Here is a 56207-nt window from a genome sequence, read left to right as displayed (position 1 = left end):
CCAATGCGCTGCTGGTGAAGGTGAACCAGATCGGCACCCTCACCGAGACGTTGGACGCGGTCGAGCTGGCGCACCGCAACGGGTACAAGACGATGATGTCGCACCGGTCCGGCGAGACCGAGGACACCACCATCGCCGACCTGGCCGTGGCGGTCGGCAGCGGCCAGATCAAGACCGGCGCCCCCGCGCGCAGCGAGCGCGTCGCCAAGTACAACCAGCTGCTGCGCATCGAGGACGCGCTCGGTGATTCGGCGCGCTACGCCGGCGACGTCGCCTTCCCGCGTTTCGCGTTCGAAGGCTGAATATCCAAGGTATGAGATGACGGAGCGACGTGCGCGTGGGACCAGTCCGGCCGGACGAGGGGACCGCCGCACGTCGCGTGCCGCCGGATCACGCCCGGCCGATGCCGCGGCCAAACGCGGCCGCCGACGCTCGGATGCCGCGGAGAAGAAGCCGGGACCGCGCAAGCGCGAACCGAGTTCGCGCGGCGACCAGCACGACCACACCATTCTCGGGCTGTCCACCGGAAAAGCGGTGATCCTCGCGATGGTGGTGTGCGCGCTCGCGCTCACCCTCGCCGTGCCGATGCGCACGTATTTCACCCAGCGCGCCGAGGCGGCGCAGCTGGCGCGCCAGCGCGAGGAGCTGGAGGCGGATCTGGCCCGGTTACGTGATCGCCGTGCGCAGCAACAAGATCCGGCTTACATCCGGACCGAGGCGCGGGATCGGCTGCGCCTGGTGATGCCGGGGGAGACGCCCTATATCGTGCAGATCCCCGGCATCGAGGCGCCCGCGCCGCCTCCGGCGCCCACCAAAGCCAGGGAACCGGACCCGTGGTACACCGAATTGTGGCGCAGCATCTCCGAGCCGCAGCCGACGCAGGCGGCTGCGCCACCGCAAGCACCGGAAGGACCTAGGTGACCGCACCCACCGACCAGGATCTCGCGATCATCGCCGAGCAGCTGGGCCGCGCGCCGCGCGGTGTGCTCGCCATCGCCTACCGCACCCCGGACGGGATCCCGGCCGTTGTGAAGACCGCGCCGCGGCTGCCGGACGGCACCCCCTTCCCGACCCTCTACTACCTGACCGATCCGCGGCTGACGGCCGAGGCGAGCAGGCAGGAATCCGCGGGCGTGATGCGCGAGATGACCGAGCGGCTCGGCGCCGACCCGGAATTGGCCGCCGCCTACCACGCGGCCCATGAGAGCTATTTGGCCGAGCGCGACGAGATCGAGTCGCTCGGCACCGATTTCACCGGTGGCGGAATGCCGGAGCGGGTCAAGTGCCTGCATGTGCTGATCGCGCACGCGCTGGCCAAGGGGCCCGGAGTGAACCCATTCGGCGACGAGGCGGTGGCGCTGGCCGCCGACCACGGCCTGCGCGGCACCGCGATTCCGGCCGACTGGCCGAGGTATCAGCCGACTGGCCATGCAGAGACTGGAGGCAGCAATGAGTGACCGGGTAGCCGCCGTGGACTGCGGCACGAACTCCATCCGACTGCTGATCGCCGACGTGCTCGGCGACGGACACCTGGCCGACGTGCACCGGGAGATGCGCATCGTCCGGCTCGGCCAGGGCGTCGACGCGACCGGTTCGCTCGCCCCGGAGGCAATCGAACGCACCCGCGCCGCGTTGGCCGACTATGTGGCGCTGATGCGCGAGGCCGGGGTCAGCCGTGTGCGCATGGTAGCCACGTCCGCCACCAGGGACGCTGCCAACCGGGAAGACTTCTTCGCCATGGCGCGCGCGGAGCTCGGCACCGTGGTGGCGGGCGCCGAAGCCGAGGTGATCACCGGCGACGAGGAGGCGCGTCTGTCATTCGCCGGCGCGATCGGCGAATTGTCCAGTGCGGCAGGACCTTTCGTTGTCGTTGACCTCGGTGGCGGATCGACCGAGCTGGTATTCGGAGACAGCGCGGGCGTGCGGGCCGCGTTCTCCGCGGATATCGGTTGCGTGCGGATCACCGAGCGCTGCCTGGCGGGCAATCCGCCGACCGCGGAACAGATCGCGGCCGCCCGCGCCTTCGCCACCGAACGGCTCGGGGAGGCGTTCACCCACGTCCCCGTGGAAGGGGCGCACACCTGGGTCGGCGTGGCCGGAACAATGACCACCATTGCCGCGGTAGCGCTCGACCTCCCGGAATACGACTCGGAGAAGGTTCACCTCACCCGGCTCAGCCTCGAGCAGGTACACGATGTCTGCGGCAGGCTGACCGCCATGGACCATGACCAGCGCGCCGCGCTCGGCCCGATGCACCCGGGCCGGGTGGACGTGATCGGCGGCGGCGCGGTGATCACCGAGGTGCTGGCGGAAGAATTGTCCCGCCGCGCGGGCATCTCGGAGCTGGTCGTCAGCGAGCACGACATCCTCGACGGCATCGCCCTGTCCATCGCCTGACCCACCGCGCGGACGCCGTCAGGTAATCGAACCCACTTCGGCGCGAGCGGCCGCGCGGCGTGCCTTGCCGACCGCGATATCGGCCAGCCTGGACAGCGATTCCTTGTTGCGCGGCACCAGCAGCAATTCCTGGACGACGGTGGGTATCAGCGCGCCGAGTCCGTGTTTCGAGTGCTCGTACATGCGGACCTCGGTTTCACCTGTCGGCGTCGCGACGAGTTCCAGGCGAATCCACGCCGAGCCGAGCGGACTGAGCTTGGCCTCCAGTTCGAGCATGCGCGGCGGGGCCGCCGCGACCACTTCGGTGGTGTCGTCCACCGTGAGCGGCCACACGCCCGCGCTGTAGTGCAGCCGGGAGCCGACCGCGGGCCAGTCGTCGTCGACATCGCGAATGTGTGTCGCGCCGACCACCCAGGCCGAGAACAGCCACCCGTCGGCCAAGACGGTGAAGATCTCCTCCGGTGTCGCCGGGACGGTGGTTTCCACGTGAACCATCAGCACAACGCTTTCTCGGGTTCGGGTCGGGTGGTCGCGCTGGTCGGCCTCTCTTTTGTCGAGTGCCCGGTGGTATTCGAAGCAAACACCGGGACAAGTTGTGAACAGAACAAACGAATATCTTCCCAGCGCCCACCGCCGTGTGATCGTCGGAAGATGGTTGAAGCGGCAACATCGCATGAATCAGCAGCCACACGGACACTGTTCGGCCACCCGATCGGGCTGGCCAACCTGTTCGGCGTCGAGCTCTGGGAGCGTTTCTCGTTCTACGGGATGGTTACCATCCTTGGGTACTACCTGTACTACTCGGCCGCCGACGGCGGACTGGGACTGGCCAAGGGCACCGCCGTCGGGATCGTCGGCGCGTACGGCGGCCTGGTCTATCTGTCCACCGTGCTCGGCGGGTGGATCGCCGACCGGCTGCTCGGCATGGAGCGCACGCTGTTCTACGGCGGCGTCGTGGTCATGGCCGGGCACATTGCGCTGGCCGTGCTGCCGGGACTGTCCGGCGTGGGGGCAGGCCTGATGTTGGTCGCGCTGGGCAGCGGTGGGCTGAAGGCCAACGCCTCCTCGCTACTGGGCACCCTCTATCCGAAGGGTGACGCGCGCGCCGCGGGCGGCTTCACGCTGTTCTATCTGGGCATCAATCTCGGCGCCTTCAGCGGCCCGCTGCTCACCGGCCTGCTGCAGACCCATGCCGGCTTCCACTACGGCTTCGGTGCGGCGGCGATCGGCATGGCATTCGGACTCGCCCAGTACATGGTGTTCCGCCGCAATCTCGGCACGCACGGCCGCGAGGTGCCGAATCCGCTCCCGCGTACGGCCATCCGACCCCTGGCCGCGGCGCTGGCCGGGGGCGTGCTGCTTGTCGTGCTGGTATGGATGACCGGTCTGATCACACTGGACAGGCTGCCCGCGGTGACGACCGGCGTCATCGTCGCCGCGTCGGTCGCGTACTTCGCCGTGCTGCTCACCAGCGCGAAAGTGACCCCATTCGAGCGCAGCCGGGTGCGCGCGTTCCTTCCGTTGTTCATCGCCAACGCCGTGTTCTTCTCGCTGTTCAAGCAGATCTTCACGGTGCTGGCGGTCTACTCCGACGAACGGATGAACTGGCGCATCTTCGGCTGGACCGCGCCGTCCAGCTGGATCGGCTCCGTTCAGCCGGTCTGGGTCATCCTGCTCTCGCCGGTGTTCGCGCTCCTGTGGACCAAACTGGGACAGCGGGCACCGAGCACGCCGCGGAAATTCGCGCTCGGCGTGATCGGCATGGGCGCGGCGTTCTGGTTGTTCGTGCCCATGTCCGGCACCACCGGGCGCGCCGTGCCCGCACTGCTCGTGCTGGCGATCATGGCCGTGTTCGCGATCTCCGAACTGCTGCTGTCGCCGGTGGGACTTGCGGTCACCACCCAGCTGGCACCGGAAGCTTTCCGGGCGCAGATGATGGCGCTGTATTTTTTCTCTATTGGCATCGGAACCTCGATGTCGGGTACTTTGGCTCGGTTCTATGACCCAGGCCACGAATTCGCCTACTTCGGTATCACCGGAACGGTCGTGGTGTGCGCGGGACTGATCGTCGCCTCTGTCGCACCGCGGATCAGCAAGTTCATGGTGGGCGTGCATTGACGCGCCGCCGGGGTACAGAACAGATGCACATCAGCGCTGATGAAGGAGAACCAGTGACGAACCCAAGGCCACAAGCCGAGACGGGTGATGTCTCGTCTCGATGGGGCGGCATGTTCCGCACCAAGTCCATCGAGCAGTCGATCCGTGACACCGACGAGCCCGACTCGAAACTCCGTAAGGACCTCACCGCCTGGGACCTCACCATCTTCGGCGTGGCCGTGGTGGTCGGCGCGGGCATCTTCACGCTCACCGCCCGCACCGCGGGCAATGTGGCGGGTCCCTCCGTCTCGCTCGCCTTCGTCTTCGCCGCCATCGCCTGCGGGTTGACCGCGCTGTGCTACGCCGAGTTCGCCTCGACCGTTCCCGTGGCGGGCAGTGCGTACACCTACTCCTACGCCACCTTCGGCGAGCTCGTCGCGTGGATCATCGGCTGGGACCTGATCCTGGAGTTCTCGCTCGCCGTCGCGGTGGTGGCCAAAGGCTGGTCGCAGTATCTCGGCGAGGTACTCGGCACCACCTCACCGGTCGCGCACTTCGGCTCGGTGAGCTTCGACTGGGGCGCGGTGCTGCTGATCACGGTACTGGGCGTGCTGCTCGCGACGGGCACGAAATTGTCCTCCCGGGTGTCGGCGCTGGCGGTGGCGATCAAGCTGGGCGTGATCGCGCTTGTGCTGGTCGTCGGCGTCACCTACTTCAAGTCCTCGAACCTCTCGCCGTACATCCCACCGTCGCAACCCGGCGAACGAGGCGAGGGACTGCGGCAATCGCTGTTCTCCTATCTGACCGGGGCCGGGCACAGCAACTTCGGCTGGTACGGCCTGCTCGCGGCGGCCAGCCTGGTGTTCTTCGCGTTCATCGGCTTCGACGTCGTCGCCACGACGGCCGAAGAGACCAGGAATCCCCAGCGCGCGGTGCCGCGCGGCATTCTCGGGTCGCTGCTCATCGTCACCGTCCTGTACGTGGCGGTGGCGCTGGTGCTCACCGGCATGGTGTCCTACACCGAGCTGGCCGGTACCGACGCCACCTTGGCGACGGCGTTCGCGATCCATGGCGCGGACTGGGCGAAGAACATCATCTCGATCGGCGCGCTCGCCGGGCTCACCACGGTGGTCATGGTCATGTACCTGGGGCAGACCCGGGTGCTGTTCGCGATGGCGCGCGACGGCCTGGTGCCGCGCAAGCTCGCGCACACCGGCAAGCACGGCACGCCGGTCCGCGTCACCGTGCTCGTCGGTGTGTCGTGCGCGCTGCTGGCCGGGTTCGTGGACTTCGGCACGCTGGAGGAGATGGTCAACATCGGGACGCTGTTCGCGTTCGTGCTGGTCTCGGTGGGCGTGCTCATCCTGCGCCGCACCCGCCCCGATCTGCCGCGCGGCTTCCGCGTTCCGCTCGTTCCGGTGATTCCCATCCTCGCGGTGTTGTCCTGCCTGTGGCTGATGCTCAACCTGTCGGTGGAGACCTGGTTGCGGTTCGTGGTGTGGATGGCGATCGGCTTCGTCATCTACTTCAGCTACTCCCGGCGTAACTCCCTGCTCGGGAAAACCCCGGTCGCGTAAGGACCCCGCAGGACGACTCCGTCCGCAGCTTCGCGCTGGGCGGCGTAGCGGCTGCCGCTGGGTGATGCTCATCCGGGCCGAAGGGAAGGCGAGGCAGCCGCTTGGCCGTATGCCGTGTTCGGCTATCCGGTAACTGCGGATAGCCTGGCGCGGTGTCGCAGCGCGAGTTGGTTGTGCTCGGGACCGCTAGCCAGGTGCCGACGAAACAGCGAAACCACAACGGGTATCTCCTGCGGTGGGATGACGAGGCGATTCTCTTCGACCCGGGCGAGGGAACACAGCGGCAGATGACGTATGCCGGTGTCTCGGTCACGGGGTTGACGAGGATCGCCATCACCCATTTCCACGGCGACCACAGTCTCGGGCTGGCCGGGGTGGTGCAGCGGATCAATCTCGATCGGGTGCCGCATCCGGTCGACGTGTGGTTTCCGGCGTCGGGGGCCGCGTACTACGACCGGCTGGTCAACGCGACGTCCTACTATCACCGCGCCGAGCTGCGGCCGCGCCCCATCGCCGGACCGGGCACCGTGGATCTGCCCGAGGCGCCGTTCACGGTGACCGCGGTCCGGCTCTCGCATCCGGTCGACACCTTCGGCTACCGGCTCAGTGAGCCGCCCGGTCGACGCATTCTGCCCGACCGGCTGCACGCTCTCGGGCTGCGCGGCCCGGTCATCTCCGAACTCCAACGCAGCGGCAGCGTCGAGTTGGCCGGCCGGACAATCACTCTCGACGAGATCAGCGAGTCGCGGCCCGGCCAGAGCTTCGCTTTCGTGATGGACACCCGTTTGTGCTCCGGCGTCCAGGAACTCGCCGCCGACGTCGACATGCTCGTCATCGAGGCCACCTTCCTGGACGCCGACGAGCACCTGGCCACCGAATACGGCCACCTGACCGCGGGCCAGGCCGCCCGAGCCGCCGCCGACGCCGGTGCGCGCACCCTGGTCCTCACCCACTTCTCCCAGCGCTACCGCGACCTGGACGAACACCTGGCCGAAGCATCGAAGTACTTCACCGGCGAGATCCACATCGCCACCGACCTCACCCGCATCCCGCTGCCGCCCCGTCGCTGACACGCCGACGGCCGACACGCCGACGGTCGAAATTCTCCGCGCCAGTCCGGTCGCGAACGCTAACACCAGCCCGCCGCTGCCGATCTAGTTCTCTGGGACGCCTGCCACCACCGGGCCCAAACACCGGCCACCACCCCTGGTCGCACCACCGCGCCACCCCCCGTCCGGCCACGGCAGACGCCCCGCCACCCGGCGAATTGCCGGAATTCCGGTACAGCCGTACGACTCGGTACGCTGTCCCGGACGCCCCTATAGCCCAATTGGCAGAGGCAGCGGACTTAAAATCCGCCCAGTGTCGGTTCGAGTCCGACTGGGGGCACTACGAGACCTCCCGCGAGTGGCACACCACGGAGAGGTCTTCTCGCGTTTCGCCGCAGCCGTGTGCCACTCACGGCTTGATCCCGGGGGTTGCTGGGTGGGGGCCGAGGCAGCCGAGGATGAAACAGCCTGGGGGCCAGTTGGCGAATGGGGCGGACATGGGGGTGCCGAGGCAGGACAGTGGGTTGCAGCCTGGGTAGGCCATCGGGCCGATGCCGAGGGCGGCGAGGGTGGCGTTCGGGTTCGAGATCATCGGGTCGGATAGCTGGATATCGGATTGCTGTTCGTAGGGGCGCGAGTCGGGTAGGCGGGGTTCGCGGAAGGCGGCGCCGACTGCGCGTAGCACGTCGTGCGGGAAGCTCAGTGCGCTGCCGGGGACGGTGACGCCGGTCCAACTGACCATCAATCCGAGGCTCGGCACGATGAAATTGTCCTGGCGCATCATGCCCGACATCTGCATCGCGTCCGGTGGGAGGCCGGGAAAGTAGTTGGTACATTCCGGTCCATTGACCACGAACAGGAACCCGTAGCACGGGTTGGTCTGGCCTGGCCGACCGGCCTCCGCCAAATACTCCGCCGAAATGATCTGATTGCCGCCCCAATTGCCGCGGTTGGTGAGCAGCAGGCCGAGCTTGGCGAAGTCGTCGGGTGGTAGCAGTAGGTGTGCGTAGCCGTAAGTGTTTCCGCTGCGGTCGCGGCCCCAGAAGTAGTCGGTGCGCGGAATGCCCAGCGGGTCGAACAGTTTTCGTTGCGCGTATGCCTGAAAGTCCGCGCCGACCGCTCGCTGGATGATGTAGACGAGCAGATCGACGGCGCGCTGACTGTAGCGCCACTCGATGCCCTGTTGCTGGTCGATCGGCATCGCCAACGCCTGCGCCACCACATTCGGGTCGAGTTGCGCCAATCCGGTTATGCCCTCGGATGCCACCGCCACCTGCATACCGGAGGATTCGAGCAGCAGATTCCGCACCGTGATCGCGCGATGTCCGGCATCACCGAGCTCGGGTGGCAGATACGCGCCGATCGGGTCGTCGAGCCGCAGCCGCTGCTCGTCCACCGCGATCCCGGCGACCATCGCCACCACACTCTTGGTGCTACTCCACAGATTCCACGGCACACCGGCGGCCCGCGCGTTGTCCGGGCCCGCCGCGATCAGACAGTTGTTCCGAAACACCTGCAGCGTCGTGCGGGTCGGATCCGCCGCGAACGCCACCGCACGCCGCAGCGCCGCCGAATCGATTCCGACCTCCTCCGGCGTCGCAGTCTCGGGTACCCGTCCGCTGCTGACCGCGCAGTGCTTCAGCTCGCCCGGCGCGGCCTGCGCGGCCACCGGCGCACCGATCCCGAGCATGAGTGCGCTCGCCGTAATGGCAGTCACCAGAACACTTCTCAAACCACGGCCCACGCCGGCCTCCACTGTCGACGAACTCAACCGGCTCATCGCCCCCAACCCACCCCCGGTTACCGCCCTGAGCGCCCCCACTTATTGGGGCGGACCTGCGCAAACCCCTATTCACCCCAGACCGATTCGGCGCGTCCGTCCACGTTTGGTACGAGTGCCCGACGCCGCGTGAACCCGGGTGAATCGCTGCCTATGGCCCGTCCGCACGGCAGTGCTGGCTGGCTTCGTGAGGCATCGACTTACTTGTGAAACTCGCGTACTCTCGTGAGACTTTGGTGGTACCGTACGAAAGGTTGCCGAGATGGCCAGCACGCCAAGGGTTCTCAAGCTGTCCTTCGAATTCCATGTCGCTGCAGACAGCATCAGTAACATTCAGGGTCGTCACTTGGAACGGGCCGTGGACCGTATCGAGACGGCTGTTCGCACGATGGGAGCCGATGCTTTTCCGTGGGCCGATCGGCTTGTCGTCAATCGAGAGTGGAATTACGCATGGTGGGCGAACACCGATCTTGCGCATGATGAGTACGAACTGCCCGCGAATGAGTACAACGCCCCATAAGGCCGGCGCAGTTTCTACTGCCTACCCACCCCGGGGCTGGTGGGCGACACCGTCACGTGACCGGCCGAGCACGGTCGCCGTGACGATGCGTATGCGCGGTGCTACTCGGGCAATCCGAGTCCTCCGGCCAGCATCGGCCAGGACCGATAGAACGCGTCCTGCCAGTAGCCCCAGGAGTGGGTGCCTGCGGGCTGGAAATCGAATGTGGCGGGAATGTTCAGCTCGTTCAGGCGGGTCTGCAGATTGCGCGTGCACCAATTGGTGGCGGCCTCGATGACGCCGCCGATGACGAGCTGGTTACCCAGGCCGTACGGCGTTTTGTTCAGGGTGAACCGGCTGGTCATCGTGTCGTGCGGGCCCGGAAGGCCGCTGCCGGTCGACATGAAGATCTTCGTCCCGCGCAAACCTTCCGCGTTGAGCACCGGATCGTTGGCTGCCCATGCGGGATCGTCGTCCTCGCCGTACATGTTCCGGACGTCCCCGCCGCCCCACGTTTCGACGACCAGCTTGACGAACTGCTTGCCGATCGGATCGGAGATCTGTGCGCAACCGCTGTAACCTGCTGCGGCTGCGTAGAGTCCCGGCTTGGCTTCCGCCATCTGCAGGATCGCGGTGGCGGTCATCGAGTTCGCCGAGATGGCATTGACGCCGTTCGTGCCGAGCGCCTTGTCGATCAACGGTGGCAGTTCCTCGGTGAAGAACGTGCGCCATTTGTTGTTGCCGAGTACCGGATCCGACTGCTTCCAATCGGCGTAGTACGCAAAGGGGCCACCGACCGGCATCACTATGTTGACATCTTTGGTGGCAAGGAAATCGCCCACGTTGGTGTTGCCCCACCAGGTCGCCAGATCGACGCCGCCACCGGCGCCGTTGACGAGGTAGAGCGCCGGGCGGGGCTGCGAAGCGTCCTTGGGGCGCTGCACCTTGACCGCGATGTTCGTGTCCATCGCCGCGGAGTAGACCTCCAGCGAGATATTGCGGCCGTTGATCGCTCCGGAGACGATCTTCGAGCCGTCGGCGGCAACCGGGGACGCCAGTAGCGCCTTGGCGGCGATGATGGGGTCGGTTTCTTCGGCGACCGCGCTGCCGCTACCCAATGCCGTGCTCAACACGGCTGCGACCACTCCCGCAAGCGCAAATGTCTTAACGCGTCGAATCGACTTGCGTGTCAATTCCCGAACTCCTTCGTCACCCAGCGTGCCGTCGACACCTCGTCGCAGTGCATCGGCGGAGCGCACGGAGACGTTACCGGAGTATGGATGCCGCCCCGGCATTCCCCCTCGATCCGGGACTCGACAGGGATGGCCGAAAGCTATTGCTACACATCGGAACTGCTGGGCAGCATAGTCACATGGTCGCCGGTTGCGTATGGTCGGGAAATGCGCGTGCGGCGGGTGATCGCCCGCCTCAGCGGGAAAGCCCGTGGGCTCGGGCGATGATGCGTTCCATTGCCGTACGGGGGAGTAGGCGGCGGATGGTGAACAGCGCGGGTGCGTTGCTGCCCACGGCGTAGAGGGGGCGAGGCCGGTCGGCTTCGATTGCTTTGACGATGGTGGTGGCGACCTTTTCGGGGGTAATGCCTTTGGCCTGTTTCTCGTCGAGTTTGGCCATAAAAGCGGTGAAGTCGGCGGTGTGGGCGGAACCCTCGGTGAGGTATTTCGTGCGCCGCTCACGAAGGCCGGTGTCGATCTGGCCGGGCTCGATGGCGGTGATCCAGACGCCGAAGGGGGATTCCTCGAAGCGGGCGGAGACCGCGAAGCCGCGCAGCGCCGCCTTGGTGGCGACGTAGGAGGAGCGGTAGGGCATCGGGAAGCTCGCGAGCATCGACCCGACCATCACCACGCGGCCGTACTTGCGCTCCCGCATGCCGGGCAGGAGTGCCTTTGTCAGGGCGACCGGACCGAGCACGTTCAGCTGGAACAGCCGCTCGACCGCGTCGCCGGGGAGCTCGGCGAGAGGACCGGCCTGGCTTTCGCCCGCGTTGTTGACCAGGATGTCGACCTGATCGAGCCCTGCGACGAACGCTTCGATCGATGCCTTGTCGGTCAGATCGAGTGCCCGATACTCGACACCTGCCACCGCGGCGTCGCCGCCCATCGTGTCGGGATTGCGGCTGGTTCCGATCACCTGGTAGCCCCGCGCCGCAAGCGCGGCAGCCGTAGCCTTGCCGATTCCGGACGAAGCACCGGTAACCACGGCGACTCTGGACATGAGGGGCAGCTCCTTTCGACACCAACACGCTGACGATATCGTCAACTTTCCGATCCGGCTAGGGTGTCCGAAGGTGCTCACTCGTCTGCCTTCGAGTCGGCCGGATGGGTTACATTCCTCCGCCCAGTGGAGAACGAGTGGGTTACATCTCTCCGCACAATAGTGGAAGCGGTACGGAAACCTCTTCCAGAGCACAGTATTCGCGCGATTGCCGAGCGGGATCCGCGGTACCGCTATGCCGCTCGGAGCTGCGGAATCGCCGGTAGCCTTGCGACCATGATTACGCTCAAAAAAGAAGACGGCGCCGCGGATCTGGCCGGTATCACCAAGCTGAGTGTGGGGGTGAGCTGGGATCCGTCCAGCGGCACCAGCGGCGGGGCGCTGGGCTGGGCGCGTCGCAAGCGCGGCGTGGACCTGGATCTCATTGCGATTCTCATGCAGGGCAGCGAGCCCGTGCGTTTCGCCGGGCTGGACTCGCTGGACCCGTTGGGCAACGGCTCGGTCGTGCACACCGGCGACGAGCAGACCGGTGCCGCTTCCGGTGACGACGAGACGGTGCATGTCACGTTCGCGGATGTGCCCGGCGCGATCGACGCGATCATCTTCGTCGCCGCGGCCTTCAAGAAGGGCAGTTCATTCGAGAAGGCGAACAACATCTCGTTCAAGGTCTACGACTCGACCGGTGGCAGCAGCCAGCAGGTCGCCGACATCTGGCCGTCGCTGCTCGGCAACGACAACGCCAACGCGGTGGCGAGGGCATTCCGTTCCGGCGATGTGTGGAAGCTGGAGGTGCTGAACCGCAAGGGCAAGATCAAGCAAGGTGACAAGCAGGCGCTGCTCCGCTTCGCTATGCAGTAGCGGCATCGGTGCGCGCAATCACCGCCGTGGCGTTGCATCCGCGAGTTCCCTGACGCGGCAGCGCCGTGTGCGCGAGAGGGGTGGGCCCGCAGGCTCGGACGAGCCGGTGCGTGGGAAACACAAGTACAACGCGTGGTGGCGGATTGGCGATGCGGTATTGAATTCTCCATGGCGCGTTCGGGGGGCTGGACGTCCGGTTCGGGCGGTGTCTCGTCCACCGCCCATCGGCGCTGTGTGGCCTCTGAGCTGGGCAGAAGCGAAGTGACGGATGCGTGAGATGTCCACCGGCACAGCGGAAATCATTCACCAGCGGGAAGCCTGGCCGGATGTCGGCGCCGCGTGGATGCGGCTACGGTTGGCCGGCGCGGTGCCGCCCGGGACGCTGCCGCGCTAGCGCCGGGACGCCGAGGAGATTGTGGTGGTAATCGATACCGTCCGTGAGGAGCAGGCGATCCGTCAGATGACGGAGCGGCTGGTCGAAAACTACACCGAGACGTACTCTCCGGAGCATATCGAGAGCACCATCGGTGCGGCACGGCGGAAGTTCGAGGGTCGCCCGGTGCGGCAGTTCATTCCGATCCTGATCGAGCGGCTGGTGCGACGCGAGTTGGAGAAGGTCGACGAGGCGGAGGCACAAGCCGCGACGATGAAAAAGGCGGCGGAGCCGACCGAGCCGAAGGCGACGTTCACGCTGCCGGACCTCCGTCAATTGTGGTCGGCGAATAAGCGTTTCGCTCCGCTCGCCGCCGCGGCGGCAGTCATCGTGGTCGTGCTGGCGGTTGTCTTCGCTGTGCGCCAACCCGTTTCGGAGCCGCCTGCGGCCGCACCTGCTCCAGCCCCTGCGCCTATCGTGGTGCGCGGCGTCGTCGGTTCGGAGAAGATGGCATTTTTCCAGGACCCGAAGGTGATCGATGCGCTGGCGCGCAACGGTGTCCGCGTCGAAGTCGAACCTGCCGGATCGCGGCAGATCGCCACGACCATCGATCTCGCGAAATACGATTTCGCGTTCCCGTCCAGCGAACAGGCCGCGGAGCGAATTCAGCGGCAGCGCAATGTGACCGCCAAGTACACGCCGTTCTCCTCGCCGATGGCGATCGCGACGTTCACGCCGATCGCGGACCTGCTGGCCGGGGCTGGTGCGGTGCGCCAGGGGCCGGTATCGACCCTCGACCTGCGCCGCTACCTCGAACTCGTCCGTAACGGCACGCGCTGGGACGAGCTCCCCGGCAACACCGCCTACCCGGTGCGCAAGAACATCCTGATCTCCACCACCGACCCGCGCAGCTCGAACTCCGCCGCGATGTACGTGGCCGCGGCGAGCTATGTCGTCAACGGCAACACGATTGTGCAGGGCCAAGCCGCCGAGCAGGCCGTCCTGCCCGCGCTGGCACGGCTTTTCGTCGGCCAGGGCTACACCGAGAACACCACCGAGGGACCGTTCAACAACTATCTCGCCACTGGGATGGGCCCCACACCGATGGTCTGGATCTACGAGTCGCAGTATGTCGAGGCCACCGTGCGCGGACAGGTCAAACCTGACATGACGCTGCTGTATCCCTCCCCGACGGTGCTGTCCAGGCACACGCTGGTGCCGTTCGGGGCGACCGGTGACCGGCTCGGACGCTTGCTGTCCACCGATCCCGAACTGCAGCGCTTGGCCGCCGAGCACGGCTTCCGCGCCAACGACGCCGCCCAGTTCGCGAAGGTCGCCGCCGAACGCAACATTCCGGTGGCCGCGGACCTGATCGACGTGGTCGCCACGCCCACCTACGACACCCTGGAGCACTTGCTCGACGGAGTCACCAAATCCTACAACTGAATTCCAGGTCGGCGTTTCGGCGCGGACGAGCCGGGCATCCTCATGCCAGTTATCGGATCGACAGTAGGCACGAGGAAGCAGCATGACAGCGGAAGACGAGCCGTGGGAGATCCCCCCGCTCGATGACGCTCCGGACATCGCACGCGACCCTGCACCGCAACCGGGGGCGGCGCTGGCCGACACCAGGAATTGGCCGGGATACGGGCTGTTGCTGGTCGCGGCGTTGGCCGCGATCGGCGCCGCGCTGCTCGCCGGGTGGGGTCTCGACCGCATTGCGACCACGACGGCCCTGATCGCCGTAGTCTTCCTGCTGGTTGGCGTGACCCTGGTTGTGCTCGAACGACGGCGTGAACGCGCACGGGCCTAATCGACCGCGTGCGCCGCGATGCCGTCCAGTACGCACGCGAGCCCGAAAGCGAAGCGATGGTCCGCATCCTGGTCTACGGCGTCGCGAACGCGGCGGCCGAACTCGGGATACCGGCCGCTCGCGATGACCTCGCGGATATAGGGCGCGACCGCTTCTCGCCATTCGTCCTCGGTGAGACCTGTTCTCCGCTGTGCTCGCTCGTCGGCCAACTGCTGGGCGACCGCGCCGAAGACATACGCCTGCACCGTGTCGACGACCGCGGCGGCGCGAGTGATGTCGGTGGTGAGGGCTCCGGCTGCGGTGAGCGAGAGATCTTGTAGACGTAGCGAGTTCGCGCCGAGGGCAGGGCGTCCGGTGAGTTCGGCGCTGAGCCACGGGTGCCGGATAAAGGTGGCGCGCAGGTGCCGGGCGACCGCACCCAGGTCGGCGCGCCAGTCCCCCGTGAGCGTGGGCGGGCCGGTTTCGCCGAGGACCGCATCGATCATCAGATCGAGCAGGTCGTCGCGGCTGGCGATGTAGCGGTAGAGCGATGCGGTGCCGGACGCGAGTTCCGCCGCGATGCGCCGCATCGACACCGCGTCCAGACCCTCGTTGTCGGCGAGGTCGACGGCGGTGCGCACGATCCGCTCGACGCTGGGCGCCTGACGGCGCGGGGCGCGCGGCTGCTTGCTCCACACCAGTGTGGGCGGCTCGGGCGAACTCGTCATCACGTCCTCCTTTGCGCACATCCTAGCACTGTGGTTACGATGTAGCCGTTATGGCAACACTGTATCCATAAGGAGTGGTCATGTCGGCGTCGAAAATTCCCGTGCTGATCGTCGGTGCTGGGTCGGTCGGGCTTTTCGCGGCCGTCTTCCTCGCGCATCACGGTGTGGCGGCCCAGGTCGTCGAGCGTGCGCCGGGACCGTCGATCCATCCGCGAGCCACCGGAATCGGCCTGCGTACGATGGAATTCCTGCGTGAGGTCGGACTCGCCGACGAGGTGAACGCGGCGGCCGTCCACATGTCGGCGGGCAGTCGAGCACGAGTATCGGGCGCGACGCTGGCCTCGATCGACTTCTCTTCCATCGCCGCGGCGCCCACCAGGTCAGGACCGGCTTCCGGACTGATCACCCCCGCGACGATCCGCGGCATCTGCGCGCAGGACCGGCTGGACGCAGTGCTGGCCCCGGCCGCGGCGAAACGCGGTGTGGTGATTCGCTATTCGACCGCGGTGGTCGGGCTGGAACAGGACGCGGGCGGGGTGACCGCCCGGCTCGACGACGGCACCGCCGTGCGGGCGGACTATGTGATCGCCGCCGACGGCGTGCGCAGCGGCGTGCGCGCAGCGCTGGGCATCGGGACCTCGGGACCCGGCGCGCTCGGCAATCCGAAGATGAGCATCCTGTTCCGCGCGGATCTGCTGCCCTACACCCGGGGCAGGACCTTCGCCACAGGCGAGATCACCGGATCGGACGCGCCCGGCCTGCTGGTCACCGTGGACGGTGCGCAGGAGTGGATCTTCCACACCGACTACCACCCGGAGGCCGGGCAGTCGGCCGACGACTTCACCGACGAGCGGAGCCGCGCGCTGATCCGCACGGCGGTCGGCGATCCGGCTCTCGAGCCGGTGATTCTGAGTCGATTGTCCTGGCGCGCACGAGGGTTGCTGGCCGATCGGTTCCGGGACGGGCGGGTCTTCCTGGTCGGTGACGCGGCCCACGCCGTGCCGCCGCAAGGCGCGTTCGGCCTGAACACCGGCGCCGCGGACGCGCACAATCTGGCCTGGAAGCTGGCCGCGGTGCTCGGCGGGCAGGCCGGACCCGCCCTGCTGGACACCTACGAGACCGAGCGGCGCGCGGTCGCCGCGTTCACCCTCGACCAAGCGCTGTTGCGGGTGGCGCATCCGCACCTGCATTGGACTACCGGCCCGGGAGCGGGCGCTGCTCGTGCTGCGGTAGGCATGGTCAACGGTCCGGTCGTGGCCGTCGGGTATCGGTACGACTCGGCCGCGGTGATCGATGCGCGAACCGAACTGCCGGACACCGAGGATCTCGGCTTGGTCCTCGACGCGACTCCGGGCTCTCGGCTCCCGCACCTGTGGATCGGCGAAGGGAAGTCGACACTCGATCTGGTCCGCTCCCAGTTCTGCGTACTGGTCGGTCCAGGTAGCGCGCGGTGGCTCGGCGCGGCCCGTCGAGCGGGCGATCGGCTCGGCATCGCGGTCGGTGCCGAGGTGATCGATGCGCCGGATTGGCAACGGCGGACCGGAATCACGTCCGACGGCGCACTGCTCGTGCGGCCGGACCACATCGTCGCGTGGCGCGCCGACGCGCAGGGCGGCGATCCGGCTGACGCGCTGTACAGCGCGTTGCGCAGGCTACTGCACTGCGACTAGCGCTACCCGCCTACCGGGTGCCATGGCCCTGGCATGCGGTCAGCGCCGTGTTCTTGGTGACGTTGAACCGGTCGATCGTGGCATTCAGTGTGTCGGTGTCCGCGCGACGGGCCAGGGTGTCGGCCAGAGCGACGGTGTCGTCGCGGTATGCGCGTAGCGGGTCGGCGACCGCGGGCGGCACCTCCCAGGTGACCTGCTGGTCCACCGAGCGCGCGTTGTGGCGCAGTGTCGCGACGGCGTGGTCGGCCTTGCCGTTCGTGTCGGGGTCGTTGCGGCCCTTGGTGTTGCTGGCGTCGATGTAGTCGTTGAACGCCCGCACCGAACTGCCGTTCGCGGAAAGGAAGGCGTCGCAGGCCGAGTCGGTGGCGCGGGCCGCGGCGGTGGCCCGCGACGACGAGGCCGCGGCCGCCGAGGAGGTGACCTCCGAGGCGTAGGCGGCCAGGTCGGTCTCGTTCACCTCCGCGGTACCCGAAACCTGCTGTGCGCAGGCGCCGATGAGCAACCCGCCCGCCGCGGTGGCCATCGCGGCGGCCACCAGGCCCGTGCGTTCCAGTCGTCGCATGATCGGTCCCAACCTTCCCCTCGGCACGCCCGGCCGGGACGGAAGCAACTGCCGGACAGTCCGACGGTACTTGCCGCGCACGAGCGTCGCGCGGCCGCGCCGATATCGATGGTCAACCGATATCGGCGCGGTGCGCTGGTTCAGCTCTGGCCGAGCATGGCGCGCATCTGGTCGATTTCCGCCTGCTGGGCCGTGATGATCGTGCGGGCGAGCGCTTGCGCGTCCGGGTTCGTGCCGCCGGCGAGTTCGGTTTCGGCCATGGCGATTGCGCCCGTGTGGTGCTCGATCATCATGGTGAGCCACTGGCGGTCGAAATCCGGGCCGGATGCCGCTTGCAAGGCCGCCATCTGTTCGGCGGACATCATCCCGGGCATCGGTGTGCCCGGCATGTCGTGGCCTTGGTGTCCCTGATCGACGCTGGGAGCGGGTTGGCCGAAGCTCTGCAGCAGAGTGGTGATCTGCTGCATCTCCGGGGCCTGCGCCTGCTCGATCGATGCGGCCAGCGCGCGCACTTGCTGATTGTCGGTGTGACCGGGCACCAATTCGGCCATTTCCACGGCCTGCGCGTGATGCGGATACATCATCCGCAGAAACGTCACGTCGGCGTCGTTGTGCTCGGCGCGCGCCGGTGCGGTCGCTGGCGCGCTCGTCGAGGTGCCGTGCTCGGTGGTGTGCCCGGTGTCGGCGTCGCCGCATCCGGCGAGGCTCAGCACGGTGACCACTGCGAGGACGATGGTGATGCGAGGTCGGGTGATGAACATGAGTGTGCTCCTTGCGGAATGGGAAGTCTGATGGCGAGTGGACAACGCCGCGACCGTGGTTCGGACACACGGACGCGACGGACCTGTCAGATCCGCAGAATCGCCAGTTCAGCCAAGGTGAGCACGGTCCACGGCGGCGGTCGCTCCCGCCGCGGGCGCCAATGCCGAGGCCGCGCCACACCGCGGCCAGGGCGATCGGCCGCCATGCGGTAGAGCAGCACCAAAGCGACCAGCGACGTGAGAACGACGAGGATGAACACGCAGCCGTGCATCCCGCTGTGCGCGCGGTCGCAACCATCCCCGGCGCAATCCGGGCCCGGCATTCCGGTCGCCGCGAACGTCGCCGTGACGGCTCGCACGGCAGTAGTCCACGGATCTGAGCTCTCGCCAACCACGATGGTTCGTCCGAAACCGTCGGCAACCCTCATGACAACGCTGGTTCCGCCCGCGGATCGGAAGAACCCGTCTTTGCCGGCGTCGCCCGTTCGGTGCTGGTCGTGGCCTGGCGCAGTGCCGTCGTGGCTCGATCGCGCCCAGACGCGATTCGGCTCGACGCCCGCTTCGGTTCGGCCGGGCAATCCAGCATTCTCCAAGCCGGGCAGGGTGCCGTTGTGGGGAGGCGGAGTCCAGACGTGTCCGGTGTCGATCACGCCGTCGCGCGGGGTGATCCGGGTGTGCCCACGAGGCTTGTCGTGGCCCGCCGGAGTGCCGTCGTGGTTTGGCTGTGTCCCCGCGACCGTTGCCCGCGCGGCCGCATCAGGGCCGGGCGTAGGGCTGGCGATGTGGTGCACCCCGGCGGCATGGCCGACGCCCGCGAAGACGGCGGAATGCATGGCGACGATCCCGGCGAGCAATGCCAGCACACCGAGCAGCCGGGCGAACCCGGCGGCGCGGAGGATGCGGCGTAGGACCACGAGAGCCGAGTCTAGTGGTCGCGGACCAGCCGCCCGCAGATACCCCTTGGGTGTACCGGTATGGGTCTACGGGCTGGCGATGTCCACGACCAGCCGGGTCGGATTGGACAGCGTCGTGACGGTGAAGGCGGGCCGGTCGGCCTGCACGCCGATGAACGACTGGGTGGCGCCTTCGAACACCGTCGTCCGGTACACACCCGCGATGCCGGGCACCGCCGGGTCGACGGCGGGGTCTGGGCCCGAGTACGGCGTCACCCCGCTGTCGAAGGGGTAGGCCGAGCCCAGGATGCGCACCTCGAGAATCGACCGGCCCGCCACGTCGACGGGATTGCCGCTGCCGTCCTGCACGGCGCGGTCGGTGTATCGGACCAGCCAGCCGGGCGTGCCGACTCCGCCGAGGTCGTAGACCACGCGGTCGAAGCCGGGTTGGCGGCCGAGCCGGATGTCGGTGACCGTGAGCGCCGCGTCAGCGGACGCGGTGCCCTGCTTGGGTGAGGCGTCTTGCGGCGCGGCGGGCGCAGGCCCGGCCGGCGTACGGGTCACGGCCGTGCCGGTGATCGGGGAGGCGGCCGGTAGCTGCGGGGCCGACTCGCCATTGCCGCAGCCCGAGAGCAGTACTGTCGCGACCGCGACCGTCAGCACCATCCAGTTGCGCATGAGGCCGATGCTACTCAGCGGAGCGCGTCGGATGGCGTAATCGGGGCTGGTTGCGGATGATTCGCCGCCCAGCGGATGTGAAAGGAACGTATCCGCGCGTGCGTGTCGGCATGGCAGGACAGCAGCGGCGATTGGGAAATTGCCGGTCAATTGCTATTTCTCGGCCACGCGCGGTGCACGAGATTTGTTCGCGTGGCGTGCGTCACCCGCCGCCGTCAAGCCGGGTAACGGCTCGATCACACCGGCGTGCCGATGGTTGTAGTTCGATTGGCCAGCACTAGCTTTCGCCGATCCGGGCTGGATCGGCGCGAGGCGGCGGCTCGGGTGCGGCAGGGGGACGCCGAGATACGACCGACGCGAGCCGGCAGGCCGGATCGATGACGCAGCCGATCGCGCGGTTCGCTCGACGATGGATGTCGTGCGGGTTCGAGTCGCGTCGACGACCGTGGCGTCGACGCGGTGCGCTCCGTTGCGATGCGCGGCCCGCGATCTGTCCGGCCACGGACCGTTCACTTCGGAGTCGGTCGGCACGCCGCGGTCGGATGCGTTTCTCCGTCGGCGCCGAATCCCTGTGCGGCAGTGGATCGCTCCGCCTGCTCGCGGCAGCGCAAAACGCGGGACGGTCGATTGGACGGGGTGGGCGCGACCATGCGGCAACGATCTAGCACACTTGAGGCGTGGGACAAGTCGAGGACGTACTGGGCCGATTGCGGCGGTATCCGGACGTGGAGGCACTGAACCTCTATGCCGTGGATGCCGCCGATCGGCTGATCCTCGACGCCGCCGCGGACGCCTTGGCGACCGCCGATAGCGGAAAGGTAGCCGTTATCGGCGACAGTTACGGCGCGCTGACTCTCGGCGCCATCGCCGGGCACGATCTGCGCGATGTCCGGGTGCACCAGGATCTGCTCACCGGCGAACTAGCGCTGGCCAACAACGCCCGCGCGCTCGGTCTGTCGGATCGCTACACCGCGCATTCACTCGGCGCCGGATTGCTGAGTGATGCTCGAGTCGTGTTGCTGCGCCTGCCCCGAGTGCTGGCCGGATTGGCCGAAATAGCCGATGCCATTGCCCGTTACGCCGATTCGGATGTCGAGGTATTCGCGGGCGGCCGGGACAAGTATCTGACCAAGTCGATGAACGATGTTCTGGCTCAGTCGTTCCGCGAAGTGCGTGCCAGCCGCGGCAGGCAGAAGTCACGCACCCTGCTGGTCGCCGGGGCAAAGCCGGTGGGCGACCCGCCCTTCCCGGTGCGCGAGCGGCTCGACGAATTGGGGCTCGAGGTGGTCGCGCACGGCGCCGCCTTCTCCGGCGCCCGCCTCGACATCGGAACCAGGTTCCTGCTCGAACATCTGAAATTGATGAAGCCGGACGCCCGCGACGCGATCGACCTCGGCTGCGGCACCGGCATCCTGGCCGTCGCGCTGGCCGTCGCGCGGCCGGGAATCAAGGTGGTCGCCACCGATCAATCGGCCGCCGCGGTCGCCTCGGCACGAGCCACCGCCGAGGTGAACGGCGTCGCCGACCGCGTGTGCGTCGCGCGCGACGACGCGATGTCCTCGACCGCGGACAACAGCGCCGATCTGGTGCTGTGCAATCCGCCGTTCCACGTCGGCGCGGCCGTGCACACCGGATCGGCGATCAAGATGTTCGCCGAGACCGGACGGGTACTGCGCCCCGGCGGCGAGCTGTGGACCGTGTACAACTCGCACCTCAACTATCGGGCCGTGGTCGAACGCATGGTCGGCCGGACCGAGGTGGTCGGTCGCAACCGGAAATTCACGGTGACTCGGTCTGTGCGTGGGCTGCACGACCCGAGACAACGGTAGAGTCCGAATTGTCTGGCTCGGCGAGCTTCCCCCGGGAACTCGCCGCCGATCGCAAACGTTGGACAAGGCAGTTGGATATCGAGGCATCCACCTCGATGAACAGCGGCAACGACTCCAGAAAGGGAAGCCGTGCGTACCACGAGCAATCCGGTTTTCAGGAACCTGCCCAGGCAGGAGGGCGGTGGATACGCGAACTTCGGTTCCGGTGTGACCACCGCGGGACAGTTCGGCAACCAGTACGGCCAGCCGTACGGTCAGCACCCACAGCCCTACCCGCCGCAGGCCCCGCCCACCACCAGGGCGATGACGATCGACGACGTGGTGACCAAGACGGGCATCACCCTCGCGGTGCTCGCGCTGTCCGCGATCGTCTCCTACGGCCTCACCAACGCGAACACGTCGCTCGCGCCGCTGTTCGTGATCGTCGGCGGCCTGGTCGGCTTGGTGCTGGTGCTGATCGCGACGTTCGCGAACAAGATGGACAACCCGGTACTCGTGCTGTCCTACGCGGTCGCCGAGGGTCTTTTCCTCGGTGCGCTGTCGTTCATGTTCACCAATATCGAGTTCGGCGGAGTCGGCGGTAGCGCGCTGATCGGGCAGGCGGTGCTCGGCACGTTCGGTGTCTTCGCGGGCATGCTCGTGGTCTACAAGACCGGCGCCATTCGGGTGACCCCGCGGTTCACCAGGATCATCGTCGGCGCCATGATCGGCATCCTGGTGCTCATGCTCGGCAACCTGATCGCCGGCTTCTTCATCTCCGGTGGACTGGGTCTGCGTGACGGCGGCCCGCTGGCGATCGTCTTCAGCCTGGTGGTCATCGCCATCGCCGCGTTCAGCTTCCTGCTCGACTTCGACGCCGCCGATCAGCTGATCCGCGCGCAGGCGCCGGAGCGGGCGGCCTGGGGCGTGGCACTCGGTCTCACCGTCACCCTGGTCTGGCTCTACATCGAGATCCTGCGACTGCTGAGTTACTTCCAGAACGACTAGCCGCACAGCGAAAGGGCGGTCGCAGGATCATCCGGCGACCGCCCTTTTCGTGTCTCAGCTCAGGCGTTCGATGACCATTGCCATGCCCTGGCCGCCGCCGACGCACATGGTCTCCAGACCGAACTGCTTGTCGTAGGTCTGCAGGTTGTTGAGCAGCGTGGTGGTGATCCGCGCGCCCGTCATGCCGAACGGGTGGCCCAGCGCGATCGCGCCGCCGGAGACGTTCAGCTTGTCCTCGTCGATCTTCAGCTCCCGGGCGGAGCCGAGCACCTGCACCGCGAACGCCTCGTTGATCTCGACCAGGTCGATGTCATCGATGGTCTTGCCCGCCAGCGCGAGCGCGCGCTTGCACGCCTCGATCGGGCCGAGCCCCATGATCTCCGGCGACAGCCCGGACACGCCCGTGGACACGATGCGCGCCAGCGGGGTCAGCCCCAGCTCCTTGGCCTTGGTGTCGCTCATGATGACCAGCGCCGCCGCGCCGTCGTTCAACGGGCAGCAGTTGCCCGCGGTGACGGTGCCGTCCGGACGGAACACCGGCTTCAGCCCGGCGACCGCCTCGTAGGTGACGCCGGCGCGCGGGCCGTCGTCCGTGCTGACCACTGTGCCGTCCGGCAGCGTCACCGGCGTGATCTCGCGCTCGAAGAAGCCGTTCTTGATCGCCTCTTCCGCCCGGTTCTGCGAGCGCACGCCCCAGCGGTCCTGCTCCTCGCGGGTGATGCCGGTGAACGAGGCGACATTCTCGGCGGTCTGGCCCATCGCGATGTAGGCGTCGGGAAGCAAGCCGCCCTCACGCGGGTCGTGCCAGATGCCAGCGCCGCCCTCGGCGGTCTTGGCGGTGCGCTCCTGTGCCGCGGTGAACAGGGGGTTCTGCGTGTTCGGCCAGCTGTCGGCGGAACCGTTCACGTAGCGGGAGACGGTCTCCACGCCCGCGGAGATGAATACGTCGCCCTCGCCCGCTTTGATCGCGTGGAACGCCATCCGGGTGGACTGCAGCGACGACGCGCAGTAGCGGTGCACGGTGGTGCCGGGCACGAAGTCGTAGCCGAGCTGCACGGCGACGATGCGGGCGATGTTGAAGCCCTGCTCACCTCCGGGCGAACCGCACCCGAGGATCAGGTCGTCGATCTGGGCCGGGTCCAGGGCAGGCACCTTGTCGAGCGCTGCCCGCACAATCTGCGTGGTCAGATCGTCGGGCCGCAGGTCGACCAGCGAACCCTTGCGGGCCCGGCCGATCGGGGAGCGTGCGGTCGAAACGATGACGGCCTCAGGCATGAGGACTCCTTTGTCGGACGGTTGTGGCGAACCCTTTTTGTACTTACTCGCGGGTTCGTATCGAATTTACGTCCCGCCGCGGAGAACGGGAAGCGGATGTTCGGTCCAGTGCGTCGATCAGCGCCGGAAGCAGTTGCGCAGCGGCGAGTTCGTATCCCGCGGCCGACGGATGGAATCCGTCGGCGGAGAACAGCAGTTCCGGCGCGGCGCGGAATTCCGGGGCGAGCAGATACCCCATCCGCACCGAATGCCCGCCCGCGACGGTCGTCGCCACGTGCTGTGCTCTGGCCAAGCGGACGCTCCAGTTGTGCACCACGGTCCGCAGCGGCTGTGGGATCGCGGTCACCGTGCCCAGGTTCGGGCAGGTGCCGACCACCACCACCGCGTCGGCGCGGCGCAGCCGGGCAACCGCCGCGGCGAGCCTGCGCGCGGAGGCGCGGATCGAGTGCTTCTTCGTGACGTCGTTGGCGCCGATGAGGATGACCGCGGCGTCCGGCGGCGGACCCGCGACGAACATCGCGTCCACCTGACCGGACAGTCCCTTGGAAGTGGCGCCGGAGATCGCCTTGGTGCTCAGCCGGATCCGCTGCCCGGTCGCGTCGGCGAGACCGCGGGCCAGCCGAACACCCGGCACGTCGTCGGCCACCAGGCAGCCGACGCCCGCCGCGGTGGAGTCGCCGAAGATCATCAGGTGCAGGTCGGCGTGTTTGCCGGTACGCCACGGCTCGGGCTCTGCGCAGCCCGGGGTGTAGATGCCGTCGGCCTCCGGCGGTTTCGAGGTGTCCCGGCCGATCACGCCGCGCGCGGCGCCCGCTTGCGCCATGAGCAGGCGATAGGTCGCCCACCACGCGGTGCCCGCGCCCGAACCGGCAAGCACGGCCGCGGCACCGGTCATCGTCGCCATCCGCCAGCGGAATCGAGGTGCGCTCACGCCAGGAATTTTACGAAATCCCGCCGATGGTGTTGTTCGGCAGCGCCTGCGGCGCTGCGTGTTCGCGGCCCACCTGTGGCTCGCGTCCGAGCGACCGCCGCTGGCGACTGCGTCGCGGACGCGTCGGCCGCTCGGACGTGAGCCGGGCCGCGAACGGTGAATGCTCGGTCTCGCTTCGCTCGAAACCAGGCGTTGGGCCTGGATATTGCGTTTGAGCTGCGAAACCCCCGCTCGGTCCCGACTCGCGCTATACGGCTCAGCCCGGCGTCACGGCTCAGCCAGGCACTACGGCTCAGCCAGGCACAACGAAGGAGCCGCGCGCGGGGACGCCTGCCGCATCGGTGGAGATGGTGACCTCGACCAAGCCCGGCCCGGTGTCCTGGAACAGCGCGTACTGGATGCTGCCGTAGATACCGGTGACCACCGTGTTGTCGTAGCTGCCGGTCGCGCCCGTGGTGACGTTGCGCCAGGCGACGGTCGTGCGCACCTCACACAGCGGTGCGAATGGGTGGCGACCAGGCCCGATGCCCGACACGGGCAGCGCGCGGACGTTGAGAACGGCGCGGCCCGGCCAATCGGGACTGGTGTCGGCCCAGGTGCGGATGGTGGTCCAGCACAGACCACCGTGCGCCAGCGTGGGCACGTCGGGGAATTCGACGGTCGCGGCGTTCGCGTGCGCGCCGGATCCGATCACTAGAGCCATCGCCGATCCGGCCAGAATCGCTGCGGCGCGGGCGATGTTCGGCTGCCTCATGGCAGCGATCCTAAGGGCGCGAGGGCAGGTTTGCCGGTAGCCGGAGGAGGTTGCGTCCGGCGTGCGCGAACTCACAGCTAGTGCGTCTGCAACGATGGGGTCCATGCGCATCGCGGATCATGTCGTGGATCTCATCGGCAACACGCCGCTGGTCCGGTTGAACTCGGTCGTTGGACCGAACGCGGGCCTGGTGGCTGCCAAGATCGAATACCTCAATCCGGGCGGCAGCGCCAAGGACCGGATCGCGGTGAAGATGATCGACGCCGCCGAGAAGTCCGGGCAGCTGCGCCCTGGCGGCACCATCGTCGAGCCGACATCCGGGAACACCGGTGTCGGACTCGCGCTGGTCGCACAGCAGCGCGGCTACAAGTGCGTGTTCGTCTGCCCGGACAAGGTCAGCGAGGACAAGCGCAACGTGCTGCGCGCCTACGGCGCCGATGTCGTGGTCTGCCCGACCGCCGTTCCGCCGGACCACCCGAACAGCTACTACAGCGTCTCCGACCGGCTGGTCCGCGAGATCGACGGTGCGTGGAAGCCCGACCAGTACTCCAACCCGGGCGGCCCGGACAGCCACTACGAGACCACCGGTCCGGAGATCTGGCGCGACACCGACGGCAAGGTCACCCACTTCGTGGCGGGCGTCGGCACCGGCGGCACGATCACCGGCACCGGCCGCTATCTCAAGGAGGTCTCCGGCGGGAAGGTGCAGATCATCGGCGCCGATCCGGAGGGCTCGGTGTACTCCGGCGGCAGCGGGCGGCCGTACCTGGTCGAGGGCGTCGGCGAGGACTTCTGGCCGTCCGCCTACGACCCCGCGGTGCCGGACGAGATCATCGCGGTTTCCGACGCGGACTCCTTCGAGATGACGCGCAGGCTGGCCCGCGAGGAGGGCCTGCTGGTCGGCGGTTCCTGCGGCATGGCGGTGGTCGCCGCCATCGAGGTGGCGCGGCGTGATCCGGACGCGCTGGTGGTGGTGCTGCTGCCCGACGGCGGGCGCGGCTACCTGTCGAAGATCTTCAACGACGAGTGGATGAGCTCCTACGGCTTCCTCCGCGAACGGCTGGACGGCACCGAAGAGCCCTTGGTCGGCGACGTGCTGCGCGGCAAGTCCGGCGAGCTGCCCGACCTGGTGCACACCCATCCGTCCGAGACGCTGCGCGACGCCATCGAGATCCTGCGCGAGTACGGCGTGTCCCAGATGCCGGTGGTCGGCGCCGAGCCACCCGTGATGGCGGGCGAGGTGGCGGGCAGCGTGTCCGAGCGCGATCTGCTGTCGGCGGTCTTCGAAGGCCGGGCGCACCTGACCGATTCGGTGGCCAAGCACATGAGCCCCTCGTTCCCGCTGATCGGCTCGGGCGAGCCCATCTCCGCCGCGACCAAGGCGCTCTCGGACACCGATGCCCTCATGGTGGTCGAGGACGGCAAGCCCGTCGGCGTCATCACCCGCCACGACCTGCTCGGCTTCCTCAGCACCGGCCACATCGGAAAGTAACCGAGAAACCCGGGGTGCACCGGCCGCGCTTCGCCAATATCGCGGCCGGGCATCCCGAGCGCCCTGTGCAGGGCGGTGACTTTCGGCTGTGGAGTTGGCCTAAGCCGGTCGTCTGCTCCGCACCGTTTCCCGCACCCCGCCGGTGATCAGGTCGGTCCATTCGTCGGCGAGTAGAGCCAGCCGGTACCAGGCGGCGTGCACCCTGGCGTCGGAGACCTTTTCGGCGGTGTGCAGCAGGTGGCTGGCGTGCACGTGGGCCGCGGCCATGCGATCGACTGTGGCGCCGAGAGATTCCGCGCGCAGATGGTCGGTCGAGCGCTTGCGGGGGAGCTGGCCGATCACCCACGCGTCGATGGTGGCGACCAATTCCGAACGGCGGCAGTCGATTCCGGCGGCAGCTAGCGGATCGGCGTGCCGCTGCCGGTGCAGCGTTGCCAGTGTCGTTGCCCAGGCGAGCAGGGGGTGGTCGTCGTCCGAGTCGTTCGAATGCCCGCCGAAGGCGGCGACGAGTTCGCGCTGATCCGGCAATGGGCGGACGACGCCGCGCGGGTGCCGCGGCAGGTGGTTGTCACGCACGAACATGGCTGGCTCCCAGTGCATTCGGAACCGACCACCGTGCGCTACGGTCGATTGTCAACGTGTGCATCGTGCACCTCCGATGGAGTGGCGGTGGAGGCATCGCCCATATGCCGGGTCCTCCTTATAAGCTTGAGCACCGCCCTTGGCGTGCCGGTGACGCCCACATGGCACCGAAATGACAAAACGTAACAATGCCTTACCCATGGCGACCCTCACGCCGTGAGCGCTCCCCTTGTCAGCTCAGCTTCGTACGGCGGGCGATCTTCGCACGGGCCGCGAGATGTGCGAGGCCCCTGATCCAGCTTGCGAAGTAGGTCGGCACGGAGTCTGCCCGGCAGGGCATGGTGCTGTCAATTTCCTGCGCACGAAGCGGAATCAAGTTCCAGGCATGCGGGAGCCAGGAATTCGGTGATCGCGCATTGGTTGCATCGAACCGTACGACAAGATCGAAAAATAGAATGGCAATCTATCCGCAAATATGGGATTCGGAGGTTATTCCAGGGGTATAGCCGGGCTGGATACAGCCGTGGCAAATAGCCGCGGTGCCATCGCACAGCGAAGGGATGGAGATGCACACCTCTAGTCTGGCTATCGATTTTCAGGAGGGGTTCTCCGACGCGTGGTCGTCCATTGCCACGTTCGTACCCAAGCTGGTCGGCTTCCTCGTCATCCTGCTCATCGGCTGGCTCATCGCGAAGGCGGTGGAGAAGATCGTCGACAAAGTGCTGGAGCGGGTCGGGTTCGACCGGGCCGTCGAGCGCGGCGGGGTACGGCGAATGCTCGAGCGGAGTAAATACGACGCCTCCGACATCCTGGCGAGGCTTGCGTACTACGCGGTTCTGCTGATCGCCTTGCAAATCGGCTTCGGTGTCTTCGGCCCGAACCCGGTCAGTGACGTGATCGCCGGCATCGTCGCGTGGCTGCCGAGGCTGGCGGTCGCGATCGTCATCGTGGTGGTCGCGGGTGCGATCGCGCACGCGGTGCGCGAAATGGTCGGCAACACGCTCGGCGGCCTGTCCTATGGCCCGATGCTCGCCCGGCTGGCGGCGGTGGCCATCTGGGCCATCGGCATCGTGGCGGCGCTGAACCAGATCGGGGTCGCCACGGCGGTTACCGTGCCGGTTCTCGTCGCGGTGCTCGCGACCGTCGGCGGCATCCTGGTCGTCGGCGTCGGTGGCGGCATGATCCGCCCGATGCAGGAGCGCTGGGAGCGCTGGATCAGCGACCTGGAGCACGAGATTCCGACGGCCAGGGGACATGCCGAGGCCTACCGCCGTGGCCGTGAGGACGCCGCCCGCGAACAGATGATGGTGGATCAGCAGGCAGCGCGCGGCCGGCAGCCCGTCGCCGGCGAAGGGGAATGGGAACAGCAACCCGTTGGTGGGCCCCCACAGGAGGCCGCGCAGGGGCAGCAATGGCAAGAACCTGGCACCCGCGGCGTGCGGCAGCAGCCAGGGCAGGGCGCAACCCCTGGTGGGGCTTATCCGCAGTCAGGTCAGGGTGGGACGCCCAGCGGAGGTTACGGGCAGCCTGGTCAGGGTGGGACTCCTGGTAGGGCCTACCCGCAGTCAGGTCAGGGTGGGACGCCCGGCAGAGGTTACGGGCAGCCTGGTCAGGGTGCGGCGCCCGGCGAAAGTTACCCGGAGCCCGGCCGTGAGCCGACCCCGGGCGGGGGCCGCCCGCAGCCCGGCGGGTACCGGGGTTACCGCGATGAAGGCGACGAGCGGTAGGTCCAGGTCCGCTGGGTGGACAGCGCGTCCGTCGTAGGCACGGCGGACGCGCTCGGCTGCGGCAACTCGCTCAGTGCAGTTGCGGCAGCGCGAGCTCGGTGGGGTTGCGCATGCCGTGCAGGCACACCCCGGCCAGGCGCAGATGGATCCAGTCCGCCTCGGCCCACTCGTGGATATCCTGCGGCACCTTGCGTTCCGTCCCGGGCGCGTCCGGCAAGCGGTTACCGCCGCGTTCAGCAGCACGGTCCGCGCGCACCTGGTCGAGCAATCCGCGCGCGTAACCCGCGAGCAGCACGGTGGGAGGCACGTCCGACGAATCCGCCACGCCGTGCCGGAGGATGTCGCGAACTGCGGCAGCATGCTGATCAAGGACCGCCGAAAGCGCGGGCAGCAGCGCGGCCGCCGCGGCCGCGGGCGCTCCGTGCGTCTGGTGTAGGCGATTCAAAGTCCTGCGCGCCGACGCTTCGATAAAGCTGGGGCCGAGCAAAAACATCACAATATGCTAGCAATTATCCAGCATTTATCAAATTGTGACTTCGGTCCCGGTCCAATGCTCAGTCGAACTTCGCTCAGCAAACTCTCGCTAACGAAAGGTGCTGTCAGCGAAAAGCATTCGAGTCCGTCAAGGCGCGGCCGAGCACCAGCTGATGCACCTCCGCCGTGCCCTCATAGGTGAGCACCGACTCCAGATTGTTCGCGTGGCGCAGCACCGGGTAGTCGAGCGTGATGCCGTTGGCGCCGAGGATGGTGCGGCACTCGCGGGCGATCGCGATGGCCTCGCGCGTGCTGTTCAGCTTGCCCGCGCTCACCTGCTCGGACGTGGCCGCGCCACGGTCTTTCAATCGCCCGATGTGCAGCGCCAGCAGCTGGCCCTTGCCGAACTCCAGCGCCATGTCGGCCAGCTTGGCCTGGGTGAGCTGGTAGGCGGCCAGCGGCTTGTCGAAGACCTCGCGGGTCCTGGCGTACTCGATCGTCGTCGCCAGACAGTCGCGCGCGGCACCGAGCGCGCCGAAGATGATGCCGAAGCGCGCCTCGCTCAGACAGGCGAGCGGCGAGGCGAGTCCGCGTGACCCGGGCAGCACCGCCTCAGCAGGCAGCCGAACATCGTCGAAGTCCAGTTCCGCGGTGATCGAGGCCCGCAGCGACAGCTTGCGGTGCATCTCCCGCGCGGTAAACCCGGGCGTGCCCGCCGGAACCAGGAACCCGCGGATCACCTGCTTGCCCTCGTCCTCGGTCTGCGCCCAGACCACCGCGACATCGGCTACCGATCCGTTGGTGATCCACATCTTGGAGCCGTTCAGCACCCAGTCGGCCCCATCCCGCTTTGCCCTGGTCCGCATGCCGCCAGGGTTGGAGCCGAAATCGGGTTCGGTCAGTCCGAAGCAACCGAGCGCGCGGCCCGCGGCCAGTTCCGGCAGCCACTGCTGCTTCTGCTCTTCGGAGCCGTACTTGTGGATCGCGGTCATCGCCAGCGAACCCTGCACCGAGACCATGCTGCGCACCCCGGAATCGACTGCCTCCAGTTCCTGGCAGGCCAGGCCGTAGGTGGTCGCCGACATGCCCGCGCAGCCGTAGCCGTCCAGATGCATGCCGAGCAGTCCCAGCTTGCCCAGATCCGGTGCGAGCTCACGTGCCGGGAAAGTGCCCGCCTCGAACCATTCCGCGATGTGCGGGCGCAGCCGCTGGGCCGCGAAGCTCGCGACGGTATCGCGGATCTCGCGCTCGTCCTCGGACAGCAGTGCATCGGTGGCGAACAGTTCTTCGACAGTGACCATGGACTCAGCGTAAACGGACCTCGCCCCAATGAGACAGAGCTCACTTGTGTCTCATGTGCCACAAGAATTTCCGATTCGGCCCTGACCTGCACGTAATTCGATCGGCGGGCCCGGCGAGATGCCACGCTGTGCGGCACCCCGGCCGGTTCGTGGCCCGACATTCCCTCCGATGGCCCCACCGGGGGCAATTGCCCGGGAATCGCCTGGTTAGGCTGAGCCCATGAGCGAGCTGGGATTCTCCACACGTGCCGTGCACGCCGGCTTCGAACCCGATCCGCAGACCGGCGCGGTGAATGTGCCCATCTACGCGAGTTCGACGTTCGCCCAGGACGGCGTTGGCGGGTTGCGCGGCGGTTTCGAGTACGCCCGCACCGGTAACCCGACGCGCTCGGTGCTGGAGGCGAACCTCGCCGCGCTGGAATCGGGCCGCTACGGCCGGGCGTTCGCCTCGGGCATGGCTGCGACGGACTGTGCGCTGCGTGCCACGCTGCGGCCCGGCGATCACATCGTCATCCCCGACGACGCCTACGGCGGCACCTTCCGGCTGATCGACAAGGTATTCAGCCAGTGGGGTATCGAGCACTCGCCCGCGCACGTGTTCAACGTCGAGGAGATGCGTGCCGCGATCCGTCCGAACACCAAACTGGTGTGGATCGAGACCCCGACCAATCCGCTGCTGAGCATCGGTGACATCCCCGCGCTGGCCGACGTCGCGCACGCCGCGGGCGCCAAACTGGTGGTGGACAACACCTTCGCGACTCCCTACCTGCAACAGCCGCTGCTGCTCGGCGCCGACATCGTGGTGCACTCCACCACCAAGTACCTCGGTGGCCATTCCGACGTGATCGGTGGCGCGCTGATCACCAACGATCCGGAACTCGACGCGGCATTCGCGTTCCTGCAGAACGGCGCGGGTGCGGTCCCCAGCCCGTTCGACGCCTTCCTCACCCTGCGCGGCACCAAGACCCTCGCGCTGCGGATGGACCGGCACTGCGACAACGCCGAGACCCTCGCGGAATTCCTGTCCCGGCACCCCGCGATCTCCCAGGTGATCTACCCCGGCCTGCCGGAGCACCCGGGCCATGCCGTCGCCCACAAGCAGATGCGGCGATTCGGCGGAATGATCTCGGTGCGCCTGCACGGCGGCCTCGAGGCCGCGCACAAGTTCTGCGCGCGGGCCGAGCTGTTCACCCTCGCCGAATCGTTGGGCGGCGTGGAGTCGCTGATCGAGCATCCGGCCGCGATGACGCACGCGTCCACCGAGGGCTCCGAGCTGGAGGTGCCCGCGGATCTGGTGCGGCTGTCGGTCGGTATCGAGGATGTCAGCGACCTGCTCGCGGACGTCGAACAGGCATTGAGCTAGGTTCACGGACATGACGAAGCGGCCGCACCCGATGATCGGGCGCGGCCGCTCGTGTTCTTGGAAATATCGGCCGGGCAGCGTGCCGCGGCCGCAAGCATCAGCTGTGGTAGGGCTCGGCGCTGATCAACGTGACCTTCATGATGTTGCCGTTGGGCAAGGTGTATTCCCTGGTCTCGCCCACCTTGGCGTCGATGAGCGCGCCGCCGAGCGGGGAGTTCGGCGAGTAGGTCTCCAGCTTGGAATCGCGCAGACCCTCTTCGCGGGTGGCGATCAGGAACGTTTCGGTGTCCGTCTCATCGCCGTCGTAGTAGACCTTGACGACCGACCCGGGAAGCGCCACGCCGGATTTGGTCGGTGCGACGCCGACCTTGGCGTTGTTCAGCAGCTCCTGCAGCTGGCGGATGCGCGCCTCCTGCTGACCCTGCTCCTCACGCGCGGCGTGGTATCCGCCGTTCTCCTTGAGATCGCCTTCTTCGCGGCGTTCGTTGATCTCGGCGGCGATGACCGGACGATTGGCGATGAGCGCGTCGAGTTCGCCCTTGAGCCTGTCGTGCGACTCCGGGGTCAGCCAGGTCACTTGCGTCTCAGTCATCTCGATCACTCCCTAGTAGTTGTTCCCGGCAGGCCGGGATTCCCTGAGCACTGGCGGATACCCACTCGGGAGCGGGCGCGCACCAGTCGACGGCTAGAGCGATCCTGGGAAGTTCATCGAACCCCGACAGGCCCTGGTTGCGGGCAAGCTCGCAAGCCCGAACCGTCAGCGCTGGCCGCCAATGCAGCAAACACGGCTCCGAGCTCCGGAACCGTGTATCACGCCATTTTAGCATGATTCACAAATGTGCAGGTCGGAGTTGATTTCCCGGGCACGTCGGGGGCAAACGCGCGGAAATCAGCCAGCGCGCAGATAACTGGGCACCTGATCACTACACGCGTAGATGCTGCCCGATACCGGTCGCGCCGACGCCCGGACGGTGGTGGTCAGCTCCACCGTTCCACTGCTCGAGGGCTCGACGAGCACCTCGCGGCGGCCTAGTTCGGACCCGTCGCGCGCCATCGCGCGCACGAAGCACACCACCGGCCGCGCGGGGTCCTCGCGCGTGACCTTGAGCCGGATGGTCATGGTCGAGTCGTCCACCACGGTGTAGCCGAGCTGTTCGGCCTCGATGTCGTCCGGGCCGTATTTCTGATAGCCCAGGTAGGCGACGGCGAGCCCGGCGAGCACCACCAGCGCGCCGAGGACCGGCACGATCCAGCGCCGCCGCACCGCGGGCCGCGTTCCGTACCGGTCGGCGGGCGGTCTGCTCGGCGCCGCCTTCGCACCGCCGCCGTTCTCACTCATGTGGTAGTCGCTCCCGGGGGGTACATCGGAACAAAGATGGGTCGAATGGAACTATAGGTAACGAAGCCCCGACACCCGCGAGCGAGAGCGACGGTGAACGAGACGTGAGTGGCCTTCGCCTCATGGCGGTGCATGCCCACCCAGACGACGAATCCAGCAAGGGTGCCGCGACGACCGCGCGTTACGCCGACGAAGGACATGAGGTCCTCGTCGTCACGCTGACCGGCGGAGAACGCGGAAGCATCCTGAACCCGGCCATGGACACCCCCGGCGTCCTGGAGCGGATCCACGAGATCCGCCGTGAGGAGATGGACGCCGCGGCCCGCGCGCTCGGCGTGCGCCAGCACTGGCTCGGTTTCGTCGACTCGGGCCTGCCCGAGGGTGACCCGCTGCCGCCGCTTCCGGAGGGCTGCTTCGCGCTGGTCGAGCTGGAGGAGGCCACCGAGGCGCTGGTCCGCGTGGTGCGCGAGTTCAAGCCGCACGTGATGACCACCTACGACGAGACCGGTGGCTACCCGCACCCCGACCACATCCGCTGCCATGAGGTGTCGATGGCCGCGTTCGAGGCCGCGGGCGACCCTGAGCGCTTCCCCGCCGCGGGCGAGCCGTGGACGCCGCTGAAGCTGTACTACGACCACGGGTTCAACATGCGGCGGATGGAGCTGTTCGCCGCGGAGTACGAGCGTCTCGGCGAACCGTTCCCCCTGCAGGAGTGGCTGGACCGGATGCGCAAGTTCGCCGCCGAGCGCGGTGACGTGGTCTCCCGGATCACTACGCAGATCGAATGCGCCAAGTACTTCCCGCAGCGCGACGACGCGTTGCGCGCGCACGCGACGCAGATCGACCCGAACGGCGCGTTCTTCGCCATTCCGCTGGAAATGCAGCAGCGGCTGTGGCCGACCGAAGAGTTCGAACTGGCCAAGACCAGGGTGAGCACCGCGCTCCCGGAGACCGATCTGTTCGCCGGCATCGAGGACGAGCGGTCGTGACGCTGGTCCTGCTCGCCCAGACGCCCGGCACGCCGACCGGACCGGAGTTCGGCAAGGCCTCGCCGCTCGGGCTCGTCATCGTGCTGATCCTGCTCGCGGGCACCTTCCTGCTGATCCGGTCGATGAACCGGCACATCAAGGGCCTGCCCGCGACCTTCGAGCCCGAGCACCCCGAACCGGACCAAGAGGCGGACGAGGGGACCGAGCACGGCATCACGCGACGCACCGATGAGTCGAAGGGCGCCGACCCCGATGGTCGCGCCGAGCCCAGCTGACCGCCGCGGGCCCGGTGAGCGTTCTGAGTCACCTCCGGTTCATGGCAGCTCGTAATAGGTGCCCCTGCGTTCCCCCAGCTGCTGCAACTTTCCGTCGCTGACGAGCCGTCGGAGGATTCGACCGGCCTGCTCGGGGGAGATGGCGCAGAGTTCCGCCACCTGACTTCGGGTGATTCGTCCATGTGCGGAGACGAAGGCCACGATCATTTGTTCTTGCTGGAGCGGTTCGAAGCCGCGGACGCGGACATACCCGGCCGAGGAGTCGAGTAGGCGGTACACCGCCGCCGACAGGTGCCATGTCCGGCCCCGGCCTTCGCCACGGGCTTCGACCCATCCGCGTTCGACCATGCGGGCCAGCACGTTGCGTGTCTCGGGCTCGGTGCGCTGGGTGAGGGTGGCGAGATCGGCGGTGGTTGCTCGTCGTTCGCGCAGCAGGTCGGACAGGATCTGCAGTTCGGGGAGAGTGAACGGCCGGTCGTGCCGTTCCTGTTCCAGCACCCACTTGGTCATGGCCAGGTTGGCCGGACCGCCAGGGAGAACGGCAACCACCGCCTGTTCGGTCGTCCGCCCGTAGTCGGGCGCGGGTCTGCCGACCCGCAGTTGCTCGGCGAACATCCGGTTGATTCCGCGTCCTGTGCGTTCGACCAGGCCGATGCGCTTGAAGGCGTCCGCGAGTACCGGGCTGCGGGGATGCGGAGGAGCTACAAGCAGGTTGTCCACACGAATGCCTTCGGGGAACCCGCCGGGGCTCGCGATCTCTAACTGCTCGTCGGACCACTGCACATGGACGGCACCGCGGCGGGTGTAGTCGCGGTGGGTCAGCGCGTTCGCCAGTGCCTCACGGAACGCGGTCTCGGAGTAGGCGGGAACCGCCACGCGAAAAAGGCCGAATTGAATCTCTTCCTCGGTGTTACGCGCCCTGAATCGTTGGTACATCTCGTCTGCGAGTCGGAGCAGCGGGTATCGCATGAAATCGTTGACTTCGACCTCGAGTCCCCGCAGCACCTGAAATGCGGCCTCATGCGTCGGCACGTGACGACGAAGTGCGTCCTCCCGGCCGAACAACAACAGGCTGCCGACGCTGATCTCGCTGTCGGCGATCACGAGTCCGAGAGCGCGGGTCAGATCCTTGTCGGACAGGCTGGCGAGAACTCTATCCGCTCGGTCTCCGGACTCCGCGACAATCCGGCGCACCCGCTCGAACTCCAAGGGGTCGAGATCGTCCCAGGCGGCGCCGCGCGCGGGCAGTCGTGCGAAGTCGGCCGCGCCGCGGTCGACCTCCAGTGCGAGCATCTCGTGTGCACGGAGTGGAACACAGGTGGGCCGGCCGTCACCGCCGAGGGCGCGCCGTACGTATTTGCCGCCCTGGGTGCCGACCACCCGGGGGCAGTCGGGAACGTCGATAACGAGGATCTCGAGCTCGTCCAGCGCGGCTACGGTGACCTGACATGCGACCGGCGGCTCGGTTTTGTTGGCGATCAGTGCTTGCAGTCGAACCGGATCGGTGCGGCCGCTCTCATGGCGCGGCTGCGCGCCGGTGACTTGCCCGTCGTCCTCGACGCCGACGAGCAGGACTCCGCCCGCACCGTTCGCGAGACAGACAACTGCTTCGACGAGGTCGCCGTCGCTGAGCTTCTTGCGGTCACTCTTGAACTCGGTCCGGTAGTCCTCACCCGACGACAGCCAGGCACGGATTCGTTGCTCCAGCGAGGCTGGTTCCTGCACGACCGAACTCCTCTGTTATCGATAATTATTCCTCTCGCGGAAGCCTACCGGGCAAGTGTTAGATAATTATCGATAGACGCCGAGCTCAATCCGACCGAGAGTTAGGTGCACCACATGCGGTCGGCGTCGATCTATTTCGCTCCGGGCGGGCGGATGTCTCGGCAAGGGTAGACCGAGGATCAGAATCCGCTGACCGCCTTGTCAGCAGACCGAGACAACGCATAGACCGGAGATCCACCTACGACCACGAGTCGAACATCATGCGGCACAACCCACCCCGACACGCCGCAAACGAATCACAATGACGTGAGACACCGTCTTGATGACCCATGCACCCCGAACCGGACCAGGAGGCCGACGCGAAACCGAGCGCGGTATCACGCACCGAGAAGTCCGAGGACGCGGACCGGACGGTCGCGCCGAGCCGAGCTGAAAACCCCCGCTGAGCTGCGCTCTGTTACTTTTCCGCGCTCTCCTTCGTCAGTGAGGTAGTCGCGGCGCGAACCACGGCCGACAGGCCGAAAGTGGGTTCGTCGCTCGCGTCTCCTTCGATACGAACGTGAGAGTCAGGACAGAGCGATGACATTCGACGAACTGCGTGGTGCGCTGCCGGGCCGTGTGCTGTTGCCCGGTGACGAGGGTTTCGAGAACGCTGCGCGACCGTGGACGCTGACGGTGGTTCAGCCAGTGGCCGCGGTGGTGCACCCCGTCGACGAGTACGACGTCGCGGCCGTCGTCCAGTACGCGCGGGGCGCCGGTGTCCCGGTGGTCACCCAGCCGACTGGGCACGGCGCCGCGGGCGGAGTCGCGGACGCGATTCTGCTGCGCACGGGACAGTTGGACACCATCGAGATCGACCCCGCACGGCGGGTGGCGCGGGTCGGCGCGGGCGCGAGCTGGGGCCGGGTGCAGGCCGCGGCCGGTGCGCACGGGCTGACCGGCCTCGCGGGCAGCAACCCGGCGGTCGGCGTGACGGGTTACACCCTGGGCGGCGGGATGAGCTGGTTCAGCCGCAAGCACGGCTGGGCCTGCGACGCGGTGCGCGCGTTCGAGATCGTCGACGCCGAAGGCCTGCGTCGCCGGGTCACGGCCGAGGACGATCCGGACCTGTTCTGGGCGCTGCGCGGCGGCAGTGGTGATTTCGCGGTGGTCACCGCACTGGAATTCGACCTGTTTCCCGCGCCGGAACTGTTCGGTGGTCGCATCTTGTGGCCCGCGACGCGCATCCACGATGTGTTCGAGGCGTTCCAGGAGATCACCGCGACGGCCCCGGACGAGCTGACCGTCTGGTTCCAGCGCCTCCAGATCCCGGACGCACCGCCCATGGTCGGGCTGGACGCGGTATATCTCGGCGATCCGGACCAGGGCCGCGCCCTGCTCGCTCGGCTCGACGCCATCGGGAATCCGATCATCGACAAGCGCGGGGTTTTCGGGGCCGCCCACATCGGCGCCATCACCGCGGAACCGACCGATCCGAGCCCCTCGCTGTCGCGTGCCGAGCAGCTGACCGAGCTCGGCGACGCCGTTATCAAGACCCTGATCGACGAACCGGTCGCCCCGCTGGCCAACCTGCAGATCCGCCACCTGGGCGGGGCACTGGCCGCACACCGTGCCGATGGCGGTGCGGCCGGCCCGATCGCCGAGCCGTACCTGCTCTACTGCCTCGGTCTCGGGCTTCCGCACCTTGCCGAGGCCGTCAAGGCCCGGCGCACGGCGATAGTCGACGCGCTGAGCGGCCAGATCAGCGGACAGAAGCCGTTCACCTTCCTGACGCCCGACGAAAATGCCTCCGCCGCTTTCGATTCCGCGACGTTGACCCGGCTGCGCGAGATCAAGAGCGCTCGGGACCCGCACGGCGTCATCCGGGGCAACTATCCGGTGCTCGGATAGTCGCTGCGGGCCGGGATGGACGGCTGCGGGTGGCGGGAAAGTGGTCTCGCCCCCGCGCGTCGTCGAAGCGAAGGGCAGAGCGGACTTCGCATTGGACGGTGGTAATGGAGTTGCGGTGCACCCCGTTGTTACCGCTAAGCGCCAGAGTGGCGTAGGGAGCTCGAATTCGGTTGCCGCATTTTGTTTTTCTCGACCCGCACGCGGCTCAATACACTCGCAGCCACTCGAAAGCGCACTACTGGCAACCATTTTGCGCAATATGGTGTTCGCAATACCGCGCGCCGGTCGGTGTCCTGTGTTACCAATTCAGCCAAACCGCTCGACTGAAGGAACACCATGGACAACGTGATCGGACAGATCGACCGTGCACTCGACGCGACCGGCGCGGTCGTCGCCGCTGTGGAAGTGGCCGGCCTGGCGGCGCCGACGCCGTGCCGGGACTGGGATGTGCGCGCCGTGCTCAATCACACCGTCGGCGGCATGCACATCGTCGCCGCCGCGTTGAGTGGCACGGATGCGGGCGCCGAACACGATTCCGACTGGCTCGGCGGTGACCCGCAGGGCGCCTACGCCGCGGCGGCGGAGGTGGATCGCGCCGCGTGGCACCGGCCGGGCGCGCTGGATGGCACAGTGGGCATTTCGCTGGGAGAACTGCCAGGCCATGCGGCGGCGCTGGTGCATCTGACCGAAGTTGTCGTCCACGGTGTCGACATCGCGGTGGCCATCGACCGGCCGGATCTCGCCGACGACGAACTCTGCCGCGAATTGCTCGCCACCATGCGCGCGATGGGCGGGATAGATGCCTTCCGAGCGCGGGGTGCTTTCGGACCGGAAGTCGTTGTCGCCGAGGAAGAACCGGCGCACCGTCGGCTCTTGGGCTATGTCGGGCGCGAGGTGTTGGCCCGGACGCCGTAGCAGGAGCCGACGAACGCTGTCGTCAGCTCATTCTGTCCCTGGACTTCTACCGAAGGCACTAGGGTTGAGCGAGCCGACCATTCGCCCACCGCGACAGTGCAGCGGTCTGCTCAGTGAGGGCGCGCTGGCAGTCCGAGCGCCGGGCCGGAGGGGGCGGGACCTGCCCACCTGTTGAAAGGTGCCACCGACCAATGCCGCGAACGATCCTGTATCCCTCCGACGAGCAGATACGAATCACGACAGCGAAATTGCTCGACCTGTACAGCGACTCCGCCCCCGTATTCTTCGGCCTCACCTTGGCGGGACCGGATCGAGTCGGCGTCATGCCGCAGCCGATAATGCCCACGGACGAACCACCGATTCACGACCTTTCGACGCTGATCTTCTCGCGTGCCCCGCGTGCGACGTTATGGGGTTTCGGATACCGCGACGAAGTACTGGCCGAACGTGCGGGTGAATCGGCCGAAGCGATGGTCGCGTGGACCGCTGATGCGCGGGGCAACATGTGGAAGGCCGTGCAATTCCGCGACCAGCCGCAGACAGACCCGGTGGTCACCTTCCGCCCGGCCGACGAAGGCCGGCCGGGCGAAGAGGCGATCATGTTGGAGCTGTGGGTCGCGGCAATGGCTCTCGCGGCGATCTGACAGACGCCGTAGCCGCGACCGCTAGACCCAGTTGTCCGCGGAGGGCGGAGAGTTCGGTCAGCGGCCGGAACCGCTGAATGATCCGCTCCGCAGCCCGCCCGCGGACCCACTCGGCAGCCGGAGCTCGGCATCCGGGACGCCGGTGCCGTTGGGATCGAGCAGATCGTCTTGGTTTGCATAGGGACTCATGCCGGGTGGTGCCTGTCGCGTCGTGAGGTACTTCCACAAGCCGTCGGCAAGTCCGATACCTCCGCCGAGCAACGTACCGGCCAGGCCGCCGCCCGCGGCGAGCGCCATGATGACCGCGGGCGCCGTTGCGAGGCAACCAGGGCCGACGACAAGGCATGAGCCGAGGCCGAGAACGGCTCCGACGACGGCTCCGACAGCCAGTCCGACGACGGTGCCCACCAGCGTGCCGCGGGTCAGGTTGTTGGACAGGTCGTTGAGAGCGAGTTGCTCCTCGAGCGGTGAGGCGGCCGGCTGCGCTCGGTGCCGAGGCGATGCGAGGTCCGGGGTGAGCGTGAGAATTCGTCCCGCACTTGTGATCTGCTGCGCGATCTCATGACGTGCGCCGTCGATCGTCAGTGCCAACGGGAGAGTGGTGAGCAGCTGGCCGTCGAGGTCGAGGACGGAAACGGATTGCCGGTCTGGGGCAAGAGCGAAGGTCGCGCCGTCCAGGGTCGTGACCACGGACTGCCCCATGACATCGACGCGGTACCGGTCGGACGGCAGAGTTTCGACGTCCGCCGACGCCGGCGCAGACGCCACCGCCAGGAACGCGACGGTCGCGGCCAAGAGGGTTGGTGCCCATTTGATCATGATCGTTCCTCGACCGTCACTGCCCATGCGATGCATCAGCGGGAGCAGGGACCCCACCGGGCCTGCCCTGAACGTGCGGGGCGTACTTGGTCCCACCCGGCGGGGTCTGCAGCGTGGTGACGTACTCGTACAGCGCGTAGGCGGCGGTCGGCCCGCCACCCAGCACCAGCCCGGCGAGGCCGCCTACGGCTCCCACGAGGCCGATGATCGGAAGCACCGTGACCACGCAGCCGAGACTGATGACTGCGCATGCCGCTCCTGCCAGAACGAATCCGACGCCGATTCCGACGGCCGCACCGATCGCGGTGCCGATCAAGCTACCGAGCGATGTGCCGATGCTGACCGCATTGATCAGGTCGTTCATCGCCAGTTGGTTCTCCAAAGGCGATGCGATCAGGTTCGATTCGTTGCGGCGTATGCCTTCGGTGTCCGGGGTCATGGTCAGCGTGCGGCTGTCACCGGAGATGTCATATCGAATCGGCAGCAGCTGTCCGTCGATGCTGAAGGTCAGTGGCAGCGCTTCGAGTTCGTGTCCGGCGGAGTTGCGCACCACCACCGACTGCCGGTCTCCGGCGAGGGCGAACACCCCGTGATCGAGTGTGGTGATCACCGACCGGTCGACGACGTTCGCGTGGTAGGCCACGTGCGGCGGGTGGGTCTCGGCGTCGGCCGTCGCGGTCGCGATCACGCCGATAGTTGCGGTGAATACTGCTGCCCACGCAGCTGTGCGAAGGGGCATTGATCTTTCCTTACCTTGGGTTCCTCGCCCGGCAAGCCCGGGTGAAGAACAGGAGCCGCATCAGCGCGAAGGTCGAATCGATGAGTTCGATAGGGATCGCTGCGTGGGACGCGCCATGGTCTGGCGAGCCCGGCTGACGTCGGCTGGTTCTTGTTGTTGCGGTGCACTCCGCGAGTTGGAGCACGAAGTGAGCATATCTTCATAGCTGACGATTGCGTCATCGATTCGCAGAATTCGGTCGACTGCGGCTTCGGTAGGCCTCTTCCGGCACCGCCGTACCTGGGTTCGGTGGCGCAATCTCGCTGGCAGGATTCGGCTTGGAGCACTACGGGTCGATTCCGGCGATCTCGCAGACGGTTTCGGCGAAAGCCCGGATATGGGCCTTGGCGCCCGGTGCGGCGCCACAGCAGCCCGCGTTCGATCGGTGGCGATCCCGGAAGCGATGGTTTGGCTAACACGCCGCTGGATGGTCCGAGGCGTTCGGCCGTGCGCCGGAAGCGCATGTCGGCCAATGGCCACTTACCGACTAGCGTGCGCCCCCACGTCCGCGTCTGTCCGTGGAGACGGCGGACGAGTGGCGCCGCGTGCCGCGCGGTGAAGACGCAAGGCTCACGCCGAGTGCTTCAAGGCTCACGCCGAGTGCTTCCAGTTGGGCAGCGCGAGCGGGGTCGAGGGTGCCGGTGCGGTATTGCTTGCGGCGGGTGGACAGCCAGGTGCCCAGGTGGAAGCCGTCGGCGGTGACGTACTTCTGCAGCACATCGGCGGTGCCGTGTTCTTTCCGGTAGGCGATGAGTGCGTCGATCGCCTTGTCCCACAAAGTCTCGAAGGGTTCCCAATCCATGCCGAGCGTCTCGAGCGCCGCTATCTGGTCTGCGGTGAGTCTGCCTGCGCGGTAGTTGCGCCGTTGGGTGTTGACCCAGTTGCCGAGCTTGTAGCCGTCGGCGGTGACGTATCGCAGTGGGACGCGGCCGGTGCCGTTTCGGCGGTGGTATTCGGTGAGTCGGTGCACGCCGGTGCGCCATGCGGTTTCGATCGGATCCCAGTCCACACCCAATTCGTCGAGTTGCGCGATGCGTTCGGGTGCCAGTTGCCCGAGTCGGTACTTGCTGCGATTGCTGCTCAGCCATCTCCCGAGCTGGAGCCCGTCGCTGGTGACGTGTCCTTGCGGGACGCTGAGGTGGCCGTGTACGTCGCGGAAGGCCCGCAGTGCGTCCACGGTCCGCTGCCATTGGGTCTGAAATGGGCGCCAATCGACGCCGAGTGCTTCCAGTTGTGCGATGCGCTCGGGACGTAAGGTGCCCGCGTCGTAGTTGTCGCGGCAGTGCCGCAGCCATTTGCCGAGGTTGTGGCCTTCGGGTGTGCGGTAGGCATCGGGGATGTCGAGGTGACCGTGCTCGGCGCGAAAAGCCGCTGCGGCGGCGATATTTCCGGCCCATCGGGCTTCGTGTTTCGGGTCGCGGCGGCGCCGGTCGGCTGGATCGATGCCCAGGGCTCGGAGTTCGGCGGACTCGGCGTCGGTGAGCAGGCCGTCGCGGTGGCGTCGCCGTTGGCCACCCAGCCAGGCACCGAGCTGATATCCGTTGGCGGTGACGTAGTCGTGCGGCACCTCGGCCGTGCCGTATTCGCGGTGGTAGGCGCATAGTTCCGAGATGCCGCGCTGCCAGCCGCGCTGTGGTGTCCAGTTGATGCCGAGCGCTTCCAGCCTGGCTGCGCGGTCGGCGGGCAGCAGGCCTGCGCGGTAGGCCCGGCGGCAGGCCGCCAGCCACGCGCTCAGTGAACCGCCGCGCGGTGTGCGATAGGTCTTCGGCACGGTGAGGTGGCCGTGCTCGGCGTGGAATGCGACCAGTGCGCCGTAGTTCTCCCACCACGCCGAGGTGGTGGTCTCCACGGTGCGCAGCAGGATCGAGCGGTGGAATTCGTCGCCGACGTGCGCTGGTGCGCCGTCGATGTGCAGCCATCGCGGCACCGGCTCGGCGTCGCGGGATGCACGGCCGCGGCGCCAGCTGTCCTGCCGCCGCGCGTCGAGGTAGTCGGCGATGCGCTCATCGTGGGCGCGCAGCGCCCGCACCACGCGCCATACCGTGTCGAACTCCGAACCATCCAGTGCCGCTTCGGGATTCTCGCCCTCGGTGAGGAAGATCGGGACGATGACGGTGGCGGTCTTGCCGGTGTCGTGACCGCGGCGCAACGCACGCCCGACCGCCTGTACCACATCGGTGGCCGAATCTCTCGGGTCGGCGAACATCACCGCGTCCAGTGCGGGCACGTCCACGCCTTCGGCAAGGACTCGCGCGTTGGCGATCACGACCGTCGACTCGCCGGGATCACGCAGCTCCGCCAAGGCATAGCGGCGATGCCGCGGCGCCATGTCACCGGACACCCATCGCGCCTGCACCGGCCGAGCGGGCCGGTCTGCTCCGGGCAGCAATTCGATCGCTGTGCGCAAGCCCGCCGCGAATCGTGTCGCCGACGCCACCCGCCCGTGATAGGTGATCACCCGCCGCAGCCGGTAGTCGCGGATCGCCTTCGCCAAGGCGATTTGCATCGCCAGCATACGCGCTGATACGGCCCGACCGTCGATGGTGACAACCCGATGCGGCGCAGTCAGTTTCGCGACTTCGGCGTCGGTGACGGTTACCACCGCCACCCGGTAGTCGGCGAGCAGACCCGTGTCGATGGCAGCCGCGAACGGCAGGTGAAATACCTGTGGGCCGAATACCGCCGGGTCGTCCATGCTGACGATGTCGGCGCCGCCGACTGTCATGATCCGCGGTGTCGCCGTCAAGTACAGACGACACCGGGCAGGCAGCAGCCGATCGTCGTGTACCTGCGCCCAGCGGCCCTTGACCCCGGCTGTGCGATGCGCCTCATCGATGACGACCATCGTCCAGCGTGGCAGCTGGTGTTCGGCATGCGCAGCGAGGATCACGGACAAGCTGGCGTAGGTCGCGAAGACCGTGATGCGGCCGCGACGCCCGGCCAGGCGGGCGATCTCCAGCGGGTCGGTGGTGACCGGGGCATGCAGGTGGTCCATCTCGGCCCGGAGCTCGGCCGCCAATTCCGTGGCTTTGTGGTCGCCGCACACCGCAGCGATCACTCCGGCCGCCGCACCCAGATGAGCGGCGTAGGCGTGTGCGGTCTGGGCCAGCAGCTCCAACGTCGGTACGAGGACCAGTACCCGGCCGTCGGGGGCCAGCCGCCGGGAGCACTCGGCACCGACGATCGTCTTCCCCGTGCCGCAGGCGGCCACCGCCGTCGCCCGGCGGCACCCCTGCCGATCGGCGCTGGATTTGCCTAGTTCAGCAGAGATTTTCTCGACTGCCTCGACCTGGTGCGGCCACAACTGCGGCCCCACGGTCTGTTCCACGAAAGCTCCTATCGACTCGAGCGCGCAGCGTAGTTGGGCCCAGCGGGTCCCATCGGGCCGCTACCGCCCGTGGGACGGCTGCGGGCGTTCCAACTCACACCACAAGACGGTCCGTCCGCCAGCGCTGTGCCGCCCGTACCGCACGCTGATCCGCTCGACACACTCGCTGATCAACCGCCCCGCCCCGCCGATGATGGTGGCGTTCTCAGGAGAGTCGTGGAGTTCGACCACCAACCGGGCGGACGACACTGCCCGTAGGCGCAGCGTCATCCGCGTCGGGGTCGCCAGGCCCTGGTGCTCGATCGCGGTGACGAACGCCGTCGTCAGCTCATGGGTAACACGTTCGGCGTTGACCAGCACGCCGGCCCACCCCCATTTGTGCAGGGTGTTGCGGACGAACATCTCCGCGACCGGAACAGCATTGAGCTGTGCCGACAGGTCGATGCGATCGGTCCCGCCGCCAGGCGCCGCCTCCGGTAGCGGCAGGCCGCGTGCGTTGCCTCCCCGCGCGGCGATGTGTGCGGCAACGCGGGTGAGTTGGCTGGCCAACATGTCCTTTTCGCGGTCGCTCAAGGCGACGGTCGCCGCCTCGAGGGCCATGCGGTTGCTCGCACCGATACGGCGGATCTGCTCGAGCAGGGCATGAGCGGCTGCTCTGTGGTTGTCAGTCATGGTCACCGCTCCGATGGGTTCCATTGCCTTCGACTTGCGGCGCGGCGAGATCGGGCAGTCGCGCGTTCGAGCGGCGACCTCGGCAGCGAGGTCGGCATACGCAATGGTCAACTCCGCCAACCGCCGCCAGGCATAGTGCAATTGCGCATCCGGGGTGCCGTTGGTAAGTGCCGCGTAGGCGTTGATGGAGAACTGGACGAGCCGATCGACGACCATGCCCACCGTTTCCGAATGCATGGTGGCAGCGCCGTACGGCGGCGGCATCGTAGTCGCAACCCAGCGATCTATCTCGTTGACCAAACCGGCCCTGGCGCAATCAATCTCAATGAGCCGCGCTGCATCGGCCAAACGTCGTGCCCGATGCAAGCAGGCCAGCTCGTGCGCGGCCACTAGCACCGGATGCCGCATCGGCACAGTTCCAGCGCAGGCTTCCAGCAACATGTCTTTCGACGGCAGCGGCGTCGTCATAGCGTTCGTCACCGCGACTCGTCCGTGCGGCCGAGCCGGAGCCGATCCCGAAGCCGCTTGCTTTCCGCTGGCGCCCAAAGGCATTCGGCCGCCGCCAGACCTGCCAGCTCGGCTGCGGTCAATCCCACCGCACGAGCCAACTCCTGGATCGCACCGAGTTCCTCGGCCGCACGCAACGCGGCCACGGCTTGATCGGTCGTGAGCGTCCTCCCAGGTAGAAAGCTCACCGCCCAACAACCCTGCCCGACCGACCTCGCACGGTGCGCCGTGCGGTCGCTTGACATGAACGAACCTCTGATCACCTGCACAGTCATGACCCCCACCTGCCTCGGTCAACGGAACCCGATGGTCCCAACGGTTGATGCATCGATTTAAGCTTAAAATTACGCATCGCGTTGAATTTTCAGCCGATGTTGGTGAGGTAGCTTCAACGAACCTTGTCTACGACGGCGAAAGGGCGACATGCGCGACGACCGTTCAGATCCATCCGCGTTGCGCTTCCTGGTCGGTCACGATCTCCGGGCGGCGCGAGAGCATGCCAGGATCAAGCAGGCAGACGCGGCCAAGCACATCGGCTGCACCCCAGCGAAGCTCAGCTACATGGAGGCCGGTAAGACGGCCCAGCATCCCGACGAAGTAGCCAAGCTGCTGCGGTACTACCACGTCGATATCGAGCATGTGGAACGAGTCGTCTCGCTTGCGGGCCGCGCTGATCACGGAACTTGGTGGGCACCGTTCGGGGAGGTTCTGCCCGACTGGTTCAAGACGTTCGTCGGACTGGAAGGTTTGGCGGACAGTCAATTCGAGTACGCCGACAAGGTGATGCCAGGGCAGTTGCAGACACCTGGTTACGCAACCGCACTACTGGCCGACAGCCTGCACATACCTCCCATGGACGCAGCTCAGGCTGTTCGAGCGCGGATGGCCCGTCAACGCCTGGTTGAGGTGGACAAGCCGCTCCGACTTCGGGCTGTTGTCGAGGAAGTCGTACTCGATAGACCAGTTGGTGGTCCGGTGGTAATGGGTCGGCAGCTGGAACATCTGCTGGAGCTGATGGAACTGGGCACCATAGAGCTCCAGGTGATTTCGACACAGGTCGCAGTGCACGAGGGGCTGACGGGATCGTTCATCCTGCTGAACTTCTCCGAGGCGCGCAGCATCGCCTATGTCGAGTACCATACAGGCGCTCTCTACCTGCAGGAACAGGGACAAGTAGACTTGTACGCACTTGCGGCTGAGCGACTGCGGAGTAGGGCGATGTCTTCCTCCGAGAGTGTCGACGCGATTTCGAGTCGCATCTTGAAGTACAAGAAGATGGAGCGTAGATGACCACCAGACTCCGCCACGGCTGGCAGAAGAGTTCCTACAGCAACAACGGCGGCGCCTCGTGCGTCGAGGTCAACTTCGCTGGCGAGACGATACTCCTGCGTGACAGCAAATATCTGCGCGACCCGTCGAACGATCCCGCCGGACAGCCGATCATCGTCATCGAGGCCGAGTCATGGCCGGTATTCCTGAATGCAGCAGCGGGATTGGCGACCGATCCGGCAAGGGGCATCCCTTCCATCAAGAGAACCCCGGACGGTGGTGCTGTCGTTCGTGCAGTCGACGGCACGGCCCTCGTATACACCTGCGCTGAATGGCATGCATTCGTGGCCGGAATCCGCGCTGGCGAATTCAGCCTCATCGCTGCCTGAGCCACTTGCGGTCTGCGGCTGACGCCTGGTCTCAGACGCTTTCTGCGAAGCAGTCGCGCCTGACTATCGCTGACCGACATGTGTCCCCAGCACGTCAGTGGCTGTGGCGGGCGGTGGAACGTGTCGACGGTTGGCATCCCAATTGCTATGGTGGGGCGGACTTTTGTCTCAGCGACCGGGGAGGGGCCAGTATGCGAGCGATTGCGGTGGCAGTCGGACTGTGCGCGGTGCTGGCGGTGGCCGGGTGTGGGCAGGATCTGTCGGGGGAGCCGCAGCAGAGCACGGTTGCAAGTCTGAGCAAGGCTGACCTTTACGATCCGTGCACGTTGCCCGCCGATGCGATTACAGCCGCGGGTGCTGATCCGGCGAGCAAAGACGACAATCCCTTCTTAGTTGCTCGGGACTCGTGGAAGGGATGTGCATGGAGAAGTAGCTGGTACTTCCTGGATGTCTATTCGACGAACCACAGTGTTGCTGAATTCAAGTCGAACGATATTTTCCACGATTTCCGTGATGCGCAGCTCGGTAGCCGTAAGGCGATGACCTTCAATCAAAGAGTCGACAATGCGGCGGCCAGCAACTGTGGAGTCGTTTTCGGTACCTCGCGAGGAACGATACAATTGATGGTTAGACGGTTTGCCTCGGAGCAAGGTAGGCCCGATGATCTATGCGCCCTCGCCCTTCGGTCAGCGAATGCGTTGAACGGATCAATTCCCAGCTAGAACCGTTCGAACGTGAATCCAGGGAGGGTATAATGGGCGACATTTCCGACATGAAAAACGAATTAAAGTTCCTTGCCGGTGAGGCGACTGCCGGACGGCTGATGTTCCAAACTGATGTTGCCGAGCGTTGTGTGAAGATGTGTGATGACTACATTCTGGAGCTCAACACGCTACACGCTGGTGCGGACCGACTTGTAAACATCGACTCATTCGGCATCTTGAACTCCGCGAAGGCCCTTGCCGCGAAGTTTTATGACCTTGCTATAGGTGGCCCTGGTTCCGGATCGTATAGGGATTCGGTCACCAAGCACATCGAGGTTGTCAAGCAGATGGCCGAGATGTTCCGCAAGGCCGGTGAGGCGTACAAAGCCGCAGATCAGGGCACTCAGCAGGCGATCACCAGCGTGGGCGATCAGGTCTAATCGGAGGGGGAGCAATGGGTATCACCGAATTTCTGGGCAACCTGGGCCGTCATTCCAGCGTGAGTCCTCAAGTGTTCGGGTATCTCGGTGAGCGGGTTGGGGCGTTGTTCGAGCACAACGTTCCCGAGCCGAACCAGGCGCAGAAAGATGCGCAGACGGCGGGGGACGATGCGCGGACGAAGCTGTACGCGCAGAATGCTGCTCTGACGCAGAATTTCCAGGGTGATTACCTGCCGCCGGTTGTTCCGGCCGTCATGGAGCAATTCGTCTCCATGCCGCATTCCAAGATCATGGAATTCGTCAATTCCATAAAGCTCACGGACATGTGGAACAGCGTCCTCGGTTGGCAACAGCTGGCTGGGAAGACCCTCCAGAAGGCGCAGGAATTCCAGGCGAATATCAACGGCGCGATCGGGCAGGGTTGGCAGGGTGCTGCTGCTGATCGAGCGCTGGCGAGCGTGCAGCGGTATGTGAACGATGTGCACAACTTGGAGCAGGCCGCCAATATCGTCGCGAACAAGATGGAAGAGGCCTACTCCGGATTCAACCAGGTGTACCACCAGGTGCCGCACGAAACCGACAAGCGCTCGACCTCACTCGCCGGAACCCTGCTGAACGGTGTCGCCTCGGTGATACCTGGGCTGGGTTCGGCCTCGTCCGTAGGGCAGTTGATGGCCGACCAGGGCCGTGCCCAAAAAGCGCAGGACCGCGCCAACGAGGTTATGCGGACTGTGTATTCGCCGGTTGCGCTACAGGCGGATACGAACGTTCCGAAGATCCCCGGCCCGATTCAGCCATCCGATCCCTCGTCGCCGGGTTGGCCGCCAACTCCCTCCGGCATCACCGATTCGCCCAGGCCGAGCGGCGTGAATCCGTCAACGGGCAATCCCGCACAGCAGCCGAGCGGGCCGAGTCCCGATCCCTCGTCCACCACGGACCCGGCGCAGACGACTCCGTCCAGCCTCCAACTGCCGCAGAATCCGCTCGGCGACAATCCGACCGGCCGGGACCCGAATGCGACGTCACCTGCGCCGACGTCGCCCGGGACTACCCCGGCCGGTTACCACCCCAGCCCGGGTTCGCCCGGAAGCCCCGGCTCGCCGGGAAGTCCCAGTTCACCGCCTGGTGGGCCAGGACGCGGTATTCCCGGTCAGCAACCCGCCGGCACCCCCACCGCGAATCCCACCGGTGTCGGCGGCGGACGGCCAGGCATGGCCGGTATGCCGGGCGGCATGATGCCGCCCGGCCGGGGTAAGGGCGATGACGACGAAAAAGAGCACGAATCGGCCGACTACCTGCGCGGGGTGCACGAAGAGCTACTCGGCCCGGAGGTCCGGACCGTGCCCCCGGTGATCGGCGCCACCGACTGATGACGAACTCATGGCGGTTGCCGCCGATCGAGTTCCACGTCGCGTGGGAGGCGATGGGCCGCGACCGCATACCGTTCCCGTTGACTTTTCGCACGGAAGCGGAGACACAACTGGATTTTGATCGCGAATGCCGCAGTGCCGCACAATCTTTAGTCGACAAGATGGGTGACGACGACAGCCTGTACCGGGCGTTGCAGGCGCTGGCTCAGCCGCGCGTGCGAGTCGAGATGCTCGGCTACCGGCGCGACGGCCGCGATCGAATGGTCCGCGTGAGCGCTGGCATCGATGACGGCGTCGGCACGGTTGCCGCCCAACACCCAGGCCCCGATATCGAATCCGGCGGCGACATCCTGATCTTCCTGCACTCACCGAGCGCCGTCGTGAAGCGCATTGCGGCAATCCTTCCGGACGTTCCCCCTGGCTCGGCGCCCGGCCTCGATCTTCACCGCCAAGACCTCACACCAGAAGAACGCGCCTGGACCGCATCCCGCACCCGCACCCCACGCGAGGAGGCGACCCGCTTCTTCAAGCGCCCGTACCGCACGTACGTCGAAATCAGGATCGACACCGGCCCGGCTCTGGACGGCTGGCAAGAGGGCGGCCGCTACCTCCAGGTGGTCGATTTCGTGGACGAGGGCCGCTACCTGATCCACGTCTCCGAACGGCTCGTAGCAACCCCGGTCACCAAGGATCGCTTGGAGGCCGAAATCCAGCAACGCATCGATCAGGCGATGCGCGAGGCGCGCGAGAAAGCCTGGTCATAGCTGAAACTGTGGTGCGGCCGCTACGCGGGGCCCGGCGGGCGATGTCGTGCGGGTCGGTGGTGACCGGGGCATATGCAGGTCGGCCGCCGACTCCATGGGTTTTGTCAACTCCGGCCCATCTGTGGTTCTGGCCCACTTTTTCGTGATCTACCCGTCCGTATGTCGATTCCGGTCTCTCCTGACCCGGTAGTTCCGGGTGAACGCCGACCCACCCTGTGACGAATCGTGAGGTGCTACAGGTCCGCTGCTTCCTACTCGGGATCTACGCCGAACGCAATGTTCGGATCCGCGACGAATACGACGGAATCGAGTATCGTTCGCGCATGTTCCCGACCTGGCGAATCGCCTCTGCCAAAGCGGCATTTCAGCGCTGGCCCCGGCGTGCCACCCTTGGGCTGGCGGGATGGATCGCAGTCCTCGGGGTTCCCGCAGCAGTCATCGGCGTCGCAGTTGCGGCCGGATTACCTTCCGCCGCAAACGAACTCATTGTTGGTGTCTGGCTGCTGCTCGTGGTGGCCACCGTCCTCGTCGCGGGCTGGATCTGGGTGTGGCGCGTCAGCGAACTCGCCAACATGGAAACCAGTGCGCGCTACGACGTGCTGCGGGACATCGAGACCTCGCGGCTCACCCTGCGCCGACCGGCGCCGAAGGACGCAATATCGCTCGAAGCCACGATCGACGATGCGATGCTCGCCAGCAACGGCTGGACAGAACGAAATGGCCGGGCACTGATCAAGGCTGTCGGCGGCGGCCACCCGACTCCGGGGCTTCTCGTGATCGAGTCGCGGTCAGATGCAACCGTGATCGGTGGCGCAACTGTGCACCCCACCGGCGACGAGACATCGTCGCGTTCCATCGGTTGGTGGATTGGCGCCAGTCACCGGGGAGCCGGTTATGCGAGCGAAGCGGTGGCTGCACTCGTCGACGCGCTCCACGACGCCGGATATACCAGCGTCGAGATCGGCACGAACGAGTCGAATCTCGCGGTGCAGCGCATCTGCGACAAGATCGGCGCAACGGTAATGGACCGGCGACCGCAGCCCTTGCCGAACGGATCGACTGTCCCTGGAATCTGGTTTGAACATCGACGTGTGGTCACAGAAACAACGTGAATCAGGTGCTCTCTCCCATATGTGAATGGGCCGACTCCAGGCGACGACAGCCCGCGGTGAGTCCGGCGGATCAGCTCTAATACGACCGCATCGAATATGCAGGGTTACCAGTACGACACCGGCGGGCCGCCGCGCCGGAGCGTCGCGGGGCGGTCCAACCTCTGACCAGCCCTGCAGAACCGCATCTGTGCCCCGCCCGTCCCGGCTCAACCATGACCTTCGGCTCCAACGACGTCCGAAAATGCCGAATTGAGCGTGCCTCTCGGATTGGAGCACAGATAATTCTGATGCCTCATGGCGAGTGATGACAGCAGTTGGTCACCCGAGACGTGAGGTGCCATCACCATCCAATTCGCTCGCGACTCTTGCCACCCGTCCCGTCATAGCGAACAGCAGAGCCTCGCCGGACCCGAGGACCTCGGGTCCGCGGCCGACCGACCAGTCCATGTCGGTGGCCACCAAGCGCACCCCGCGCGTGCGGCGGGCCCCTCGAATTACCGGGCTGATGCGTGCGTAGTTCAGCGCGACACGAAGTCGCTGCTCGGGGATGATGCGTGTTTGCTTCAGAGGCCGACGAATGTCCTGCTGGTGGATGAGGCATTCGATCAGTGCCACTCGCCCGCCGTACAGCGCACCGGCACCGGACGGTTCGATGCCCCGGCGCATCAACTCGACGAGTTCGTGCGGCTCTTTCCCGGAGTAGTTCGGCAATTTCGCCGCGTTCAGTTGGTCGACGTCCCCTCGTGTTTGCACCATGTTGATCGCCAAGCGGGCTGTGCTCTGACCGAGATAGCCAATCGTGTGCGTGACCACGTCGCGTACGGACCACCCCTCGCACAGGCTCGGCGCAAGCCAGTCCTGTGGTGACAGTCGGGCCAGCAGGTCAGCAAAGTCGGCTCGCTCTAATCGAGCGAGATCGCGAATGTCAACCATGGCAATGAGTATCAAACCGCCGCCGGTCACCGCGCCTGCGATGTAACCGATTTCACGAGATTGCACAACGAGAGTAATGCGGACACATCAGATTCCACAGAATGCACACCCGCCCTGGATGGTCATCCCAGCTCGCCTCCACCGAAGCCCTCGACAGTTGGCCCACGAATCCTTCATCGGCAGCGCACGAAACACCGATCTCACATCGGAAACGCGAGCACACCATCAGGGGCCGTCAGCCTCCTGATGAACCACCTCCCGAACGACTGCCGACCAGCCATCGACGCAACCGCTGCGGAACTTCACAACTCTGATTCACCAGAACAGTCAAGATGATCAACACCAGATGTTCGGCAGGGCACAACCGGACCTGCTTGCGGCGATCGCGCCAGCTGCGGCACCAGCATCCTCGGTGCCGTCGCTGACTTCGAGCGTTGTCCGATGTCCCGCCGCGCGTGCGACAGCTTGGCCGCCGCCCGGCTCGCGGGCAAACCGGGAGTCAGCAAATTTGTATTCAGGCCACGGCAGGTGTAGCCAGCCCGGTAGCCGGGCATCTATCCAGTGCCGCATGGAAGGCGGGCCGACCGCGGGTACGGTGTGGGCCGCCGCGAACGAGGAGGAATGACTACCGATATGAACTTCCAGCACGGCTGGCCCGGCGCCGCACCGGGCAGCTATCCGCCCCCGCATCCGCAGTTGCCGGGCCATGGCTATGGGGCGCCCCAATCTTCGGCGAGTGGTGGCACCGGGATCGCGGCGGGACTGCTCGCGTTGCTGGGTGGCGGTTGGGAGACGTACGGTCTCGTGTCGTTGCTGAATTCGCGGATCTTCGACACTCTGGCAGGTCTTGCGCTGGTCGGCGTGGCGGTGGCCGGACTGGTGGCGTTCCTGCTCATTCTGGGCGGCATCCTGCTGCTGTGTCGATTGACTGTCGGCCGAGTTCTGGTGATCGTCGGTAGCGCATTGAGTTTGATCAACTTGGCTATCGGGCTCGCGCTGGTAGGGCTTTTCGGCCTGCAGCCGGTAGTCGTCGGCGTGCTGACGCTGGCGACACTTGTCCTCGCCGCCATCAGTCCGACCGGCCGGTGGATCGCGGCACGTCGTCAATCAACGCCGCAGTACGGCCCCCAGCCCGCACCGCCATATGGTCAGCCCGCGTTCGCGCAGTACGGCCAGCAGCCTCCCCAGCCTTACGGCCATTTAACCGCGCCACCCCCGGTCCATCCGGCTCCGCCGTACGGCCAGCCGCCATATCCGAACCGCTGACCCGCTGGTCTGGCGTGGGGCTGTGGCGGGAGCGGGCTACGCACCCACCGGAGAGTCGAGGAGTTGGTCTACGCGCCGCGCCGGGAAGGGTCGTACGGTGGAGCCATGAACCGGCTCGGAATGGCGACGTCTCCGTACCTGCGCCAGCACGCGGACAACCCCGTGCACTGGCGGGAGTGGGATGCCGAGGCGCTGGCCGAAGCGCGCGAGCGGGACGTGCCGATCCTGCTTTCGGTCGGGTATGCGTCCTGTCACTGGTGCCATGTGATGGCGCACGAGTCGTTCGAGGACGTGGCGACTGCCGAGCAGATGAACGAGAACTTCGTCTGCGTGAAGGTCGACCGGGAGGAGCGGCCTGACCTCGACGCGGTGTACATGAACGCCACTGTTGCGATGACCGGTCAGGGCGGCTGGCCGATGACCTGCTTCCTCACGCCGGACGGCGAACCGTTCTACTGCGGCACCTACTACCCGAAACTGCCGCGCGGCGGCATGCCGTCGTTCACCCAGCTGCTCACCGCGATCACCGAGACCTGGCGCACGCGCCGCGACGAGGTGGACCAAGCGTCCGCGCAGGTGGCTGCGGCGCTGCGCGAGCAGACGGCGGGGCTGCCCGAAGCGGATCTGACCATCACGAACGAGCTGCTCGGACACGCCGTCGCCACCGTGCTGCGCGACGAGGACGGCAAGCACGGCGGCTTCGGCGGCGTACCGAAGTTCCCGCCGTCCGCGCTGCTGGAAGGCCTGCTGCGGCACTGGGAGCGGACCGGCGAACCGGCCGTGTTCGATGTGGTCGCGCGTACCGCCGAGGCGATGGCGCGCGGCGGCATCTACGACCAGCTGCGCGGTGGTTTCGCGCGGTATTCGGTCGATGCCGCGTGGGTGGTGCCGCACTTCGAGAAGATGCTCTATGACAACGCGCAGTTGCTGCGCGCCTACGCGCACCTGGCGCGGCGCACGACGTCGGCGCTGCCGGAATCGTTGTCGCACCGGGTCACGCGCGAGATCGTGCGGTTCCTGCTCGACGACCTGGGTACCGCGCAGGGCGGCTTCGCCTCGGCGTTGGACGCGGATACGCACCTGGAGCCCGGCAAACCGGGCGTCGAAGGCGCGACCTATGTGTGGACCCCGGCCGAACTGGCTGGTGCGCTCGGTGCGATCGACGGGGCGTGGGCCGCCGCATTCTTCGGTGTCACCACCGCCGGGAACTTCGAACAGGGAACCTCCGTGTTGACCAGGTACACCGAGCCGACCGGCGCGGAGGACAACGCCCGCCTGGAACACATTCGAGCAGCGCTGATCGCGGCGCGCGACCGGCGTCCGCAGCCGGAGCGCGACGACAAAGTGGTGACCGCGTGGAACGGGATGGCGATCACCGCGCTCGCCGAAGCCGCGGCCGCGCTGGACGAGCCGGAATG

General features: G+C 66.8%; 55 protein-coding genes and 1 tRNA gene (1 of these 56 running past the window's edge). 32 read left to right on the top strand and 24 right to left on the bottom strand.

Annotation, left to right across the window (positions count from 1 at the left end; genetic code table 11):
- The 4 genes in view from eno to NA4_RS10835 are tightly spaced (at most 16 nt apart) and all read left to right on the top strand, a layout consistent with a single transcriptional unit that may run on beyond the window.
- Positions 1–302, top strand: the 3' portion of a protein-coding gene (eno, locus tag NA4_RS10850; RefSeq protein ID WP_067467988.1) for a phosphopyruvate hydratase. 985 nt of this gene lie to the left of the window's left edge; 302 of the gene's 1287 nt are visible here — the last part of the coding sequence; its start codon lies beyond the left edge, outside the window; it ends in the stop codon at positions 300–302.
- A gap of 16 nt (positions 303–318) precedes the next feature.
- Positions 319–921 (top strand): FtsB family cell division protein, encoded by a 603-nt coding sequence (locus NA4_RS10845; RefSeq protein ID WP_067467985.1) that lies wholly within the window; start codon positions 319–321, stop codon positions 919–921.
- A complete protein-coding gene (locus NA4_RS10840; RefSeq protein ID WP_067467983.1) occupies positions 918–1457 on the top strand; it encodes a DUF501 domain-containing protein in 540 nt (179 codons plus the stop codon). The genes NA4_RS10845 and NA4_RS10840 overlap by 4 nt, the downstream gene beginning before the upstream one ends.
- Positions 1450–2397: a Ppx/GppA phosphatase family protein gene (locus NA4_RS10835; protein ID WP_067467980.1), complete on the top strand. Its 948-nt coding sequence runs from the start codon at positions 1450–1452 to the stop codon at positions 2395–2397. The genes NA4_RS10840 and NA4_RS10835 overlap by 8 nt, the downstream gene beginning before the upstream one ends.
- An 18-nt stretch (positions 2398–2415) precedes the next feature.
- Here the strand turns inward: NA4_RS10835 and NA4_RS10830 are convergent, their stop codons facing one another.
- Positions 2416–2892: an SRPBCC family protein gene (locus NA4_RS10830; protein ID WP_067467977.1), complete on the bottom strand. Its 477-nt coding sequence runs from the start codon at positions 2890–2892 to the stop codon at positions 2416–2418.
- Positions 2893–3048: 156 nt separating this feature from the next.
- Here NA4_RS10830 and NA4_RS10825 point away from each other — a divergent pair, with 156 nt between their 5' ends.
- From NA4_RS10825 to NA4_RS10810, 4 genes are all read left to right on the top strand, one after another.
- Positions 3049–4515 (top strand): peptide MFS transporter, encoded by a 1467-nt coding sequence (locus NA4_RS10825; protein ID WP_084496967.1) that lies wholly within the window; start codon positions 3049–3051, stop codon positions 4513–4515.
- A gap of 110 nt (positions 4516–4625) precedes the next feature.
- Positions 4626–6071, top strand: a complete 1446-nt coding sequence (locus NA4_RS10820; RefSeq protein WP_067467968.1) for an amino acid permease — start codon at positions 4626–4628, stop codon at positions 6069–6071.
- Positions 6072–6223: 152 nt separating this feature from the next.
- Positions 6224–7141 carry a ribonuclease Z gene (locus NA4_RS10815; RefSeq protein ID WP_067467965.1) on the top strand — a complete coding sequence of 306 codons (918 nt, stop codon included), beginning with the start codon at positions 6224–6226 and terminating at the stop codon, positions 7139–7141.
- Between the two features lie 245 nt (positions 7142–7386).
- Positions 7387–7460: transfer RNA gene (locus NA4_RS10810), tRNA-Leu, on the top strand.
- A gap of 69 nt (positions 7461–7529) precedes the next feature.
- Here the strand turns inward: NA4_RS10810 and NA4_RS10805 are convergent.
- Positions 7530–8837, bottom strand: a complete 1308-nt coding sequence (locus NA4_RS10805) for a serine hydrolase domain-containing protein (protein WP_245671261.1) — start codon at positions 8835–8837, stop codon at positions 7530–7532.
- A 325-nt stretch (positions 8838–9162) separates the two neighbouring features.
- Between NA4_RS10805 and NA4_RS10800 the strand changes: the two genes are divergently transcribed.
- A complete protein-coding gene (locus NA4_RS10800) occupies positions 9163–9420 on the top strand; it encodes a hypothetical protein (RefSeq protein ID WP_067467961.1) in 258 nt (85 codons plus the stop codon).
- A gap of 101 nt (positions 9421–9521) precedes the next feature.
- On the opposite strand, the gene NA4_RS10795 is transcribed toward NA4_RS10800, so the two are convergent.
- Together NA4_RS10795 and NA4_RS10790 are read right to left on the bottom strand one after the other, a co-directional pair.
- The gene (locus tag NA4_RS10795) at positions 9522–10544 is read right to left on the bottom strand and encodes an alpha/beta hydrolase (RefSeq protein ID WP_067467960.1); all 1023 of its coding nucleotides are present in this window, start codon (positions 10542–10544) and stop codon (positions 9522–9524) included.
- Positions 10545–10827: 283 nt separating this feature from the next.
- Positions 10828–11631, bottom strand: coding sequence for an SDR family oxidoreductase (locus NA4_RS10790; RefSeq protein WP_067467959.1), 804 nt, complete (start codon positions 11629–11631; stop codon positions 10828–10830).
- Between the two features lie 276 nt (positions 11632–11907).
- Between NA4_RS10790 and NA4_RS10785 the strand changes: the two genes are divergently transcribed.
- The 3 genes from NA4_RS10785 to NA4_RS10775 all read left to right on the top strand — a co-directional run bounded on the left by NA4_RS10785 (position 11908) and on the right by NA4_RS10775 (position 14675).
- Positions 11908–12489 (top strand): TerD family protein, encoded by a 582-nt coding sequence (locus NA4_RS10785; protein WP_067467957.1) that lies wholly within the window; start codon positions 11908–11910, stop codon positions 12487–12489.
- Between the two features lie 418 nt (positions 12490–12907).
- Positions 12908–14308 (top strand): three-helix bundle dimerization domain-containing protein, encoded by a 1401-nt coding sequence (locus tag NA4_RS10780; protein WP_245671259.1) that lies wholly within the window; start codon positions 12908–12910, stop codon positions 14306–14308.
- A gap of 82 nt (positions 14309–14390) precedes the next feature.
- A complete protein-coding gene (locus tag NA4_RS10775) occupies positions 14391–14675 on the top strand; it encodes a hypothetical protein (RefSeq protein ID WP_084496963.1) in 285 nt (94 codons plus the stop codon).
- On the opposite strand, the gene NA4_RS10770 is transcribed toward NA4_RS10775, so the two are convergent.
- The gene (locus NA4_RS10770) at positions 14672–15382 is read right to left on the bottom strand and encodes a TetR/AcrR family transcriptional regulator (protein ID WP_067468043.1); all 711 of its coding nucleotides are present in this window, start codon (positions 15380–15382) and stop codon (positions 14672–14674) included. The genes NA4_RS10775 and NA4_RS10770 overlap by 4 nt on opposite strands.
- An 80-nt stretch (positions 15383–15462) precedes the next feature.
- Between NA4_RS10770 and NA4_RS10765 the strand changes: the two genes are divergently transcribed.
- A complete protein-coding gene (locus NA4_RS10765; RefSeq protein WP_067468040.1) occupies positions 15463–17052 on the top strand; it encodes an FAD-dependent monooxygenase in 1590 nt (529 codons plus the stop codon).
- A 10-nt stretch (positions 17053–17062) separates the two neighbouring features.
- Here the strand turns inward: NA4_RS10765 and NA4_RS10760 are convergent, their stop codons facing one another.
- The 4 genes from NA4_RS10760 to NA4_RS10745 all read right to left on the bottom strand — a co-directional run bounded on the left by NA4_RS10760 (position 17063) and on the right by NA4_RS10745 (position 19946).
- Positions 17063–17614 carry an Rv2240c family protein gene (locus NA4_RS10760; RefSeq protein WP_067467954.1) on the bottom strand — a complete coding sequence of 184 codons (552 nt, stop codon included), beginning with the start codon at positions 17612–17614 and terminating at the stop codon, positions 17063–17065.
- A 140-nt stretch (positions 17615–17754) separates the two neighbouring features.
- Positions 17755–18375, bottom strand: a complete 621-nt coding sequence (locus NA4_RS10755; RefSeq protein WP_067467951.1) for a DUF305 domain-containing protein — start codon at positions 18373–18375, stop codon at positions 17755–17757.
- An 86-nt stretch (positions 18376–18461) separates the two neighbouring features.
- Positions 18462–19289: a hypothetical protein gene (locus tag NA4_RS10750; protein ID WP_067467949.1), complete on the bottom strand. Its 828-nt coding sequence runs from the start codon at positions 19287–19289 to the stop codon at positions 18462–18464.
- A 66-nt stretch (positions 19290–19355) separates the two neighbouring features.
- The gene (locus tag NA4_RS10745) at positions 19356–19946 is read right to left on the bottom strand and encodes an AMIN-like domain-containing (lipo)protein (RefSeq protein ID WP_067467943.1); all 591 of its coding nucleotides are present in this window, start codon (positions 19944–19946) and stop codon (positions 19356–19358) included.
- 677 nt (positions 19947–20623) lie between these two features.
- Here NA4_RS10745 and NA4_RS10735 point away from each other — a divergent pair.
- Both NA4_RS10735 and NA4_RS10730 read left to right on the top strand, forming a co-directional pair.
- Complete coding sequence (locus NA4_RS10735; RefSeq protein WP_067467927.1) at positions 20624–21775, top strand: class I SAM-dependent methyltransferase; 1152 nt, start codon at positions 20624–20626, stop codon at positions 21773–21775.
- Positions 21776–21904: 129 nt separating this feature from the next.
- Entirely contained in the window at positions 21905–22762 is an 858-nt protein-coding gene (locus NA4_RS10730) for a Bax inhibitor-1/YccA family protein (RefSeq protein ID WP_067467925.1), read from the top strand.
- 54 nt (positions 22763–22816) lie between these two features.
- Here NA4_RS10730 and NA4_RS10725 read toward each other — a convergent pair whose 3' ends face one another.
- The 3 genes from NA4_RS10725 to NA4_RS10715 all read right to left on the bottom strand — a co-directional run bounded on the left by NA4_RS10725 (position 22817) and on the right by NA4_RS10715 (position 25722).
- Positions 22817–24037 carry an acetyl-CoA C-acetyltransferase gene (locus NA4_RS10725; RefSeq protein ID WP_067467923.1) on the bottom strand — a complete coding sequence of 407 codons (1221 nt, stop codon included), beginning with the start codon at positions 24035–24037 and terminating at the stop codon, positions 22817–22819.
- Between the two features lie 43 nt (positions 24038–24080).
- Positions 24081–24932: an SGNH/GDSL hydrolase family protein gene (locus NA4_RS10720; RefSeq protein ID WP_084496972.1), complete on the bottom strand. Its 852-nt coding sequence runs from the start codon at positions 24930–24932 to the stop codon at positions 24081–24083.
- 328 nt (positions 24933–25260) lie between these two features.
- Positions 25261–25722 (bottom strand): hypothetical protein, encoded by a 462-nt coding sequence (locus NA4_RS10715; protein ID WP_067467919.1) that lies wholly within the window; start codon positions 25720–25722, stop codon positions 25261–25263.
- Between the two features lie 103 nt (positions 25723–25825).
- Here NA4_RS10715 and NA4_RS10710 point away from each other — a divergent pair, with 103 nt between their 5' ends.
- A complete protein-coding gene (locus NA4_RS10710; protein WP_067467917.1) occupies positions 25826–27214 on the top strand; it encodes a cystathionine beta-synthase in 1389 nt (462 codons plus the stop codon).
- Positions 27215–27313: 99 nt separating this feature from the next.
- On the opposite strand, the gene NA4_RS10705 is transcribed toward NA4_RS10710, so the two are convergent.
- The gene (locus NA4_RS10705) at positions 27314–27796 is read right to left on the bottom strand and encodes a DUF4254 domain-containing protein (RefSeq protein WP_067468036.1); all 483 of its coding nucleotides are present in this window, start codon (positions 27794–27796) and stop codon (positions 27314–27316) included.
- Positions 27797–28362: 566 nt separating this feature from the next.
- Between NA4_RS10705 and NA4_RS10700 the strand changes: the two genes are divergently transcribed.
- Entirely contained in the window at positions 28363–29523 is a 1161-nt protein-coding gene (locus NA4_RS10700) for a mechanosensitive ion channel family protein (RefSeq protein ID WP_084496971.1), read from the top strand.
- A 70-nt stretch (positions 29524–29593) separates the two neighbouring features.
- Here the strand turns inward: NA4_RS10700 and NA4_RS10695 are convergent, their stop codons facing one another.
- Both NA4_RS10695 and NA4_RS10690 read right to left on the bottom strand, forming a co-directional pair.
- On the bottom strand, positions 29594–30016 hold the full coding sequence (locus tag NA4_RS10695) for a DUF6401 family natural product biosynthesis protein (protein WP_067467914.1): 423 nt from the start codon (positions 30014–30016) through the stop codon (positions 29594–29596).
- Between the two features lie 106 nt (positions 30017–30122).
- Complete coding sequence (locus NA4_RS10690) at positions 30123–31298, bottom strand: acyl-CoA dehydrogenase family protein (RefSeq protein ID WP_067467911.1); 1176 nt, start codon at positions 31296–31298, stop codon at positions 30123–30125.
- Between the two features lie 220 nt (positions 31299–31518).
- Between NA4_RS10690 and NA4_RS10685 the strand changes: the two genes are divergently transcribed.
- Positions 31519–32661: a cystathionine gamma-synthase gene (locus NA4_RS10685; protein WP_067467908.1), complete on the top strand. Its 1143-nt coding sequence runs from the start codon at positions 31519–31521 to the stop codon at positions 32659–32661.
- A gap of 97 nt (positions 32662–32758) precedes the next feature.
- Here the strand turns inward: NA4_RS10685 and greA are convergent, their stop codons facing one another.
- On the bottom strand, positions 32759–33253 hold the full coding sequence (gene greA / locus NA4_RS10680; RefSeq protein WP_067467905.1) for a transcription elongation factor GreA: 495 nt from the start codon (positions 33251–33253) through the stop codon (positions 32759–32761).
- Positions 33254–33550: 297 nt separating this feature from the next.
- Positions 33551–34000, bottom strand: coding sequence for a DUF4307 domain-containing protein (locus NA4_RS10675; protein ID WP_067467903.1), 450 nt, complete (start codon positions 33998–34000; stop codon positions 33551–33553).
- 122 nt (positions 34001–34122) lie between these two features.
- Here NA4_RS10675 and mca point away from each other — a divergent pair, with 122 nt between their 5' ends.
- Both mca and NA4_RS10665 read left to right on the top strand, forming a co-directional pair.
- A complete protein-coding gene (gene mca / locus NA4_RS10670; RefSeq protein WP_157128942.1) occupies positions 34123–34989 on the top strand; it encodes a mycothiol conjugate amidase Mca in 867 nt (288 codons plus the stop codon).
- Complete coding sequence (locus tag NA4_RS10665) at positions 34986–35264, top strand: hypothetical protein (protein ID WP_067467890.1); 279 nt, start codon at positions 34986–34988, stop codon at positions 35262–35264. Before mca ends, NA4_RS10665 begins: the two co-directional genes overlap by 4 nt.
- 39 nt (positions 35265–35303) lie before the next feature.
- On the opposite strand, the gene NA4_RS10660 is transcribed toward NA4_RS10665, so the two are convergent.
- Entirely contained in the window at positions 35304–36989 is a 1686-nt protein-coding gene (locus NA4_RS10660; RefSeq protein ID WP_218022283.1) for an ATP-binding protein, read from the bottom strand.
- Between the two features lie 579 nt (positions 36990–37568).
- Between NA4_RS10660 and NA4_RS10655 the strand changes: the two genes are divergently transcribed.
- The 3 genes from NA4_RS10655 (at position 37569) to NA4_RS10645 (ending at position 40438) form a co-directional block, all read left to right on the top strand.
- Positions 37569–38879: an FAD-binding oxidoreductase gene (locus tag NA4_RS10655; RefSeq protein ID WP_067467886.1), complete on the top strand. Its 1311-nt coding sequence runs from the start codon at positions 37569–37571 to the stop codon at positions 38877–38879.
- Between the two features lie 336 nt (positions 38880–39215).
- Entirely contained in the window at positions 39216–39794 is a 579-nt protein-coding gene (locus tag NA4_RS10650; protein WP_067467883.1) for a TIGR03086 family metal-binding protein, read from the top strand.
- 191 nt (positions 39795–39985) lie between these two features.
- A complete protein-coding gene (locus NA4_RS10645; protein ID WP_067467880.1) occupies positions 39986–40438 on the top strand; it encodes a hypothetical protein in 453 nt (150 codons plus the stop codon).
- A 57-nt stretch (positions 40439–40495) separates the two neighbouring features.
- Here the strand turns inward: NA4_RS10645 and NA4_RS10640 are convergent, their stop codons facing one another.
- The 5 genes from NA4_RS10640 to NA4_RS39010 form a co-directional block, all read right to left on the bottom strand.
- Entirely contained in the window at positions 40496–41257 is a 762-nt protein-coding gene (locus NA4_RS10640) for a DUF8020 domain-containing protein (RefSeq protein ID WP_157128940.1), read from the bottom strand.
- Between the two features lie 16 nt (positions 41258–41273).
- On the bottom strand, positions 41274–41996 hold the full coding sequence (locus tag NA4_RS10635; protein ID WP_157128939.1) for a DUF8020 domain-containing protein: 723 nt from the start codon (positions 41994–41996) through the stop codon (positions 41274–41276).
- Positions 41997–42522: 526 nt separating this feature from the next.
- Positions 42523–45363 carry a DEAD/DEAH box helicase gene (locus tag NA4_RS10630; protein WP_067467871.1) on the bottom strand — a complete coding sequence of 947 codons (2841 nt, stop codon included), beginning with the start codon at positions 45361–45363 and terminating at the stop codon, positions 42523–42525.
- 60 nt (positions 45364–45423) lie between these two features.
- The gene (locus NA4_RS10625) at positions 45424–46443 is read right to left on the bottom strand and encodes a DUF4254 domain-containing protein (protein WP_245671266.1); all 1020 of its coding nucleotides are present in this window, start codon (positions 46441–46443) and stop codon (positions 45424–45426) included.
- A 68-nt stretch (positions 46444–46511) separates the two neighbouring features.
- Complete coding sequence (locus tag NA4_RS39010; RefSeq protein WP_245671257.1) at positions 46512–46730, bottom strand: hypothetical protein; 219 nt, start codon at positions 46728–46730, stop codon at positions 46512–46514.
- A gap of 235 nt (positions 46731–46965) precedes the next feature.
- On the opposite strand from NA4_RS39010, the gene NA4_RS10620 reads away from it, so the two are divergent.
- From NA4_RS10620 to NA4_RS10595, 7 genes are all read left to right on the top strand, one after another.
- A complete protein-coding gene (locus NA4_RS10620; protein WP_067467864.1) occupies positions 46966–47832 on the top strand; it encodes a helix-turn-helix domain-containing protein in 867 nt (288 codons plus the stop codon).
- Complete coding sequence (locus NA4_RS10615) at positions 47829–48200, top strand: DUF397 domain-containing protein (protein WP_067467861.1); 372 nt, start codon at positions 47829–47831, stop codon at positions 48198–48200. Before NA4_RS10620 ends, NA4_RS10615 begins: the two co-directional genes overlap by 4 nt.
- A 191-nt stretch (positions 48201–48391) precedes the next feature.
- Positions 48392–48922 carry a DUF3558 domain-containing protein gene (locus tag NA4_RS39005; RefSeq protein ID WP_169811013.1) on the top strand — a complete coding sequence of 177 codons (531 nt, stop codon included), beginning with the start codon at positions 48392–48394 and terminating at the stop codon, positions 48920–48922.
- A 32-nt stretch (positions 48923–48954) separates the two neighbouring features.
- A complete protein-coding gene (locus NA4_RS10610; protein ID WP_067467858.1) occupies positions 48955–49344 on the top strand; it encodes a hypothetical protein in 390 nt (129 codons plus the stop codon).
- 14 nt (positions 49345–49358) lie between these two features.
- The gene (locus NA4_RS10605; RefSeq protein ID WP_067467855.1) at positions 49359–50714 is read left to right on the top strand and encodes a PPE domain-containing protein; all 1356 of its coding nucleotides are present in this window, start codon (positions 49359–49361) and stop codon (positions 50712–50714) included.
- Positions 50715–50731: 17 nt separating this feature from the next.
- Entirely contained in the window at positions 50732–51478 is a 747-nt protein-coding gene (locus tag NA4_RS10600; protein ID WP_169811012.1) for an ESX secretion-associated protein EspG, read from the top strand.
- A gap of 215 nt (positions 51479–51693) precedes the next feature.
- Entirely contained in the window at positions 51694–52590 is an 897-nt protein-coding gene (locus NA4_RS10595; protein WP_067467848.1) for a GNAT family N-acetyltransferase, read from the top strand.
- 318 nt (positions 52591–52908) lie between these two features.
- Here the strand turns inward: NA4_RS10595 and NA4_RS10590 are convergent, their stop codons facing one another.
- Positions 52909–53553 carry a maleylpyruvate isomerase family mycothiol-dependent enzyme gene (locus NA4_RS10590; RefSeq protein ID WP_245671255.1) on the bottom strand — a complete coding sequence of 215 codons (645 nt, stop codon included), beginning with the start codon at positions 53551–53553 and terminating at the stop codon, positions 52909–52911.
- A gap of 591 nt (positions 53554–54144) precedes the next feature.
- Here NA4_RS10590 and NA4_RS10585 point away from each other — a divergent pair.
- On the top strand, positions 54145–54789 hold the full coding sequence (locus NA4_RS10585; RefSeq protein ID WP_157128938.1) for a hypothetical protein: 645 nt from the start codon (positions 54145–54147) through the stop codon (positions 54787–54789).
- A gap of 105 nt (positions 54790–54894) precedes the next feature.
- A partial coding sequence (locus NA4_RS10580; protein ID WP_157128937.1) for a thioredoxin domain-containing protein occupies positions 54895–56207 on the top strand: 1313 nt, incomplete at its 3' end.

Source organism: Nocardia amamiensis NBRC 102102, assembly GCF_001612745.1.
In the GTDB taxonomy this organism is placed as follows: Bacteria; Actinomycetota; Actinomycetes; order Mycobacteriales; family Mycobacteriaceae; genus Nocardia; species Nocardia amamiensis.
This window is presented reverse-complemented; position numbering and strand designations above follow the sequence as displayed.

What these genes read in the sequence shown, in the direction of transcription:
- NA4_RS10845 (WP_067467985.1), top strand. Translation starts at nt 319, where the DNA reads ATGACGGAGCGACGTGCGCGTGGGACCAGTCCGGCCGGACGAGGGGAC.
- NA4_RS10835 (WP_067467980.1), top strand. Translation starts at nt 1,450, where the DNA reads ATGAGTGACCGGGTAGCCGCCGTGGACTGCGGCACGAACTCCATCCGA.
- NA4_RS10830 (WP_067467977.1), bottom strand. Translation starts at nt 2,892, where the DNA reads ATGGTTCACGTGGAAACCACCGTCCCGGCGACACCGGAGGAGATCTTC.
- NA4_RS10825 (WP_084496967.1), top strand. Translation starts at nt 3,049, where the DNA reads ATGGTTGAAGCGGCAACATCGCATGAATCAGCAGCCACACGGACACTG.
- NA4_RS10820 (WP_067467968.1), top strand. Translation starts at nt 4,626, where the DNA reads ATGTTCCGCACCAAGTCCATCGAGCAGTCGATCCGTGACACCGACGAG.
- NA4_RS10800 (WP_067467961.1), top strand. Translation starts at nt 9,163, where the DNA reads ATGGCCAGCACGCCAAGGGTTCTCAAGCTGTCCTTCGAATTCCATGTC.
- NA4_RS10790 (WP_067467959.1), bottom strand. Translation starts at nt 11,631, where the DNA reads ATGTCCAGAGTCGCCGTGGTTACCGGTGCTTCGTCCGGAATCGGCAAG.
- NA4_RS10785 (WP_067467957.1), top strand. Translation starts at nt 11,908, where the DNA reads ATGATTACGCTCAAAAAAGAAGACGGCGCCGCGGATCTGGCCGGTATC.
- NA4_RS10775 (WP_084496963.1), top strand. Translation starts at nt 14,391, where the DNA reads ATGACAGCGGAAGACGAGCCGTGGGAGATCCCCCCGCTCGATGACGCT.
- NA4_RS10770 (WP_067468043.1), bottom strand. Translation starts at nt 15,382, where the DNA reads ATGACGAGTTCGCCCGAGCCGCCCACACTGGTGTGGAGCAAGCAGCCG.
- NA4_RS10765 (WP_067468040.1), top strand. Translation starts at nt 15,463, where the DNA reads ATGTCGGCGTCGAAAATTCCCGTGCTGATCGTCGGTGCTGGGTCGGTC.
- NA4_RS10760 (WP_067467954.1), bottom strand. Translation starts at nt 17,614, where the DNA reads ATGCGACGACTGGAACGCACGGGCCTGGTGGCCGCCGCGATGGCCACC.
- NA4_RS10755 (WP_067467951.1), bottom strand. Translation starts at nt 18,375, where the DNA reads ATGTTCATCACCCGACCTCGCATCACCATCGTCCTCGCAGTGGTCACC.
- NA4_RS10745 (WP_067467943.1), bottom strand. Translation starts at nt 19,946, where the DNA reads ATGCGCAACTGGATGGTGCTGACGGTCGCGGTCGCGACAGTACTGCTC.
- NA4_RS10725 (WP_067467923.1), bottom strand. Translation starts at nt 24,037, where the DNA reads ATGCCTGAGGCCGTCATCGTTTCGACCGCACGCTCCCCGATCGGCCGG.
- NA4_RS10720 (WP_084496972.1), bottom strand. Translation starts at nt 24,932, where the DNA reads ATGACCGGTGCCGCGGCCGTGCTTGCCGGTTCGGGCGCGGGCACCGCG.
- NA4_RS10715 (WP_067467919.1), bottom strand. Translation starts at nt 25,722, where the DNA reads ATGAGGCAGCCGAACATCGCCCGCGCCGCAGCGATTCTGGCCGGATCG.
- NA4_RS10710 (WP_067467917.1), top strand. Translation starts at nt 25,826, where the DNA reads ATGCGCATCGCGGATCATGTCGTGGATCTCATCGGCAACACGCCGCTG.
- NA4_RS10705 (WP_067468036.1), bottom strand. Translation starts at nt 27,796, where the DNA reads ATGTTCGTGCGTGACAACCACCTGCCGCGGCACCCGCGCGGCGTCGTC.
- NA4_RS10700 (WP_084496971.1), top strand. Translation starts at nt 28,363, where the DNA reads ATGCACACCTCTAGTCTGGCTATCGATTTTCAGGAGGGGTTCTCCGAC.
- NA4_RS10695 (WP_067467914.1), bottom strand. Translation starts at nt 30,016, where the DNA reads ATGTTTTTGCTCGGCCCCAGCTTTATCGAAGCGTCGGCGCGCAGGACT.
- NA4_RS10690 (WP_067467911.1), bottom strand. Translation starts at nt 31,298, where the DNA reads ATGGTCACTGTCGAAGAACTGTTCGCCACCGATGCACTGCTGTCCGAG.
- NA4_RS10685 (WP_067467908.1), top strand. Translation starts at nt 31,519, where the DNA reads ATGAGCGAGCTGGGATTCTCCACACGTGCCGTGCACGCCGGCTTCGAA.
- greA (WP_067467905.1), bottom strand. Translation starts at nt 33,253, where the DNA reads ATGACTGAGACGCAAGTGACCTGGCTGACCCCGGAGTCGCACGACAGG.
- NA4_RS10675 (WP_067467903.1), bottom strand. Translation starts at nt 34,000, where the DNA reads ATGAGTGAGAACGGCGGCGGTGCGAAGGCGGCGCCGAGCAGACCGCCC.
- mca (WP_157128942.1), top strand. Translation starts at nt 34,123, where the DNA reads ATGGCGGTGCATGCCCACCCAGACGACGAATCCAGCAAGGGTGCCGCG.
- NA4_RS10655 (WP_067467886.1), top strand. Translation starts at nt 37,569, where the DNA reads ATGACATTCGACGAACTGCGTGGTGCGCTGCCGGGCCGTGTGCTGTTG.
- NA4_RS10650 (WP_067467883.1), top strand. Translation starts at nt 39,216, where the DNA reads ATGGACAACGTGATCGGACAGATCGACCGTGCACTCGACGCGACCGGC.
- NA4_RS10645 (WP_067467880.1), top strand. Translation starts at nt 39,986, where the DNA reads ATGCCGCGAACGATCCTGTATCCCTCCGACGAGCAGATACGAATCACG.
- NA4_RS10640 (WP_157128940.1), bottom strand. Translation starts at nt 41,257, where the DNA reads ATGATCAAATGGGCACCAACCCTCTTGGCCGCGACCGTCGCGTTCCTG.
- NA4_RS10635 (WP_157128939.1), bottom strand. Translation starts at nt 41,996, where the DNA reads ATGCCCCTTCGCACAGCTGCGTGGGCAGCAGTATTCACCGCAACTATC.
- NA4_RS10625 (WP_245671266.1), bottom strand. Translation starts at nt 46,443, where the DNA reads ATGCGGCATCCGGTGCTAGTGGCCGCGCACGAGCTGGCCTGCTTGCAT.
- NA4_RS10620 (WP_067467864.1), top strand. Translation starts at nt 46,966, where the DNA reads ATGCGCGACGACCGTTCAGATCCATCCGCGTTGCGCTTCCTGGTCGGT.
- NA4_RS10615 (WP_067467861.1), top strand. Translation starts at nt 47,829, where the DNA reads ATGACCACCAGACTCCGCCACGGCTGGCAGAAGAGTTCCTACAGCAAC.
- NA4_RS39005 (WP_169811013.1), top strand. Translation starts at nt 48,392, where the DNA reads ATGCGAGCGATTGCGGTGGCAGTCGGACTGTGCGCGGTGCTGGCGGTG.
- NA4_RS10610 (WP_067467858.1), top strand. Translation starts at nt 48,955, where the DNA reads ATGGGCGACATTTCCGACATGAAAAACGAATTAAAGTTCCTTGCCGGT.
- NA4_RS10605 (WP_067467855.1), top strand. Translation starts at nt 49,359, where the DNA reads ATGGGTATCACCGAATTTCTGGGCAACCTGGGCCGTCATTCCAGCGTG.
- NA4_RS10585 (WP_157128938.1), top strand. Translation starts at nt 54,145, where the DNA reads ATGACTACCGATATGAACTTCCAGCACGGCTGGCCCGGCGCCGCACCG.